This is a genomic window from Planktothrix prolifica NIVA-CYA 540 (assembly GCF_963864145.1).
GTDB classification, from domain to species: domain Bacteria; phylum Cyanobacteriota; class Cyanobacteriia; order Cyanobacteriales; family Microcoleaceae; genus Planktothrix; species Planktothrix agardhii.
Genome location: NZ_CAWLTW010000001.1, coordinates 2,228,784 through 2,286,454, shown reverse-complemented (window position 1 = coordinate 2,286,454; position 57,671 = coordinate 2,228,784). Strand labels below are relative to the sequence as shown.

General features: G+C 38.7%; 40 protein-coding genes and 1 pseudogene (1 of these 41 only partly in view). 10 read left to right on the top strand and 31 right to left on the bottom strand.

The features are described from left to right. The 6 genes from AC559H_RS10530 to ctpA all read right to left on the bottom strand — a co-directional run. Window positions 1-1,001, bottom strand: partial view of a M23 family metallopeptidase gene (locus tag AC559H_RS10530; RefSeq protein WP_026794535.1) — the 5' portion only. The gene continues 103 nt to the left of window position 1, outside the view; 1,001 of the gene's 1,104 nt are visible here — the first part of the coding sequence; its start codon is at window positions 999-1,001; the stop codon falls past the left edge of the window. A 215-nt stretch (window positions 1,002-1,216) separates the two neighbouring features. Then, window positions 1,217-1,864: a hypothetical protein gene (locus AC559H_RS10525; protein ID WP_026794533.1), complete on the bottom strand. Its 648-nt coding sequence runs from the start codon at window positions 1,862-1,864 to the stop codon at window positions 1,217-1,219. A gap of 474 nt (window positions 1,865-2,338) precedes the next feature. Then, window positions 2,339-2,980 (bottom strand): HAD family hydrolase, encoded by a 642-nt coding sequence (locus tag AC559H_RS10520; RefSeq protein WP_026794532.1) that lies wholly within the window; start codon window positions 2,978-2,980, stop codon window positions 2,339-2,341. Window positions 2,981-3,127: 147 nt separating this feature from the next. Then, window positions 3,128-3,646: a pentapeptide repeat-containing protein gene (locus AC559H_RS10515; protein ID WP_233422942.1), complete on the bottom strand. Its 519-nt coding sequence runs from the start codon at window positions 3,644-3,646 to the stop codon at window positions 3,128-3,130. Between the two features lie 8 nt (window positions 3,647-3,654). Continuing rightward, a complete protein-coding gene (locus AC559H_RS10510; protein WP_026794531.1) occupies window positions 3,655-5,070 on the bottom strand; it encodes a dihydrolipoyl dehydrogenase family protein in 1,416 nt (471 codons plus the stop codon). A 110-nt stretch (window positions 5,071-5,180) separates the two neighbouring features. Then, complete coding sequence (gene ctpA, locus AC559H_RS10505; RefSeq protein WP_026794530.1) at window positions 5,181-6,416, bottom strand: carboxyl-terminal processing protease CtpA; 1,236 nt, start codon at window positions 6,414-6,416, stop codon at window positions 5,181-5,183. 353 nt (window positions 6,417-6,769) lie between these two features. Here ctpA and petB point away from each other — a divergent pair, with 353 nt between their 5' ends. The 5 genes from petB to galE all read left to right on the top strand — a co-directional run bounded on the left by petB (window position 6,770) and on the right by galE (window position 11,000). Next, window positions 6,770-7,438 (top strand): cytochrome b6, encoded by a 669-nt coding sequence (petB, locus tag AC559H_RS10500; protein ID WP_026788872.1) that lies wholly within the window; start codon window positions 6,770-6,772, stop codon window positions 7,436-7,438. A gap of 178 nt (window positions 7,439-7,616) precedes the next feature. Then, window positions 7,617-8,096, top strand: a complete 480-nt coding sequence (gene petD, locus AC559H_RS10495; protein ID WP_026788873.1) for a cytochrome b6-f complex subunit IV — start codon at window positions 7,617-7,619, stop codon at window positions 8,094-8,096. A 153-nt stretch (window positions 8,097-8,249) separates the two neighbouring features. Continuing rightward, window positions 8,250-9,431 (top strand): glycosyltransferase, encoded by a 1,182-nt coding sequence (locus tag AC559H_RS10490; RefSeq protein ID WP_026794529.1) that lies wholly within the window; start codon window positions 8,250-8,252, stop codon window positions 9,429-9,431. A gap of 152 nt (window positions 9,432-9,583) precedes the next feature. Next, complete coding sequence (locus AC559H_RS10485; RefSeq protein ID WP_026794528.1) at window positions 9,584-9,964, top strand: hypothetical protein; 381 nt, start codon at window positions 9,584-9,586, stop codon at window positions 9,962-9,964. A 37-nt stretch (window positions 9,965-10,001) separates the two neighbouring features. Next, on the top strand, window positions 10,002-11,000 hold the full coding sequence (gene galE / locus AC559H_RS10480) for a UDP-glucose 4-epimerase GalE (RefSeq protein ID WP_026794527.1): 999 nt from the start codon (window positions 10,002-10,004) through the stop codon (window positions 10,998-11,000). A 102-nt stretch (window positions 11,001-11,102) separates the two neighbouring features. Here the strand turns inward: galE and AC559H_RS10475 are convergent, their stop codons facing one another. The 17 genes from AC559H_RS10475 to AC559H_RS10395 form a co-directional block, all read right to left on the bottom strand. Continuing rightward, entirely contained in the window at window positions 11,103-11,396 is a 294-nt protein-coding gene (locus AC559H_RS10475; RefSeq protein ID WP_026794526.1) for a hypothetical protein, read from the bottom strand. Window positions 11,397-11,404: 8 nt separating this feature from the next. Further along, window positions 11,405-12,409, bottom strand: a complete 1,005-nt coding sequence (locus AC559H_RS10470) for a hypothetical protein (RefSeq protein WP_026794525.1) — start codon at window positions 12,407-12,409, stop codon at window positions 11,405-11,407. Window positions 12,410-12,429: 20 nt separating this feature from the next. Beyond that, entirely contained in the window at window positions 12,430-13,527 is a 1,098-nt protein-coding gene (locus AC559H_RS10465; RefSeq protein WP_052349324.1) for a hypothetical protein, read from the bottom strand. A gap of 2 nt (window positions 13,528-13,529) precedes the next feature. Continuing rightward, window positions 13,530-14,366, bottom strand: coding sequence for an IS5 family transposase (locus AC559H_RS10460; RefSeq protein WP_036834550.1), 837 nt, complete (start codon window positions 14,364-14,366; stop codon window positions 13,530-13,532). 198 nt (window positions 14,367-14,564) lie between these two features. After that, window positions 14,565-15,671 carry a hypothetical protein gene (locus AC559H_RS10455; protein WP_036832502.1) on the bottom strand — a complete coding sequence of 369 codons (1,107 nt, stop codon included), beginning with the start codon at window positions 15,669-15,671 and terminating at the stop codon, window positions 14,565-14,567. A gap of 24 nt (window positions 15,672-15,695) precedes the next feature. Beyond that, window positions 15,696-17,201, bottom strand: coding sequence for a DNA methyltransferase (locus tag AC559H_RS10450; protein WP_026794524.1), 1,506 nt, complete (start codon window positions 17,199-17,201; stop codon window positions 15,696-15,698). A 26-nt stretch (window positions 17,202-17,227) separates the two neighbouring features. Further along, window positions 17,228-17,701: a hypothetical protein gene (locus tag AC559H_RS10445; RefSeq protein WP_026794523.1), complete on the bottom strand. Its 474-nt coding sequence runs from the start codon at window positions 17,699-17,701 to the stop codon at window positions 17,228-17,230. A 220-nt stretch (window positions 17,702-17,921) separates the two neighbouring features. Next, window positions 17,922-18,995: a glycosyltransferase family 4 protein gene (locus tag AC559H_RS10440; protein WP_026794522.1), complete on the bottom strand. Its 1,074-nt coding sequence runs from the start codon at window positions 18,993-18,995 to the stop codon at window positions 17,922-17,924. 166 nt (window positions 18,996-19,161) lie between these two features. Continuing rightward, window positions 19,162-20,043 carry a glycosyltransferase family 2 protein gene (locus AC559H_RS10435; protein ID WP_026794521.1) on the bottom strand — a complete coding sequence of 294 codons (882 nt, stop codon included), beginning with the start codon at window positions 20,041-20,043 and terminating at the stop codon, window positions 19,162-19,164. Then, on the bottom strand, window positions 20,040-21,113 hold the full coding sequence (locus AC559H_RS10430; protein ID WP_026794520.1) for a glucose-1-phosphate thymidylyltransferase: 1,074 nt from the start codon (window positions 21,111-21,113) through the stop codon (window positions 20,040-20,042). Before AC559H_RS10430 ends, AC559H_RS10435 begins: the two co-directional genes overlap by 4 nt. A 51-nt stretch (window positions 21,114-21,164) precedes the next feature. Next, a complete protein-coding gene (gene rfbD / locus AC559H_RS10425; RefSeq protein WP_026788887.1) occupies window positions 21,165-22,040 on the bottom strand; it encodes a dTDP-4-dehydrorhamnose reductase in 876 nt (291 codons plus the stop codon). Then, window positions 22,037-22,585 (bottom strand): dTDP-4-dehydrorhamnose 3,5-epimerase, encoded by a 549-nt coding sequence (gene rfbC / locus AC559H_RS10420; protein ID WP_026788888.1) that lies wholly within the window; start codon window positions 22,583-22,585, stop codon window positions 22,037-22,039. The genes rfbD and rfbC overlap by 4 nt, the downstream gene beginning before the upstream one ends. A gap of 74 nt (window positions 22,586-22,659) precedes the next feature. Further along, window positions 22,660-24,534: a hypothetical protein gene (locus tag AC559H_RS10415; RefSeq protein ID WP_052349591.1), complete on the bottom strand. Its 1,875-nt coding sequence runs from the start codon at window positions 24,532-24,534 to the stop codon at window positions 22,660-22,662. A gap of 58 nt (window positions 24,535-24,592) precedes the next feature. Beyond that, window positions 24,593-26,416, bottom strand: a complete 1,824-nt coding sequence (locus tag AC559H_RS10410; RefSeq protein WP_306439085.1) for a beta-barrel domain-containing protein — start codon at window positions 26,414-26,416, stop codon at window positions 24,593-24,595. Window positions 26,417-26,605: 189 nt separating this feature from the next. Then, complete coding sequence (locus AC559H_RS10405; protein ID WP_026794515.1) at window positions 26,606-29,620, bottom strand: ABC transporter transmembrane domain-containing protein; 3,015 nt, start codon at window positions 29,618-29,620, stop codon at window positions 26,606-26,608. Continuing rightward, window positions 29,617-30,369, bottom strand: coding sequence for a peptidylprolyl isomerase (locus AC559H_RS10400; RefSeq protein WP_026788892.1), 753 nt, complete (start codon window positions 30,367-30,369; stop codon window positions 29,617-29,619). The genes AC559H_RS10405 and AC559H_RS10400 overlap by 4 nt, the downstream gene beginning before the upstream one ends. Before the next feature lie 260 nt (window positions 30,370-30,629). Continuing rightward, window positions 30,630-33,224, bottom strand: coding sequence for a glycosyltransferase family 2 protein (locus AC559H_RS10395; protein ID WP_051319601.1), 2,595 nt, complete (start codon window positions 33,222-33,224; stop codon window positions 30,630-30,632). A gap of 107 nt (window positions 33,225-33,331) precedes the next feature. Here AC559H_RS10395 and AC559H_RS10390 point away from each other — a divergent pair, with 107 nt between their 5' ends. Together AC559H_RS10390 and AC559H_RS10385 are read left to right on the top strand one after the other, a co-directional pair. Continuing rightward, entirely contained in the window at window positions 33,332-35,035 is a 1,704-nt protein-coding gene (locus AC559H_RS10390) for a glycosyltransferase family protein (RefSeq protein WP_051319602.1), read from the top strand. Window positions 35,036-35,152: 117 nt separating this feature from the next. After that, window positions 35,153-36,019, top strand: a complete 867-nt coding sequence (locus AC559H_RS10385; RefSeq protein ID WP_026788894.1) for a hypothetical protein — start codon at window positions 35,153-35,155, stop codon at window positions 36,017-36,019. Window positions 36,020-36,214: 195 nt separating this feature from the next. On the opposite strand, the gene AC559H_RS10380 is transcribed toward AC559H_RS10385, so the two are convergent. From AC559H_RS10380 to AC559H_RS10370, 3 genes are all read right to left on the bottom strand, one after another. After that, window positions 36,215-38,212 carry a calcium-binding protein gene (locus AC559H_RS10380; RefSeq protein ID WP_026794513.1) on the bottom strand — a complete coding sequence of 666 codons (1,998 nt, stop codon included), beginning with the start codon at window positions 38,210-38,212 and terminating at the stop codon, window positions 36,215-36,217. 373 nt (window positions 38,213-38,585) lie between these two features. After that, window positions 38,586-39,848 carry a glycosyltransferase family 4 protein gene (locus AC559H_RS10375; RefSeq protein ID WP_026794512.1) on the bottom strand — a complete coding sequence of 421 codons (1,263 nt, stop codon included), beginning with the start codon at window positions 39,846-39,848 and terminating at the stop codon, window positions 38,586-38,588. 150 nt (window positions 39,849-39,998) lie between these two features. Beyond that, window positions 39,999-41,576 (bottom strand): sulfotransferase domain-containing protein, encoded by a 1,578-nt coding sequence (locus AC559H_RS10370; protein ID WP_237745576.1) that lies wholly within the window; start codon window positions 41,574-41,576, stop codon window positions 39,999-40,001. A 223-nt stretch (window positions 41,577-41,799) separates the two neighbouring features. Between AC559H_RS10370 and AC559H_RS10365 the strand changes: the two genes are divergently transcribed. Beyond that, window positions 41,800-42,507 (top strand): methyltransferase domain-containing protein, encoded by a 708-nt coding sequence (locus AC559H_RS10365; protein ID WP_233422944.1) that lies wholly within the window; start codon window positions 41,800-41,802, stop codon window positions 42,505-42,507. Window positions 42,508-42,543: 36 nt separating this feature from the next. Here the strand turns inward: AC559H_RS10365 and AC559H_RS10360 are convergent, their stop codons facing one another. The 4 genes from AC559H_RS10360 to AC559H_RS10345 form a co-directional block, all read right to left on the bottom strand. Further along, the gene (locus AC559H_RS10360) at window positions 42,544-48,810 is read right to left on the bottom strand and encodes a glycosyltransferase (protein WP_026794510.1); all 6,267 of its coding nucleotides are present in this window, start codon (window positions 48,808-48,810) and stop codon (window positions 42,544-42,546) included. A gap of 95 nt (window positions 48,811-48,905) precedes the next feature. Further along, window positions 48,906-50,318, bottom strand: a complete 1,413-nt coding sequence (locus tag AC559H_RS10355; protein WP_026788900.1) for an ABC transporter ATP-binding protein — start codon at window positions 50,316-50,318, stop codon at window positions 48,906-48,908. Window positions 50,319-50,385: 67 nt separating this feature from the next. Continuing rightward, the gene (locus AC559H_RS10350) at window positions 50,386-51,231 is read right to left on the bottom strand and encodes an ABC transporter permease (RefSeq protein WP_026788901.1); all 846 of its coding nucleotides are present in this window, start codon (window positions 51,229-51,231) and stop codon (window positions 50,386-50,388) included. Between the two features lie 265 nt (window positions 51,232-51,496). Continuing rightward, window positions 51,497-51,619: a DUF8629 family protein gene (locus tag AC559H_RS10345; RefSeq protein WP_087882202.1), complete on the bottom strand. Its 123-nt coding sequence runs from the start codon at window positions 51,617-51,619 to the stop codon at window positions 51,497-51,499. A gap of 294 nt (window positions 51,620-51,913) precedes the next feature. Between AC559H_RS10345 and AC559H_RS10340 the strand changes: the two genes are divergently transcribed. Then, window positions 51,914-54,922, top strand: a complete 3,009-nt coding sequence (locus AC559H_RS10340) for a UPF0182 family protein (protein WP_026794509.1) — start codon at window positions 51,914-51,916, stop codon at window positions 54,920-54,922. A gap of 6 nt (window positions 54,923-54,928) precedes the next feature. On the opposite strand, the gene trpD is transcribed toward AC559H_RS10340, so the two are convergent. Beyond that, entirely contained in the window at window positions 54,929-56,008 is a 1,080-nt protein-coding gene (gene trpD, locus AC559H_RS10335) for an anthranilate phosphoribosyltransferase (protein WP_026788904.1), read from the bottom strand. Between the two features lie 210 nt (window positions 56,009-56,218). Between trpD and AC559H_RS10330 the strand changes: the two are divergent. Continuing rightward, window positions 56,219-57,671 (top strand): annotated as a pseudogene (locus AC559H_RS10330) (hypothetical protein); the annotation flags it as partial.

The window sequence follows — 57,671 nt, the reverse complement described above, 5'->3', positions numbered from 1 at the left end:
TCATTTTTTTTGCCAACATAACCAATCCAAGTTTTACTAGAATCATTAACAAAATTCTCATTATTTAAAACTTTTTGTCCCTGGGGATTATACAAATTAAAAACCATTTTATCCCCGGTTAATACTCCATAAACCTGTACCCAAAATAACAACGCCGGACTATCTTGGGGTAAGGTAGTTTGATTAAATTTCCCCTGCCATAATTCATCCATAGTTGGAGGTTGAGCCGAAAATCCAGCCCGAATTAATCCCGTGGGAATATAGGCAAAAGACTGTTCCCAAATCGGGTTACGAGTGACATTACATCCGGCCGTTGCCCCTGGCCCGACAAAGGGATCAATTACTTTCCCCTGATAATTAATGGTGAGATGAACATGGGGAAAGGATGCCAAACCCGAAGCCCCCACCGCCCCTAAAACCGTACCTTTTTCGACCTTATCCCCTGGTTTGACCTGCACACTTCCCTGGCGTAAATGACAATATTGAGTTTCCCATCCCGCCCCATTGGGAATAGAACTATGGTCAATTACAACACCATTGCCACATTCCGTGCCTTCCACGGTCTTTTTATCGGCTTCGGTTTGAATTCGTCGATCCACAACCCCGTCCCGTACACGCAACACTGTCCCCCCCTGGGCTGCCAATACGTTCACTCCTTTGGCCATGGCCTGTTCATCGGGTATGGCAAAATCCGTGCCTTTATGACCATCGTAGGTTTGCCGTCCACAACCAAAATCAACGACATTGGGGGTTGGATCTCGATCAGGATATAACAAAATAAAGCAATCCTGACCCAATTGACAATCAATGGGTTGGGCAAAACGAGGATTTTGGGTTTGGCTAATCAGTTGTTGGCTGATCCCTTGGGCCATGGTGTGAGCTTGCTGTAGGGAAGACTCAGCCGTTTGGGTGGCTTTAGGACTCCAACAACTAACTAATGCCGTTAACCCTAAAGTTAGGCAGAATGCGATCGCGTATTTTTTAGCCGTGGAAATCCTCATAAGTAGTAAGCCCTTCAGGGCTATCTTGATAAGTAGTAAGCCCTTTAGGGCTATCTTGAAAGAAGGAGCCCTGAAGGGCTCACTACGATTTAATAGTAGTAAGCCCTTTAGGGCTATCTTGAAAGAAGGAGCCCTGAAGGGCTCACTACGATTTAATAGTAGTAAGCCCTTTAGGGCTATCTTGAAAGAAGGAGCCCTGAAGGGCTCACTACGATTTAGCGGAAGATGATATCCGATTGTAAGGTCAAACTGAGGTCTTGACTCGGATTAATCACCACCACATCCACTTTACTCCGTCCAACAAAGACTCCGGTAATGGCGCCGAGTCCCGCACCTACTAAAACTTCTTCCGTTGCGATCGCATTATCCCCGGCCACTGCCCCAATAGCTGCCGCAGCCGCCGCCCCAATAGCTGCCCCACCGACAATAGATTTCGCCGAAGCCCCTTTGCGGACGGTTTCGGTGTGGGTGACAACTTGAGAATTCGCATCTAGGCGAAACCGTTGTCCGGCACCGAGAATCACCTCACTCGCTACAAATTGAGACCCCCCGGAAGCGGGTTTTAATTGTCCGACAATTTCAGCCCCTGCCGGAATCCAAACCCGTCCCTGACTGGTAACAATATCCCGTGCTACCGTGATTGTTATGGAAACGGTTTCGTTCGGCATAACCACAATTTTTTCCGCTTGGGAGTATTCTACCGGAATCTCGGTTCCGGCTAAAATTCTATCCCGTTGTAAGGTATTGGGGAAGGCTTGGGCTGTGGCGGGAATAGCTTGCAGCAGAGGTGTGGCTACGGCTGTTGTTAAACCCAAGGCGAGGAAAACCGATAGTCCTGAACGTGATAATTTAGAAGTTAACATACACTCAAATATCCTTATTTTTTCAAGTTCTGATTTAACTCTTATAATCTAAGAGTCGATAGAATCCGTTTATTGTTCCTTTGAAGATTCAATTTGACCGGACAGAAGGCGCGATCGCAATAAAATCTGCTCGGCGGGTGAGAGGGAATGGATCGCTTGAAGTAAGGATTCTACAAGTTGCAAATTAATGTTTGTATTGTTTACTGCGCTATTGATGATTCCTCCTGTTTAATTGAGAATATTCCCTGAGCTATCTATGTAAAAAATAATGATGCAAATGCGGGCAGAGTCTCAAGGCTTAGAATTAAAATTTGAGTATTCACAAAACCTCCCCCATTATTTAGAAAGCGACGAAGGAAAATTGCGACAGGTTTTATTAAATCTGTTAAGCAATGCGATTAAATTTACTGCTCAAGGGACAGTTATAGATATGCAAAGAGCGATCGCGAATTTTCAAAATTGCCCTAAATATATTTATCTGATAATTTGTAGGTCAGAATGGGTAAAATCATCAATCACAAATGCTACCCCCAAATCTTTTAAACTATTGGGATCATGGGTAGAAGCAACCCCAATAGTTTTAATCCCCGCAGCAATAGCAGAACGAATCCCAGAAGGAGAATCTTCAAAAGTGATCGCTTCTTCTGGTAAAATATTTAACTGATCTAAACAATATTGATAAGGTGCCGGATCGGGTTTCCCAATACCAATTTCATCGGACAAAACCACACTATCAAAATAATCTGATAAATTCAGTATTTCTAGGATAAAATCCGTATTTTCCCGAGGCGCATTGGTAACTAAACCCGTTTTAAAGCCTTGCTGATTCACCCAATCTAAAAACTCTATTAACCCAGGTAATGGTTGTAAATCAATAGCTAGTTCTCGAAATTTTAATTCCTTTAAATCCACCATTTTTACTATATCTTTATCGGAAAATTCAGGAAATAAATCCCCTACAATTTCGATATTTGTTCTGCCACTAATTCGAGTTTGATAAAAACGATGATCAATCGTCAATTGATAAATCTCTAAAACCTTTGCCCAAGTCAGATAGTGCAATGGGTCACTATTAACTAAAGTCCCATCCAAATCAAATAAAATCGCTTTGAGCATGATTATATAAAGTATAGAAACTGGAGTTTTTAACCGAATTTAATCCCATAGCAATCCTATTTATTGCCTATTCCTCATTCGTAATTCGTAATTCGTAATTCGTAATTCGTAATTCGTAATTCGTAATTCGTAATTCCCCACTACACATTATTTTTGAATCGAACCATCCGGCATAATTGCCCCTTGAAAATTAGCTCCTTTCTGGTCTGCTCCGGTTAAATCGGCTGAGTTCAAATCCGCATCTTTAAAGATTGCTCCATTCAGTTTGGCATTATTCAGTTTAGCCCCTCGAATAAATGCCCCAGTCAGATTCGCTTGACTCAAATTAGCATTTGTTAAATTAGCTTGATTTAAAGTAGTTTCACTTAAATCTGCCCCGGTTAAATTCGCTCCAGTAAAATCAACAGTATCTAAAAATGCTCCCTTGAGATTAGCTCCTTTTAAATCCGCTTTACTAAAGTTAGAATTATTCAATTTAGCCCCGGTTAAATTTTGCCCTTGCAAACTTTTTCCGCTAAAATCACATCCAAAACATTCTTGATCTTGACCTAACTTAACTTGAGCAGGTGGTTTTTGGCAACCCGTAACAGTTAATAATAAAACACTAAAACCGATAATCGTTGCCCGGTTAAAAACTTGTATTTTTTGAACTTTCATGTTAGACATTTTAATTCTTAATTTCCCCAATATCGTCGCCAATGAAACAGATTTTCTGTCCAATTAAATAATACCCTATTTTGACAACGGCGTTGATCAATCCAAGCGATCGCACTTTGATGATAAACCTCCGAAAACGTGGGAAAAATCGGAGGAAATTCAGCTAAGGTTTTAAGGTTTACCCCTTGACGAATTGCCAAAGCTAGGGTATGAATTAATTCACTCGCATGGGAACCGACCACCGTAGCCCCTAAGAGTTTACCATTCGCCAAACCCACAAGTTTACAAAATCCCGTTGTTTCCCCTGAAATTTGCGCCTGAGCGATCATTTTTAGGGGTTGTTGCTCTACAATTACTTGAGTTCCATAGCGTCGTTTAGCTTGGGTTTCTGTTAACCCCACCTGTGCTAATTGGGGGTCAGAAAAAATAGCCCAAGGAATGCTTTGATAATCAACTTGAAACTTCGGCCAGTATAGGGAATTTTTGAGGGCAATTTGTGCTTCATATTGGGCGATATGTTCAAAGGGATATCCCCCTAAAATTTGTCCACACCCATAAATTCTAGGATTGGTGGTTTGTAGTTTTTGATTCACCCATAAATGATTCCCTTTAAACTCAACACCGACCAGGCTTAAATTTAAGGATTCGACGTCGGTTTGAGAGCCATAAGCCACCAAAATTTCATCGACTTCTATAGCAGTATTTCCCGCTTGAATCCATTTTTTATCGGCAATTTTTTTAACCTGAATAATTGGAGTTTGGGTTAAAATTTTTACTCCTTCGGCTTCTAATTGACCTTGAATCAACTGCACCGCATCGGGATCTTCCTGGGCTAAAATTTGAGTAGCTGGGGTAATCATAATCACCTCTAAACCCAAACGAGCGAAATATTGGGCTAATTCAATTCCCTTGGGATCACCCCCAATAATTGCTAATCTCTGGGGAATTATTTCTGATAAATTCGGTAATTTTTCTAAAAACAAATCCAAGGTTTGTGGAGTAATAAATCCTGTGGATAATAACCCTTCAATGGGGTGAATTTTAGGGGTGGAAGCTGGGGCTAATAAATAATTGCGCGATCGCAATATTCTATTATTAACTTTAAATCCCAGACGGGGAGATTTGATAAATTCACCTTCACCAACAATTACATCCACTCTCCCAGCCCCTAACCGTTGATGGGAATAAATTTCCTCACAGTTATTTCTAACTAAATCAATCCAAGGTTTGATCGGTTTTCTCCTAATATCCGACCCGCCCCAGACGGGTATTAGCTCAAGTTTAGGGAGGGATAAAGCCATCGAAAATAACCCCGAATGCCCAGTTTTTTCCGGCTCAACTAAAGCAATTCGTCCTTGCATTTGACTGCCTAATAATGCTGCATAACGTCCGGTTAAACTCCCTCCTAAAATCACCAAATCATAATCCAACATACAAAAATCAGTTATCAGTTATCAGAAATCAGTTATTAGTCATCAGTCCAAAACCCAAAACCCAAAACCCAAAACCCATTACCCATTACCCATTACCCATTACCCATTAATTAATTTTGAGCCACCACCAATTGAGAAGATAGCAATTCCAAAGCCGCTTGATATTGGTGATCGGCTTCCGTTGCCACTTGATTTCTAAGTAAGGGTTCCGAAGGAATTAACTGATCGGGCATAATTCCCAATTTATTAATATCAGTATGATTGGGAGTTTCATATTTAGCAACTGTTACTGCTAATCCCGAACCATCGGATAAATCAAATAAAGATTGAATTAATCCCTTGCCAAAAGTTTTTTCTCCAACTAAAGTTGCTCGATGATTGTCATGTAAAGCCCCGGCTAAAATTTCACTGGCACTAGCGGTTCCTGGGTTGACTAAAATGACTAAAGGAGCTTGGGTTAAAGCCGAACCCACCGCTTCAAAACTTCCCAATAAACCTTGACGATTAACAGTATAAACAATCGTCCCTTCATCTAACCAAAGTCGGGCAATTTCTATGCCAGATTGTAATAATCCCCCTGGATTATTTCTGAGATCCAAAATATAGGCTTTCGCCCCTTTTTTTTCTAAAGATTGAATCCCTTGAGCTACTTCTTCCGTGGCATTGGCATTAAATTGATTTAAACGAATATAACCTAATGGAGTGTCTTTCAAATCAGAACGTAGTTCCGTGATCACCGGGTTCAGGGCAATCCGATCCCGAACTAAAATAATATCTTCCGTGGTTTTATTGCTATTTCTTAACACCGTTAAAGTCACTTGGCTACCCCTTAGCCCCCGCATCCGAGCCGCGGATTCATCTAGGGTTAACTCAGAAGTAGAAAAGCCATCAATTTTCACAATCTGATCCTGGGGTTGGATACCCGCCCGTTCTGCGGGAGAATCATCGATCGGAGCAATAACGGTTAAATTGCCCGTTTCCCCGTCCTGGGAGATTTGTAACCCCACCCCCATCAGTTCCCCGGAGGTATTCACCTGTAAACTGCGATATTGATCCGGTCGCAATAACCGGGTAAATGGGTCATCCAAGGTGGCTAACATCTTCTCAATGGCAGAATATGTCTCGTCGCGGCTTTTGAAGGGTTGCCGGATTAGTTTCTCGCGGATAGACCACCAGTTTTGATGGTTGAAACTTTCATCCACATAGGAGCGATTAATAATTCGCCAACTTTCACTCAAGATTTTTTGATCTTCGGTCAGGGCCAGAACCGGATTTGTCCAAGTGATCCAGATTAAGCTAACTTGCAGAATAATTAGAAATGCTATGGGAAAAACGCGCTTTTGCATGGTGGTGATTTAACGTTGCTTTCAAATTAGATTGGGGAATCAACCGATTTAAGACCTTTCACGGCTTGATTTTCAGCATCACCCTTGGGGGATTCGATCCGGGGCAGATTGATTCCCTAGTTTTGTGAAAATTGAGTTGAAGTTATGTTACATTTTTTAGAGTAGGGGAGAACACGCAAGTCTTTTAGCCTAATCTGTCAATCGGATCAAACCGACCTCCCTATTCCTTATGGTGATGGCTTTTTGATATCCAGAGTTCTCTGGCTTCAGACAGTCTAATCTAAAGATATCTATTAATGATGTCTTAAAGGAATAACAATAGGTAGCCATTTATTTTTAGGAATTCTAGCTTCATGTTTTCTAAGGGAATCAAAGAATCTCAGACTTTCAAGTGGTTTGATGAACGGCTGGATATCCAAGCACTTGATGATGACATTTCCAGTAAGTATGTGCCCCCTCATGTCAACATTTTCTATTGCTTGGGTGGAGTCACTTTAGTTTGCTTTTTAATCCAGTTTGCCACTGGATTTGCGATGACGTTCTATTATAGACCGACCGTCGCGGAAGCTTTTACTTCTGTTCAATACATTATGACGGATGTGAGCTTTGGTTGGTTAATTCGCTCCATCCATCGCTGGTCTGCCAGTATGATGGTGTTAATGATGATCCTGCACGTTTTCCGCGTTTATCTCACCGGGGGTTTCAAAAAGCCCCGGGAATTAACCTGGATCACGGGTGTGATTTTAGGCGTGATTACGGTTTCTTTTGGGGTTACAGGCTATTCTCTGCCTTGGGATCAGGTTGGTTACTGGGCGGTGAAAATTGTATCTGGGGTTCCTGAAGCGATTCCCGTTGTCGGTTCAACCATTGTGGAACTGATGCGGGGTGGTACGGCCGTTGGTCAAGGTACTCTTAGCCGTTTTTACAGCTTACATACCTTTGTCCTACCTTGGCTGATTGCCGTCTTTATGTTAGCCCACTTCTTGATGATTCGGAAGCAAGGGATTTCGGGCCCTCTGTAAATGGACGTGGATCGGGTTTGGCGTTTCGGCACTACTCCGGCATCGGTGGCGGTTTGTTCCGAGAAAGTTAACTTTCGATAACGGGTCTCAAACATCCAAGGGTTAGGAGTAGCCTTTGCCAAATTCAAAGACAAGCAACAACCTGTTAAATTTCCCAAAAAGGAGCGACGTTTTAATTATGTCCATCTTAAAAAAGCCGGATCTCAGTGATCCAGTTCTTCGCGCTAAATTGGCTCAAGGCATGGGTCACAACTACTATGGTGAACGGGCTTGGCCGAATGATTTGTTATATACGTTCCCGATTGTAATTTTGGGAACCTTTGGTTTAGTGGTGGCATTGTCGGTTCTCGACCCCGCCATGATGGGAGAACCCTCTAATCCTTTTGCAACGCCGTTAGAAATTTTACCCGAATGGTATCTCTGGCCAACCTTCCAAATTTTGCGGGTCGTTCCCAATAAATTGCTAGGAATTATGTTGATGTCTTCGATTCCTGTGGGTTTAATTGCGGTTCCTTTAATTGAGAACGTCAACAAGTTCCAAAACCCCTTCCGTCGTCCTGTGGCAACGGCTGTTTTCTTATTTGGAACTTTAGTAACGCTGTGGTTAGGAATTGGTGCGGCACTTCCCATTGATAAGTCTTTAACTTTGGGATTTTAAACCACATCCTCTCAAAATTTTTGATGATATGATACCTGTGGGTTTACCGGAATAGCTTGTTAGGCTAGGTCTGGGAGCGTCACAGGTATCCTTTTTTATAGGAACAATTGGAAAAGACGGAATACAAAACAATATTATTCTTGAACCCTGGCTATGTTATTAAAAAAATACCCAAACCTAGATCAAAATCAATTACTTTGGTGCTTTTTAGCTGTTTTTTCTTGTGAAGGAGGAATTCAATCCTATGTTAAAGATATTTTAGATGCTTCCCAGACTATTAAACCCGTTTCTCCCGACTCAAAGATTAATATTAATCCCCAGAATCGGGTTTTAATTTTACGGGATTATCCCGGATGTCCTAACCCTTTTGAAACCCCATCTAGTTCTTTTCAATTTGAGTATTTTAAATCTCAAAATCCCCTCTGGGGAAGGATTAAATTAGCAATATCTTTACTAACTAATTTAGTCCAATATCGGCCTCGACGGGTTTTGTGTGGTCATATTAATTTAGCCCGCTTGGTGCAAACAATTTGTCAACCCTTGGGCATTCCTTACACCGTATTAACCTATGGTAAAGAAGTCTGGGAACCCCTGCCGAAAAAACAGCAAAAAGCCCTACAAAACGCCGATCAAATTTGGACAATTAGCCGATATAGTCGCGATCAAGCCTGTCTTGCTAATCAGTTAAATCCGAATCAATTTCAAATGTTACCCTGTATGGTGGATGGGGAAAAATTTACTCCCGGCTCCAAACCCCCGCAATTAATTCAACGCTATGATTTACAGGATGCTCGGGTATTAATGACCGTTGCCCGTCTGTGGAAAGGCGACCCCTATAAGGGAGTTGATGTTACCATTCGCGCCCTCTCCCAAATTGCCCAAGTCTTTCCCAATGTCAAATATTTAGTTATTGGTCGGGGAGATGACCAACTCAGATTACAACAGTTGGCCGAAGATTTGGGAGTAAGCGATCGGGTCATTTTTGCCGGATTTGTTCCTACCGAGGAATTAGTTAATCATTATCGGGTTTGTGATGGTTATGTCATGCCCTCTCAAGAGGGGTTTGGGATTGTTTATTTAGAGGCGATGGCCTGCGAGAAACCCGTTATTGCCGGGGATAGCGATGGTTCAGCCGATCCCCTACAGGATGGAAAATTGGGCTGGCAAGTGCCCCACCGCGATGTAGAGGCCGTGGCAAAGGCTTGTATTCAACTACTTCAGGGTGAGGATCAACGCTGCAATGGGCCTTGGTTACGGCAGCAATGTTTGGCCCATTTCGGAAAACCCGCCTTTGAGGGTCGAGTCCAAGAGTTGCTGAATCAAAACCAGGGGTAAGCCTAATTTAACCACAAAGACACGAAGACACAAAGAAGTTGTGAATATTAACCTGCTGGTTGCTATAATAGCATAGAAATTAAAATATCAAAGTTCAAATTTTTAAGGGTTCCATCAGATTAAATCTGGCTTGAATAATTAAGGAGATAGCTGTGAACCAACAGCGGTTCAAAACTCTACAAATCAGACTTTCTGGTTTGACTAACTGGCTGATTACTTTAGCTGTAATTGGCATTTTAATCTCTATTGGTTTGGGTTGGTTAGTCAAGGGCGTTCTGATTTTAATTGCGGTGATTGCGATTACTCCGATTTTGGTGATTTTGGGTGTCCAGTGGTGGTTAAAACGCAATCTAATTCAAGATCAATGTCCGGTTTGTAGCCATGAATTTCCGGCTTTTAATAACATTCAATTTCAATGTCCTAACTGTGGGGAACCGTTAAAAATCGAACAGGGTCGTTTTAGTCGGTTAACACCCCCAGGAACTATTGATGTGCAAGCGGTTGATGTTTCAGTTCAAAGGTTAGAAGATTAAATTAAATTCATTGAATAAAACAAAGGAGCATAAATTTATGTCTGAAGATAAAACTACTATTTTAGTTACTGGAGGAGCGGGTTATATTGGTTCCCATGCTGTCCTGGCGCTACAACGTTCGGGTTATGATGTGATTATTCTCGATAATTTAGTTTATGGACATCAAGACTTAGTGGAAACGGTCTTAAAAACCGAATTAATTATTGGAGATACTAATGATCGTCCGTTGCTTGATCAGTTATTTTCCAGTCGCAAAATTGATGCGGTGATGCACTTTTCTGCTTATGCTTATGTGGGGGAATCTGTTACTAATCCTGATAAATATTATCGCAATAATGTGGTCGGAACTTTAACGTTATTGGAAGCGATGAAAGAGGCGGGAATTAATAAGTTTGTATTTTCCTCAACCTGCGCCACTTATGGGGTTCCTGAAATTGTTCCCATTCCTGAAGAGCATCCCCAAAATCCGATTAATCCCTACGGGGCGACTAAATTAATGGTAGAAAGAATTTTATCGGATTTTGATATCGCCTATGATTTTAAATCGGTACGTTTCCGTTATTTTAATGCCGCCGGAGCCGACCCAGAAGGGTTATTAGGGGAAGATCATAATCCCGAAACCCATTTAATTCCTTTAATTTTATTAGCAGCATTAGGAAAACGAGATTCTATTTCGATTTTTGGAACCGATTATCCCACACCTGATGGTACTTGTATTAGAGATTATATTCACGTTACGGACTTAGCAACCGCCCATATTTTAGGGTTGGAATATTTATTAAATGGTGGAAAAACGGATGTTTTTAATTTAGGAAATGGGAAAGGATTTTCTGTTAAAGAGGTGATAGAAACTGCTAGAGAAATTACGAGAAAAGAGATTAAAGCGATTGAATGCGATCGCCGCCCCGGAGATCCACCAAGTTTAGTTGGAAGTGGAGAAAAAGCCCGAACAATATTAGGTTGGAATCCTGAATATCCCGATATTCAAAATATTATTACCCATGCTTGGAATTGGCATCAAAAACGACACACCTAACCCCGTAGTAAGCCCTTCAGGGCTTAATCCCCAGATTAGTAACTAGGATGGATTGAAGCCCTAAAGAGATTACCACGATTTATTTTTGATCAGGATAAAAGATTATTCACCTTTGATTTCTTTCAACATATCTAAATACTCATTCAGAATTGTTCCAACTGAGTCTAATAACTGATTATCTTCAGGAGTTAACTTTTCTTTTTCCTTTTCCTTGTTTTTTAATTCGTTATCGAGAATTAAAAACTTACCTAGTTTAAACCAATCATTTCGTTGTTCTTCTAATAATTTGTCTTCAAAATCCAATCGTTTTTCTATCCAAGAACGATCTTCTTCTTCTTGGATTAATTTAACCAAGAAACGTAGATTTTTGATCCAATCTTTATCTTTATTTTCCATAGGTTGATCTATCTTAGATTTACTGGAAATGGCGGTTTGGGAGTTACCAAACTTTGCGGAATCGGTATTTTCTCCGGCTTTTCCTTCTGATTTTCCATCACCTTTAACGTCACTATCATTGCACTTAATATCGTTAAGATTATTAGGATTACCGCTACCACTTTTATGTTTAACCTGAATCTTGGGGACTTTCCCATTGGTAAATCCCCCTTCTCCTCAGTTTTTTCAGGTTCTATTGAAGGAGATGACAATTTTTCAACTTGATTATCCGTAGGTATTTCAGGCTTAAGATCAAGATCAATAGGTGAAACCGAGACTGCATTCTTATCAACCTTACTGATTAAAATTGCTAAATCATCACCTTTTGACAACCCGGTTTTGATAATTTTATCAGCCAAACTAATAATTTCTTGCTCATTATCTAGTATTTCATATTTTTTGTCCCAAATTTGTTGAGCATCTTCAGCGTTATCTAATTCAGCTTTATCTAAATTCAGAAGTAATTGTTTGAGCTTATTGTCTAAATTTTCAGGGAGTTGATGAATTATATTAAAATCAACAGAAAATTCTTCTAATCCATTAAAATTAATTGCCTCATTGATCGTATTAATAAACTCTGGATCTTTGCCTGCAAAACTTAATAATGTGCGTGCTGCTAAATGTCGTAACATTAATTTGTTTGTAGGTGAAATACTGTTACTTTCATCAGGATTAACAACCCAGGCAACTGCATTAAAGATTGTACTGCCTAATTGATTAGATCGTTCTTCAGGTGCTTCTATTCCTCCAACTAAGAATAACAGTTGTTGAGAATGGCGCATGAGAACAAAGAAAAGCTTTTGATAATTAATCTTATATTCAATTGTGCCTAAACCTCCCTTATTTTTCTTAACCAACCTTTTTTCAAGCATATCAGGATATCCGAAGGCAGACTGACTACTTTCAATCTTACGCCAATGAATTCCCGTCTTACCTAGGGCAGAACTTTTCACATAAAATTCTAAGTTTTTCATTATTTTAATCTCCTTGTATATTACTTATGGGGAATTGGCAACCATTTAGCACCCTGTAAAATAGCAAAACCATCACTATTTTTACAGCCAATGGCAAAAGAAAAGATAGCATTGTTAAAAATCTCAATTTCCTTCTGTGTTGCTTGAACTTTTATTTCAGAGTTTTTAACTTTAGTTTGAGTTTCGTAAACCGTTTTTTCATTGGATTTTAAATTTTCTTCAGCTTCTTTATAAGGTGTGTACGCATCATCAAATAGGTTGGCTACAAATCTAATCGGAAGCCATGTTTTCTGTCGTTCTATATGTGCTTTCTCTCTTTGATCAAACGTCTTTTTAAATTCATCAAGTTCATCTTTTCCTTTAGATAGATTTTTTTCAAGCTCAGATAATTCCTTTTGATATTGCTGTAACTGACGTTTTTTTTCCTCATTATAAAGATTCAGCAAAAACCGTAAAACATATCTTAGAGGTTGATCTCCATCTTTAGGAGCATAGGGAGCTTTAATCTCCGTTTTATTGTATTCAAATTTTATGAAACCATCATCACGAGTTTTATGGTAAGCAAAAACAACATTTCCAACGGTCTGAACAGGTGTCACCACAACTGCAACTTTACCAAATAACCCATCGGATTTTAAAAAATTTAACAGTTTTTGATATCCTATTTGAACGTGCTGGAGTAAGTTGTCAGCATCTTGATAAGTTCTCATGTAGGTTTCGCATTTAACAGGAGCTAAAATGACTAATCTGGGAACGGTCAAACCCGCATAGGCATCTTTTAACAGGGTTGTGATCCGTTCAGGATCATTTTTTTCTTCATGCCAAGTTCCCACTTCGCTATAGTTGACCCTTCCTGTCTTTTTTTCCATTAATGCAGTAGCATCAATGGGAATAATTACAGCATCACACTTTAATAATTGTTCCTTTACATAATCTTTCTGTATTTGTGTGGCATTTAGGTTGAAATATTCCCCTGCTGGGTCAGTAAATCGAAGTTTGAGAAATTTTCTGCCGCCACTCCCAAGCTCAAAAACAAAACCTTCATCATTCCAAGGATCAATAAGATTATCATTAGACCTCTTGCAAAAAAAATCTATGCTATAATAACAAATTTTCACTTTCAGACTAAGAGTGTCAACTCATAATTATAAATGGCCGACAACAAATTACAACGAAGACCATAACGGCGACGACGATTTCGATAACGACTCGATAAGATCCTGAAAATTTTGAGGCTCCGATTAACGTGTTCAATCACAATTCGTTGATGAGCCAAAGCTTGATTATAGTCTTTTTCTAAGACCGAAAGATTGCCATTTTTGGGTTTCTTTTTGGGTACATAGCTATTCAAGTGATAATCCTTAATCCCTTGATAGCCACTATCTTGTAAACTATCAGTTTGGGGGTGAAAATGAATTTTGCTTTTTTTGAATAAGCTAAAATCGTGGCAATGTCCTTCTCCAAAATCTGTACAAATAATCTGTTTAGTTTCTTGATTAATTACTAACTGAATTTTGAGTGTGTGATGTTTTTTCTTTCCTGAGTAATATTTTTTCTGTTTTTTTTTCGGTCTTTCAATAGCCGTTTCTGTGACATCCATCACTACGATTTCGGGGTAGCCAGAATCTTGAATTAATGCTTTTTTTCCCGGAATACGAAACTTTTCTGTTTTGATTAAAGTTGATTCAATATTAGCAACAATTCGGCAAATAGTTGATTCTGATACTCCCCAATTTGTCCCAATATGAAAATATGTTCTGTATTCTCGCCAATACTCCAAGGCTACTAAAACTTGCTCTTGGAGAGTCAGGTGGGTGTGACGTCCTCTCCTATCTTTAGGATGTTCTAACCTGAACTGCTCTATGGCATTAACCATTTCTTGAAAGGTTTGAATCTTGACACCAAATCTCCGTTTAAATTCATGAGGTTTCAAATTTAGATAAAATTGAGTGTTCATCGCAGAGTTATTGTCTAAATTCACTTTCAATTTTTACCATTTTATGGAGTTTTTAGCAAAAATTTGTGAAGAATGGTTAGTCTCTAGGATTTTATGAAATTGAGCAAAACTTACCATAATACCATAAAATTATTTTGCAAGAGTTCTATTGCTGAAACATCCTTACACTGTCCCTTTTTCAATCTTCTTCAGCAAACCCTACTTAACAACAAATATAACATCTGTATAGCTTTTATATTGTTGGTTATTAAATGACCAGTCAAGTTTGAGTTTTTCCCAATCAAAGAACTGATTATTAAGATAATTATCAATCTCTGATTTTAATAGTTGATAATCTCTCTTGATCTTCCAACTGTTTTCAAGATGATTAAGATCAATAACTATTAAAAATAGTCGATTACTAGCATCAAATCTTTGAGTTCCTTGTTGTTCATATAACCATTTAAGAAGGTTTCGAGGTTGTTGTATGGTTTCGGTAATAATTTCACGTCTTGTTGAAATAAATTGATGGTAAAAATCTTGTACTTTTGTTTGTGAATTTTCTGAAAAAGCAGCAATTAAATCTAATAATAGATCCTGATCGCTTCTATTTTTATCAAATGGAATTTCAAAGGAATTAGCTGCTTTTTTTAATTCAGACACTTCTTTAACTGTTAACCCTCTCTCTTTTCTTTTTTTCTCCATGAATCCTATAGGAAAATAGGTCATTTTGAGATCAAAAGGAACTTGATCTATAAAAAAATCTACTTGCTTAATTTTACCAATTGTTGGTAAAACACGAGGATGATCTTTAAAAATATCTTCGATAATAATAGATGTCCAGTTATTATACCATGAACAAAGAATAAAACCTTTTAAACTATTTAATATTTCGTTTTCAATCTTTTCAACTAAGGAATCATAGTTATTTATTTTTTTAATATAATTATTGACTAAGTGTTTATTAATATCATTTTGATGAATACCGCCCCAATCAAAGACTCGTAACTTATAAAGTTCTGCCAAAATTTGACGCTCTAAATTCTTTCTTTCTATTCGTTCTTGGGTATAAATTTCACGAATAGTCATTTCAATCATAGAAGTAGAAACTTCTGCCTCAAAAGTTTTTTTTAATAGTTCTTTAGCTGGAAGTTTATCTACATAAATTTTACTTTTTTCCAACAAATAAAGTAAATATTCTTTTCGAGCTAAAGAACGCAGTTTGAGAAAATATAAACCCTCTTCAGAGTTAGTTAGTTCATGAAAATTACCCTGATTATATAAAGATTCAAGATAAAAAAATGTATTTAAGTTATTATTGGACATGATTCATACCTCAATCTATAAAAATTAGTTAAGTTTTAAAAAATCTTCAGGAAACTCTACAGACCATTCAGGAATTTCCAATAAAGGCTTTAATTTTTCTAAATCATCAATCCCTGATTTTTGATAGATTAAAATAAAATCACTTTTTAAACTTCCTTCTCTATTATCTTGGATCACAGATTTGGCTGAATAATTCATAGGAAAATACCCTCTAAACTTAAGATCTTGTAAAAATGTAAAATGTTGTTTTAAAAATTTCCAACTATCTTTATCTTTAGCATTAAAGAACAAAGCTAGTATTCCACTTGGTTTTAAAATACGACTCGCTGTTTTTAAAAAGATACTCATATTATGGGTATAATCTTCTTTACTTTTTTCTCTATTTTTTGCATTAGAAATTACAATTTCCTCAGTAAAATTTGGGATTTTACCCAATAAAGAGTTCCACATTTCACTCAATTCTAAATAAGGAATTCTATCGCCATGAGGAGGATCAGTTATAATTAGAGATACAACTTCATCAGGACATTCTTTTAAAACAGTAAGATTATTACCTAAAATCAAAGCTAATTGATTATTTTTATTGATAACAGGTTCTAGCCTTGTAGAAACTAAGTATCTTTCTTTTTCTTTGTTGTCAATAACACTTTTAATTAAATTATTTACTTTATTTTCAAAACAGTTCCAAACATTTATCTCAAAATGAAGTTTAGGTCTCCAATATCCCACTACCCAACTTCCTACTTCTATTTTATTAGTTATTTTGTTCTGATTCTTACCTCGGCTTGTGATAGCGAAAACCATTTTTGACATTTGACCAGAAGCAGCTGTTAGCGACAGTAACAAGGGTTTTTGGATATTCTGAGGTAAACGGTTAATTTCTTCTCTTAAAATGTCAATATTATACAAAGCGCGGCCAGTAAATATATCATTTAGAGTTAACAGATTAGTGGTATTAATTCGACTATTATTGAAAAGCTGAACTTTACGCAAACTTTTGGATATATAATTTTCATATTGATTGATTAAAATACAATCATAATCTGTTGGTTGTCTTTCTTCACGAGTTTTTTTTAAGTTTGATACATTCCAAGTTGAAATTAATTCTTCCCCATTCCATAGATAGTGACTTGCTATTTTATCGTCTTCTAAAATGTAGGTTTTATATATTTTATGCTTAATTTTTTGATCTAAATTATTGATGGCTTCTTGAAGTTGAAAAGGACAAGGAAGATTGACCATAAGATTTGATAGTTCAATAGCGATGGGATTAATATCAATCCCGATAAATCTTCTTTTCTTGAGAAGTGCTTCTCTTGCAACTAAACCTGAACCCAAGAAAGGATCAAGAATGAGATCATCTTTTTGGGTTAAAGCGTCAATCAGAAATGATAAAGACTCAATTGGTTTTTTTCCCCAGTATTTGTGAAATCTTGCTAACCCTTTATAGCCTTTAGGATATTTTAAATTGTTGTAATTAATTGAATTCTGACTATGATTAAATAAGTTGAGTTGATAGTAATTTTCCATTTTTACTTTAATCCTAATTAAACAAATTAATTTTTTAGTTGACTATTGTAATTATTATAACAGTTCAATTTCAATAGAAACCCCTGTTTTTTTAGGATCGGGTCAAAAGTACAGGCTTTTCCTGAACGGGCTGGAATTTCATGATCAGACAGTCCACTCAGGGTTTGTAGTAGGGTACTTTTCCCTTGTTTCATTCGTCCAACCACGCCGATATTGAGGGTTTGACGAGCGAAACGAATCCTTAACTTATGTAGTTCTCGTAATTCTTTTTCTATTGTTGATAAAATTGGAGAAAAATCAATTTTATTTAACTTATCAACAATTTTAGCCTCGTTTGGCCATTGGTTAAGTTGTTGCTTTCGGTCACTTTCTAAAATTTGAATTGCATTTTGCAGATTTTTTAAATTAGATTCTACGCTGATGATCCTCTGAGCTAGGGGCTGGCGTTTTTGAATAATTTCAGTAATTCGCGCAGATCTGTTAGCTGTTGTTATGTTCATTTTAACCTGGCTGACTGGTCTTTGATGAAGTCTCCCAATTTTATCATGAGTCCGAATAAAATAACCTCTGTGTACTAATATTTTTTGCTTCGCCTCTGGTTCCCTGGTTATACCTGGGAACCAAATCCAGTTGTTCCAACGTTGTTGCGCTTGCTGCGCATTCTTTTCTGATGCTATACTACAACGAATAAGATGCGCTAAAGCGCAACAACGGGATGATTTATAGGTGATTTTGGATAATTTTTGCTGTTTCTTTTCCGGTTTTTTCCCAACTAAATTGTTTAACTTGTGCTAATCCTAATTGTCTTAAATGCGATCGCATTTCTGTACTATTAGCTAGGGTTTCCATCGCTTCTGTAATTTCTTCTACTTGATAAGGATTAACATATAATGCCGCCTTTCCTCCCACTTCGGGTAAGGAAGATAGATTAGAAGTAATTACAGGAGTTCCGCAAGCCATGGCTTCTAAAACCGGGAAACCAAACCCCTCCCAAAGACTGGGAAAAACAACAGCAATTGCTTGATTAATTATTGTGGTTAATTCATCGGTCGGAACATAATTTAAAAACTTTACCTGTTTAGTTAATTCTAACTCTTGAACTTGCCTTTTAAGTTCCGGGGTATAGGTTTCATCTGTTGGGCCAGCTAACCATAATTCATAGTCTGATGAGTTTTTTAAACCAGCAAAAGCACTAATTAATCGAGAGACATTTTTATGAGCATCATGACGACCAATATAGAGAAAATAATTGTGGGTTGGTAGGTCTAAAAATTGAAATCGTTGCGGGTTGTAGGCGAGGGGAATAGGTGTAATTTTCTGTTCTGGAATGTTAAAAAATTGGATTAAATCTTCAGCCGTTGCGATAGAATTACAGACAATATGTTCGGCTTGGGATAATACCAAGGGAATATAATATTTAAAATAAGCTGTTAACCGAGAACCCCGTCTGGGAAATCTTAACGGAATAATATCATGGGCCATAACTATTGACCGACATCCCGAATATAAAGGAGCTTCTGGGACTGGAGAAAATATCAAATTTCCCTTTAATTGCTGATAAATTTTAGGGAGTTTAAACTGTGTCCAAAGTAACCGCCTAAGATGTCCCTTTGTTCCTTGGTCGGGGGTCATATTATTAGGAACAGAATAACAGGAATAATCGAGGTTTTCTTGAGCGGTTAATAAGGTGGGTTGAAGCGGTTTTAAAGCGGGTAAAATATGACTAGCATAAATAGATATTCCTGTGGGTTCAGGAATTAAAAATGATAAATTAATCAAGAGTGATTTACTCATAAAAAATCTATATAGCAGGGAACAGGGAACAGCCCCCCCAAACCCCCCGTGCACGGGGGGCTAGGGGGGAGGGAACATGGGGGAAATACTTCACCGTCTGGGTTCTAAGATCCGTCTGGTGTCCTAACTGCCTTGGCGGTTGCTATAATTAAAAATATTACTAGATCTATAATAGCTTATTGCTGATATTTTTAACAATAAAATTTATAACTCCTTTGAGTTTATACCAAGATTTTTGAGGGGTAATTAAGAGTGTAATTAAACCAATAAAACTAATTCTAAATAACCAGTAGATAAAAACAGCTTTAGAAGTATGTTTATGAAGACTGAGGAGGTAACTATAAATACTATATTGAAGTTTGAGGTTAGGGTTTCTCTGGGTAATGGATGAAGTTTGATGAAATACTTGAATTTGTGCAGTAATCCCAATTTTATGTCCTTGATTTCGATACCTTAAACAGAAATCAAAATCTTCATAATAGAGAAAATAGTTAGGATCAAATTGAGGACATTCTTTAAAGTTTTTCAAATTAATTAATAGACTGCATCCCGATACCCATTCTGTTAATTGGTAAGGTTGATTTTGCAAAAATTCTGATAGTTGATTACAGACTTTAATTATACCAGTTTTTCGGTTAAATTGACCTTCTGTAAACTCTAATTCTCCTTTGTTATTATAAATAACTGTTCCTAAAATAGATAATTCTGGGTAAGATTTAAAGAAATCAATTGCTGGAGATAGGGTATTTTTGGATAAATACGCATCAGGATTAATTAACCAAACAAGGGCTTGAGAATCCTGTTGATAAACCCAATTTAACCCAATATTACAAGCTCGACCAAACCCAATATTTTCGGGTGCGTCAAATACCAGAATATACGGAGATTTTAACCGATGAATAGAAAGATCGTCGGGAGAATTATTAATAATAATAATTTGATAATTAATTCCCTGTAGAGACGCGCCATGGCACGTCTCTACGAGAGAATTAATTAACCTTTGAATCAATTCGGTGGAGTAATAATTAACCGTTATCCAGTAAATCACGCTAATTCAACTTGACTATCATCTCCAATCATAAATCGTAGGGCTTTGGGTCGTTGAGGGGCGGTACTTAAACTAGCCCGACGACCAATAACAGTATCTACAATTCGTTGGTTAATCCCAATAATTTTAGCTTCACTTAAGATGACACTATGTTCGATTTCAGCATCAATTAAAGTGACTTTATTAGCCACACTACTATAGGGGCCAATAAAGCAATTTTCTAAATAGCAATTTTCCCCAATAATTACTGGCCCCCGCACGCTACAGTTGACTAATTTTGTACCTTTACCAATTTTAACCCGGCCTAAAATTTGACTCTTTTCGTCTATTTCTACTGCTACATCGTAGGTAATACAGGAATCTAAAATAATTTGATTTGCACTGAGTAAATCATCTTTTTTTCCTGTATCTAACCACCAACCTTCTAAGGTACAAGCCTCAACACTTTTATGATCATCAATCAGTTGTTGAATAGCGTCGGTAATTTCGAGTTCTCCCCTGGGGGAAGGTTGGATTTTAGCGATCGCATCATGAATAGTTTTATCAAAAAAATAAACCCCGACTAAAGCCAAATTAGATGGGGGAACCTTGGGCTTTTCAACTAACTTTAATACTCGTCCTTGATCATCAACAACGGCTACCCCAAAAGCGCTGGGATTATTTACAGTTCTTAGTAGAATTAACGCATCTAGTTTTTGCTGTTTAAACCGCTCAGAAAATTGACTTAGTTGACTTTCAATTAAGTTATCTCCCAAGTACATAATAAAGGGAGAATCTCCTAAAAACGGTTGACCCACTTTCACTGCATGGGCGAGTCCGGCGGGTTGTTCTTGTAAAATATAGGTGATTTTTGCGCCAAAGCGATCGCCATTTCCGGTTAAATTTTTAACTTCTTCTCCGGTTTCTGGACTAATAATAATCCCAATTTCCGTAATTCCTGCCGCTACAATTCCTTCAATTCCATACCATAAAATCGGTTTATTAGCGACGGGAACTAATTGTTTTGCACCTGTGTAGGTCAAAGGGCGCAACCTTGTTCCTTTTCCACCTGAAAGAATTAGTGCTTTCATAATTAATAATTAAGGGTTAGTAGAGCAACAGAGACGCGCCGTGGCAAGTCTCTACGGTTTTAATTGTTGTAGCATTTTCCTCAGTCCTTGTCGCCATTGGGGAGTATGATTTCCCACAATATTAGCTAGTTTTTTCCCACTTAAAACTGAATAGGCGGGACGAGTTGCTGGCGTTGGATATTCGGAGGTTGTAATGGGAATTACCCGTTCAATTTTGAGGGGAAAACCTAATAGTTGGGCTTCTTCAAAAATTGCGATCGCAAAATCATACCAACTGGTAACACCACTATTTGTACAGTGATAAATTCCGTAGTTTTGATCATTCAAAAGGGGCATTAATTGCACAATAGATTGTGCTAAATCTCCCGTCCAAGTCGGACTCCCAACTTGATCACTAACAACGCGAATTTCTTCCCGTTCTTTCCCTAAACGTAACATTGTTTTGACAAAATTTCCGGTTCCACCCACACCATAAACCCAAGCTGTTCTGAGGATTGCAAATTTAGCTTGGGATGCTTGAATTGCCATTTCTCCTAATAATTTTGATTCTCCATAAACACCTAAAGGGTGAGTCGGATCGGTTTCAAGATAAGGATGGCTTTGGGTTCCATCAAACACATAATCCGTGGAAATGTGAATCAATGTTGCATCTAATTTTTGACAGCTTTTGGCTAAAATACCGGGTGCAATTCCGTTAATTTTTAGGGCTAACTCCGGTTCACTTTCTGCCTTATCCACTGCGGTATAAGCGGCAGCATTAATCACCCATTCCGGTTTAATTTCCTCAATTAATCTTTCAATTTCTTGGGTTTGGGATAAATCCAGGGTGTCTCGTCCGACACTCACTAACGACCCCATGGAAGCGAGGAAAGGCTGCAATTCTTGACCGAGTTGACCATTTTTTCCGATCAATAAAATTTGTTTCATGAGAAAAACTCCGCCGTTTTCAAAGGTTGACCCTCTTGATCTTTTACGGACAAAATTGGGGTGATTCCATTTAATGGCCAATCAATGCCAACGTCAGGATCATTCCAAAGCAAAGATCGCTCATAGTTCGGGGCATAATAGTCGGTAGTTTTATATAATACTTCAGCAATATCTGAAGTTACTAAAAACCCATGGGCAAATCCAGGTGGAACCCAAAATTGTCGCTTATTTTCTGCACTGAGAATGCAACCGACCCACTCTCCAAAATTCGGAGAGCTTTTTCTCATATCCACCGCCACATCAAAGATTTCGCCCGCAATAACGCGCAATAATTTGCCCTGGGTGTGTTGTATTTGATAATGTAAACCTCTCAAAACTCCTTGTACGGAACGGGAATGGTTATCTTGTACAAACTCTGAGGTAATTCCTGTTTTTTCGGTGAAATTTTTCTGGTTAAAACTTTCAAAGAAAAAGCCTCTCTCATCTCCAAAGACTTTGGGTTCGATGATGAAAACATCTGGGATTTTTGTAGGAGTAATAGTCATTTTTAGGTGGAATTGTGATCAGCGACTAAACATTGTACCAAATTGTTGATACTTGATCAAAACTGAATTAAAGGTTAGTTTTTTTCAAGAATAATATTGACTTCTCCCTTTAACGGGATAAATTCATTCCCATCAGGATTATAGACCCAAGCTTTAACCTTTGTGTTTCCCAAATCATTATCCAATTGTACAGTAGGAATTGTAACTTCCCATCGCGCATAATTATAGAGGGGAGAATTCAATACTTGAGCAATATCTGGACTATTTAAACCAACATTAGCATTGGCAAAAAAGGTTTGTTGATTTCCCCTGGAAAAAAAGACGAGTTGGGGCTGATTTTGTTGCTGGGGAAAAATTGCCCATCCTTTTAATGTCAGGTCATCTTTTGGCTTTAATTTTAATGGTTGATCACCAAAAAGAGGAAAATCAATATAACCATAAAGTTGTTCTGATTCGGTTTTGAATGTGATATTATTTGCCCAATTTCTAAGATTAACGCCCTGAAGTTGTTTAACCCCATCTTGAATCCACCAAGTTGTTTTACTTAATCTTAATAAGCAACGTTCAGGATGGGTTTTAAAGAATTGAGAGTCTTCTAAATAGTTAATTAGTTCTAAGCAGGTTTCCCCCCGTTGTTTATTGATGACATCCGTTTGAGCTTGAGCGATCGCTATTTCTGATTTTACCGCTATTAAACAGACTAAAATTCCCCCGATAAAACTATAAATCAGTTTAGGGTAATAATTTTTTAAATAGAAATTACCTTCTGAAATCATTATAAACCAAAGTTGAATAACGGCAATAATTAATAGTAAAGAATGAGTTGTATATCGAGAGGTATAAATAGCATAATTCGCTCCATAATCATAACGACCTAATGTAATTACAATCGAGCATAGGATAGAAAATATTCCAATCGAAAACCAAGGAGAACATAATTTTATTAAATATTTTTTGTTTTTTAGATTAATCAGACAGTAACTTCCTAAAACAATAAAATTTAAGATAATAATTATTCCGATCCAAATACTAAAATTTTGAGAATTTGTCACGGGCGCAGCAATTACATTAAAAAAGAATTGAATAAAAGTAAATAACTTTTCAAGGAGAGAGAGATTAATTATTTTCGGTTCTTGAGTGTATCCAATTGAATAAATTAAACTTGAACTTAAAAATAAAGTCATCCAAAAAATTAGGTATTTTCTTCTTTGATTCCCTGATTTTGAAATAACTATAACTGAAGGAATTAAAGCTAACCAACTCATTAATCCTTGTGCAGATGAAAAACTGGCAATCAAACAAAGAATCGCAGCCAATAATAGCTTCGTTTTAGGTTTAATTTGATTTTGAGTTAGACCAATTATAATTAATAATATTACAGACTTAACCCCCCCTTGCCCCCCCTTGCTAATGGGGGAGACTAGAAGTGTTGAGTTTTTATCTGGAATTGGGATTAAAATAAAACAACTTAAAATTACGCAAAAGTTGATTAAAAATATAGCAATTTGAAATCCCCAAAGCCAGTTTTCTGATTGAGCTAAGGAGAAAAATATTAAAGCTGTTAATAAATTAGTAAAATGAAAGAAATAATTTTGATTTTTTGAGGTATTAGCAGAAATTTTATATAACAATATAAAGGTTAATATTGCCAATCCTAAACTCAAAAAAAGCTCTAATTTAATATTCCAACTTGAAATAAATCCTAAAGCAATAAAAATTAATCGCGGAAATAGAATACGATGATTATTATGCAGTTCAAATAAGTCTTTAAATTGTAATGTTCCCGTGGCTGTTTTTTCAAATAAAGCAGGTACAACCCACTGATCATAAAAGGGAATATTCACACCAAAGCAAATAATAAATCCCGTTACTCCCAAAATAGGGATTAAATATATCAGCCATAAAATAACAGCAGGAAAAGTGATAATAGAGGAGGATTTTTGAGCCATTAACTATCAATTCAATAACTGCTAGAGACGCGCCATGGCACGTCTCTACTGATTAAAACTACTTCAAGTTTGTAATACTGTTGATCCGACCAGTAAAGCGGTTTAAGAAGATATCTAAGACCGAACGTTTACCGACATTAATCTTAGTATTTACCGACATCCCCGACTGCAAACCAATCTTAATATTTTTATCCTCGTCTAAAACAAAGCTTTGTTTATCCAATTTCACTTTTCCTTTAAACGAAAAATACTGACGGCCTTTTTCGGGATCAGGTTTAATCGCGTCTTGACTCAGCCATTTTAACTGTCCAGAAACCATCCCAAATTGATCATTGGGAAAAGCATCAATGGTTACTTCCACCGGAACACAATCTAGATCAGCAATCCCAATTTCTGCTCGAGCTTCTGGAGAATCTGGACAAATACAATCCTTTTCTGCTTTACATTCAATCACTTCTCCAGCCACGGTTTTGCCATCATAGGGCTGTAGGAATTTACGTTTGACCCGTAGGGCATTTAAAACTAAAGCCAGATCCGTATTTTTAATAAAAATTGTGCCTTCTAATCCTTTATCATCGGCTAAAATTTGCATCAATTTTTCCGTTTGTTGGGCTTCATAATAGGCCTCATTACAACGCTTCATTTTCGGATCGCCGGATTTTAACACTTGCTGATTCACATAATTGCAAATTTCATCCTTATTCATATCGACTTCTGAATTCTGTTTCTTTGAGGGTTTTAAATCATAAATTACCCCCGCCACTGGTGAACGTAAAACTTGAGTATCGCGTTGTTCTTCAACTTTTTCCAGTTGAGCATTAACATCGCCTAATCGTTTTTCGTTTTCTAGTTTATATCGACTGAGTTGAGAGTCAATACTAGCAATCTGTTTTTTGTTTTCTTCAATGCGAAGATACAGGTCTTTTGCCCAAGCATCTTTTGTATTTTGCAATTCTTGTTGAGTTCTCTCAATAGAGGCTAGAACTTTTTGTTTTTCATCTTCTAGGCGTTTAATTTCAGATTGCTGTTTTTCAACATCACCTTTACGCGCATTAATTTCACTTTGACGGGTGGTGATTTGATCCTCTTGTCGTAAAAATTCATTTTGGCTTCTCAAAACCTCCTGTTCCTGACGTTTTTTATTGAGGTCAGACATGGCGCCTTCATCAACTAAAGGGGCAATTTGACCCAAAATAGATTGGTTTAGATCTAAACCTTCTTGAGACTTATTAAGTTGATCCTTGGCTGAATTTAATTGTTCTTCGGAATAGCGAATTTGATTAGTTGCGTATTGCACCTGTTCTCTCGTTGCCCGAATCAAATTTGCTGTCTGTTCCAGTTGTTTATTAAATTCAATAATTCGCCCTTCCACCGCAGACACCCGCGATTGATATTCGGCTCGGTAATTAGTTACAAAACCTGACTGAGCAGAACTATAATTAATCGCTCGACCTTGATTATTATAAAGTTCATTAATCAAAGAACTTAAAACGTTATTTTCTTGGATTCGGGTATCTCGATCTTTAACCATTGTTTCCCATTCAGGCGGTAAAGTTCCTCGACCATTCCCCTGAATAATATTCTTATAGAATTCGTTTTCTTGATTAAGAGTCCCTTGCAAATTAGCTAAAGATTTAATATCCGCGCTGGGGTTTGTCTGACTAAAGGTTAAAAGCGGTTGGTTTTTCTGAACCCGATCGCCATTTTCAACGTGCAATCTAACCACGGCTCCGGTTATTGGGGCTTGAATTTCCCTAGCACCTTCTTTATATTCGAGTTCACCCATGGCGGGAACTGTTTGTTCAACCCGAGAAAAATAAGCCCAAACAACGCCTGATGTGGTGATTAACATAATCAACCAGAGAAACAGATGAGACCACATTGCAGGTTTCTCAAGAATAACCGGTTGATCAACAAGTGATACAGATTTCATAAATATTAATTGGTAAACGGCAACTAGAAACAGGGTTTCTAACAGAAAGATAAATTGATCAGAAATCGGGTTTCTATATAAATCTTGTGTTTGTTACCGATAATCTTGATCACAAACCCGATTTCTAAGGTTTTTTAATTAAGTAGGAGCTTCCTGTTGTTGATACAGGCAGTAATAACGTCCTTTCAGGGCAACTAACTCATCATGATTTCCCTGCTCAACCACAGATCCTTGATCCATCATAATAATTACATCAGCGTTTTTGACGGCACTCAGACGGTGAGTAATAAAAAACACCGTGCGATCGTGAAAGACATCCATCAAGTGATTAATTACAGCCCGTTCCGATTGATAGTCTAGGGCACTGGTGGCTTCATCCAAAATTAACAGTTTAGGATTTTGTAATACCGTGCGGGCGATGGCCACCCGTTGTCGTTGTCCCCCCGATAAAGCCGATCCCCTTTCCCCGACCTGGGTATTGTAACCATTGGGAAGACCCATAATAAAATCATGGGCCGCGGCAATTTTAGCCGCCCGAATAATTTCGTCGCTACTGGCTTCGGGGTTACTCAAGCCGATGTTATCCTGAACCGTTCCGTTAAATAGGAGGGTATCCTGCAATACCACCCCCAATTGACGGCGGACAGAATAGAGTTCCACCTTATTAATATCGTAGCCATCAATTAAAATTCGTCCCGATAGGGGAGCATATAGACGCTGCAATAACTTCATCAGGGTACTTTTACCCGATCCACTCAACCCCACAATCGCCACAAACGACCCAGAGGGAAAATCTAAATTGATGTTAGCCAGTTGCAGGGGCCCTGTGGGATTAAATCGGAAAGACACCTCCTCAAAGGTAACTGACCCTTCAATTTCAGGTAAGGGAATATTATTGCGATCGGCTTCATCGGCTTCGGGAAGGGTATCAATAATATCCCGCAACCGTTCCACCGAAATCGACACCTCTTGGATCTGTTGATAAACACTAATAAACCGTAATAACGATCCTGTAACGTTTCCAGAGATAATCCGAAAGGCAATTAATCCCCCGATGGTCAACTGCTGTTCAATCACCAGATAGGCTCCCACCCATAACAGGGCAATCCCCCCAATTTTATTCAGGAAGTCACTCATGGTTCCCGCGGCCGTTTGGGTGAGAGTGGTTTGTAAACTCGCACTCATGAAACGGGCATACATTCCTTGCCACCGCCAACGGGCTGTTAGTTCAATGGTTTGGGATTTAATGGTTTGAATCCCACTAATCACTTCCACAATATAGGCCATCGAAGCCCCCGCCAAACCTGCCCGTTTGCGGATTAACCGCATAATCACCGGGGAGAAGAGAAAGATAATTCCAGCAAACAGGGGTAGGGGAGCTAAAGCCACCAGGGTCAGAGTTGGACTTAGGGCAACCATCACGGCGATGTAGACCACCGAGAATATCGCATCCAAAACCACCGTTAAAGCTGTCCCCGTTAGGAAGTTACGGATATTTCCTAACTCATTAAAACGGCTCATCAAGTCCCCGACCTGGCGGCTATCAAAGTATCCCAAAGGTAGCCGTAACATATGGTCGATAATTTCCGCCGTCAGTTTGATATCAACGCGGTTGGAGCTATCCACAAACAGATAGGTTCGTAACGCCGTTAATAAACCTTCAAACAGAGCAAACCCTAACAGTAGAATCCCCAGGACGTTCAGAGCATCCATGTTCTGTTGTGCGATCACCGCGTCGATGATCACCATACTCACCAAGGGGTTGACCAAACCAAACACTTGGATGAAAAACGAAGACAGCAACACCTCAACAAATGTTGCTCGATGCTCCATCAAGGCTGGGAAAAACCACCAGAAACTAAATTGTTCTTTTTGGTCAACTCGGGGCGCTTGTAACAGCAGTACCTGCCCTTCCTCACCCCAAATTTCGGCAAACTGCCCTGGACGCATCCGGGCTAAACCCTTTTCCGGGGATGCCAGAATGATTTCCCGTTCGGTAATGCTATAGAGAATAGCAAAGCTATCTTTCCAGACCACCATGGCTGGGGCCTTGAGGCGATTAATAGCTTTGGATGGTACCTGGACTAACTGAGCATTGATTCCCAACATTTGGGTCACGGCCCCGCAAGCCTGCAAACTAATATTACCGACCGTTGCTAACTGATTATCTAAAACTCGACGAACAATATCTTTTTTAAAGCTAATCCCGAAGAACTTAGCAATCATATTGAAGCAGGCGAGGGGCGCGTCAATTTTGCCCTTACCCCGAACCACGGGAAACTTCATGGCCGATTTAGGGACATTAGTTTCCGGGGTCGGGGGTACTTCCGGGGCTGAAGTTACTGCCGATAGGTCGATTCTGCGATTGCCGTTGCCATTATTGGAATCTTGAACACTTACCTCTCCATCGGAGGTTTCTACGGAAGTTTCGACTTCATAAACAGGTTCTCGCAACCCCACTAACCGAACCCCACCGGGCCCCTCCACCTTATAGGATGGATTACTTTCTTCTAATAAAACCCGACTACCTGGGGGAAAACCACCCAAAGTCCCACTACTGACTAACCAAATCCGTTTGGGATCAAGTAGGCTGGTTAATTCTTTGGTTTTCTTATTACCTGCGGCCAGGTTCAGCACAACGGCATCCTGCCCTAGATCAACCGCTAAATTCTTGATATTGTTAACCGGAACAGCCTGGGCCTGTAGATGTTGGCTTAACAGGTCAAAAACTTCACTCAAGCCAGCTTGATCTCGGAATGCTTCTCCAAAAGCCGGTTCTTTTACCACCCATTGCAAAAAATCCGCGGCCGACAAGGTAATACAAATTGTGTCGGTTGAAGCGATCGCGGTTTCACAAGGGACTCCTCGAATTAAGCCCCCCGCACCAATGATTTCTCTGGCTCCGAGCAAGCCCAAACTAACATGGCGTTGGGCTCTAGGATCAAAACCCAGTAATCGAGCCTGTCCTTGATAAATAATCGTGATTTGAGTCGGCAATTTATCCCGCTCAAATATCGGTTGTCCGGTACGGTAGCCCAGGAGTTGACATTTTGGCAACAGGTTCTGAAGTGCCTTTTCCGAAAGCCGATCAAAGGGGCTGGTTTCGGCCAGGAAAGTCTGAATTTGGGATTGAGAAACGGCGGATGTTGTCATGACACAGAAGACACTGAAGTGCGAACAGGTTGTAGTGAGCCAACTTGAGCCATTTGCTCTCGTAGCCAAGTTTCAAACATTTCTTCGATCATACGGCGACGCATGGATTCGTCTAACTGGGCGGGAAGGAATTTTTCTAACCGAATAATCACGAACCATTCTGCCAAGGGGCGCGGTGCCCACAGTTGACCGGGTTGACTCACCGATAACAGTTTACTAATCGCCGGGTGAGGTTGGGATACGGGAACTGGCCCCAAGACCCCCCCAGATCGAGATTCTGGCCCTTCGGAATGATCATGGGCTACCTCAGCAAAGGAATTTTCTCCCTCCGAAATTCTGAAATAGAGTTCTTGAGCCAAGCCAGGATTTTTCGTCCGAATTAAAGAATATACAACTTGATCTAAACCACCTTTGCGAGTCAAAAAATAATTCTCGACTCGACCACCCCAAGTTTCTTGTTTAAATTTTTCAACTTTTACCGGGCGTTCTGCCATTTCCACAAGTTGTTCTGGGGTCATATCATAGGCCGCTAACCAAGCCGATTTTGCTTCCGGGGACGTGAGTTGGTGTTGACTTTCAAATCGTTCGATGGCCGCCGCCTGTTCTGCTTCTGTACAAGTGATCTTAGCGATCGCTTGCTCCAAAATCACTTCTCGCAGAAATAATGGCATTAACTGATAACGCTTGAGCAGAGATGGCAAGTCCTCTGCTGTGATAATAGTGTCTCCGACTTTGAACAATCCTGTCATTGAACTCTCCAACCCACTTTCACTACCCCTTTCAAATTTACCCTTGCTAGTCCTAAATTGACTACTGTATCCAATCTACATTGTCCAAATAATAGCAGACCGTCTACTCCTTACCTTAAATTGATGATCTTTAAATTACCTCAACTTTCGGGAAACTGCTCAAAAAAATTGCTTTTGCCTAAAATGACGCGGATCAATGGTTTCAAGTTCCGGTGTTCGGCTGATCGAACCCTAGTATTGTTATCGTTGATTCAGACTGGCTATCGGTTCAGAACATTGTCCCTTGAATTCAATGCTAAAAAATCAATCATTTTTTTCCTGTAATCATAAATCCTCTGGAGATTAATTTCGGCGAAACCCTCAAAATTCAACTGAGAATATTTAAGATAACACTGGGCGACATAGATCCACAAATCACAAAAAGATGAATCCGTATTTAAGTTTTGAATAATATAAGCCAATAAATTCTCCTGAAAATTAATATATTTTAATCTGTCTTCTGAACACCGAAAACATTGAACTGGAGCAAACAGCCAACTGATAAATTCAGGGAAAAAATATTTAGGAATGATCGCATTTTCGTATATAAAATCAATATCATAAGCTCTTTGATATAACATCAATCCCATCAACCCAGGAATTAAATCACAGGAATACAGACCTTGAGAAAGTTTTTTTCTGATTGATTCAACCCATGATTGTTCAGTCTCACCGACTCCTTGATCAATAATATTACTATTCAATAAATGCTGATAAATTGGACGAATTTCGCTAGAATATCGAGTTTCTAAATCCCCAGGAGTTAAACTTAACCAATATTTAACTAGGGTTTGACGAACTAATTTCAGACACTCTATGACTCTCTCCGTAGGGTTTTCTTGGTATTGATTCAGTAAATTAGTGATTAAATTGAGATAAAATTGCGAGTTAAATAAAGTTTTTTGTAAAACCATCTGTTTAAAAGATTGATTCAAAAAACTATAGCGAGAATCTAGCAAGAGTTTTAAATAAAGTCTTTCATAATCTTTATAATTTTCTTTTTGAACAATATTAACTTGAGTTTGTTGTTTTTTATGAATTAGGAGAGCAGATAATATTTTATCTACAAAAGCAATTTTATAACGTCCCATAATCCTAAACCACATATCAACATCCAAAAGTTGCTGAAGTGTAGAATCAAATTCTCCTAATTCTTCAAAAACTTGTTTAGAAATTAATACCGTTGTCGGTTCTCCAATTTTATTTAATCCTCCGATTAGACAATTAGGATTGGACAATAGATCTTGACCTGATTGTATTGGTTTTAAATCAGACCATTTTTGATGTAAATTAATCGCCCCATTATAAGCAGATTTACAGGTTAAATCAGATTTTGAATCAGGGTCAATCAAAACTTGACGGGGTGAGAAAACCAATCCTATTTCTGGATCTTGTTCTGCTAAATTGACCATTTCTTCAATACAATTAGGTTCTAACCAATCATCTTGAAAAATAAATTTGATATACTTACCTTGAGCTTGTTGAATACAAAAATTTAGATTTTTGACTAATCCATAGTTAGAATGAGTTATAATCCGATAAGGAATAGAACAATTATCTTTAAAAGATTCGGCAATTTTTACAGTTTCATCTGTTGACCCATCATCAGAAATAATAATTTCTAGGTTAGAATAGGTTTGATCTAAAGCACTTTGAATCGCTTTAGATAAAAATTGTTCTCCATTATAAGTCGGAATTAATATACTAACTAGCGGTTGAGATTCAGTTTCACTATGTATATCTAGTTTTTGTTGTAAAATTAGATTCTGATTTTGTACTGCTTCTAGTTGCTTTTTGGTTTGATCAATATCTTGCTGTAATTTCCTATAACTGATAATTTTAAAAATATCATGAGTTCCAGTAAGATGAATTAGATCAGTATATTTAAAGGAATACTGTTTTTCAATATATTCAGCCGATTCAGGATTATTCATCAACCGATATAAGGTAAAAATCCCAAAATATTGATGACTGGGACGGTGAATTTTTAAAGCCAATTTTGCAATTAAAAAATTAAGATCATCAAGGGTAATCGGGGTATTAATCCGTTGCTGTTGAGGAAAAATATTATAAAAATTTTGGCTAACCTCTGGACAGAGATAATGCTCAAGCACTTGAGGGATTCCCCAAGTATGTCGAATCATATTTTCAGCCGTTACACCACTAATATTGCGATCATGAAATCGAAATAAAAGCAAAGGTTCGGGTAGAATATAAATTTCTGATTTCAGACATAAACGTATCCAAAAATCTAAATCATGAATTTGATGTAATCGCGGATCATATAGTCCTACCTGATCATAGCATTTTTTCTTAATTAAAACGCTGGTATTACATAAGGAATTATCAGAGTAAAAAAAAGAATTTAACCACTGAAAACGATTTTTATTTTCTTGAGCAAATAACTGTTGAAAGGAGGATTCTTTACCCTGGTGAAAATCACCATTTTTATCAATAATAATAGCATGGGTAAAAACCGCATCAAATCCGGGGTTTTTATCTAAAAAACTAACTTGCTTTTCAAGTTTATCTGGTAAAAAAATATTGTCAGAATCTAAAATAGCAATTAGTTCTCCCCTCGCCTGACGAATACAATGGTTAGCTGCTGTACTCACTCCTTGATTCTGATCAAAAGAAAAATAGCGAATTCTAGGATCTTTTTTTTCTCGAATAATTTGCAATGTTTGATCCGTAGAACCATCATTAGTGATCACAATTTCAAAATCTTGATAGGTTTGGTTTAAAACACTATCAATTGCTTCAGAAATGTAGGAATCTTGGTTATAAGTTGGAATAATAACGGTGACTCTAGCCATAAAATTTAGGGTGAAAATATGATCAAAAGTTTTTAATTCTAAAATTAACTTGCCAGTGTGACCTAAAACCTGTTATTTATAAAATAGCTCTAGTTTTACTAAAGGTTATGAATAGAGATACTATAGATCAGGTCAATGATCATAATTTGAACCGGAAACCCTCAGAGTTATTGGACTTTTTACCCGCTAATGCTCAAGTCCTGATCGACGTAGGTTGTCGAAATGGAAGTACAGGTTATCATTATAAACGAATTAATCCCCAAAGTTTTTATTGGGGAATTTTAATTGATTCTGAGTTAAGTTCAGAAATAACTCAAGGTCTAGATCAGATTACTCTGAGTTCGATTGATCAATTAGAAACAATCCGGTTAGAACTAGAAGAACAAACCGTAGATTGTTTAATTTATGATGGGATTTTACCCCAAACCAGAAATCCACTCAAGGTTTTAGAATATCACACTCGATGGTTAAAAGATCAAGGTCAGGTTTTAGCTTATATTCCTAATAGTCAGTATTGGCGGAATATTATTGATTTGTTACAGGGAAAATCAGAGATTTCAATTGAAGAAAATATAGATTATAGCGGATTAACTTTAGAAGCTATTCAAAAAATATTCTGGGAAGCTGGATTATATATTTATGAAATTCAAACTCGGGGAAAAAAAGATGATCAGTTTCAAAATTTTCTGCAATTAGTAGAACCTCTTAGGAATATTTTGGGATTAGATCCCAATCGTTTTGCGACTCAAACCGCGGCTGAATTTTATATTGTCCGTGCGATTAAATCATTACAACCTCCCCGTCGTTTGTTGATTCAAACAGCGATTATGGCTCCTACAGGGTGCGATCGCCTGCGAGTATTAGAACCCGATCAATTGAGTGCGACAATACCGGGAACGCGCACAATTTCAGCCTCTAAATCAATTCCCAATGGTTCAATTTTACCTGAAGAAGAAAAGGTTTTTATTTGGCAACGGACGATTTTATCCTATCAGCATCACTTAGAAATATTAAGAAATTTGTTAAAACAGGATTATCTAATTATTGCTGAAATTGACGATAATCCTTTACGCAGACGGGAGTATGCCGATAATCGTTATCTAAGCTATCGTGGCTGTCATGGTGTACAAACTTCAACCGCTCCTTTAGGGGAATTTTTACAACAATTTAATCCCCATATTGCTATCTTTAAAAATCATTTATTGACTTTACCTCCCCCGCGAAATTATTCTGATTCAAAAGTTACTTTATTTTTTGGAGCATTAAATCGAGAACAGGATTGGCAACCGATTATAGAAACCTTAAACCGGGTTTTAATTCAGCATCAGAATTTAGTTAGAGTCAAGGTAATTCATGATCGACGTTTTTTTGATCATTTGGCAATATCTGATAAAGAATTTGAACCCTTTTGCAGTTATGATAGATATAATCAAATTCTCCAAACCTGTGATATTGGTCTGTTACCGTTAACCCCCACTCCTGTTAATCTGATGAAATCGGATTTAAAGTTTTTAGAATGTGCGGGTCATGGGGTTGCGGTTTTAGCTAGTCCAACGGTCTATGAACAATCGGTGATTCATGAAAAAACTGGTTTAATTTATCGCAGTATTCAACAGTTTGAAATGTATTTGAATGAATTAATTATTAATACCTCCCTTCGGCAAAAAATCGCCAATAATGCCTATCTTTGGGTACGAGATCATCGTTTACTTTGTCAACATTATCAACAACGACGAGAATGGTATTTAAAAATGCGAGATAATTTACCCAGTTTAAATCAAGAATTGCGTCAACGAGTCCCAGAATTATGATCACGGATTTAAGGGATTACGCGGATGGCACGGATTATATTTGGGCTTCGTTTAAGTTCTGCTAATTTGTGCTACGGAATATTGGATAATTAATGTTAAAAGGTTTAGTTATAAATTATGCGTATTTTATTTACAATTCCTCACTTTTTTAACCCGGATGGAGATGGGAAACACGCATCTTTAAGTAAAGATCCACGCCCTCGAATTACGGGGTTAGTATTTGCTTTAACTGCTTTGCGGGAACTTTATAGTCAATCTCAGTGCATGATTGATATTGCTCAATGTCAGACTATTCCTGTGAATCAGGAACAAAATTATCAAGTTGATATTGTGATTTGTACCACTCAAGATTATCATTTGCTGGCACAAATTCCCTTACCTTCATGGTTTTGTCAACATTATCCTACCCAGGTAGAACCGATGTTACTGGGATTTCAATGTCATCAAGTTTTGCGTGAATATTTGGGTAAATATGATTATTATTGTTATTTAGAAGATGATTTAATTTTGCGTGATCCCTGGTTATTTACGAAGTTAAATTGGTTTAATCGTCATGCTGGAAATAGTTGTCTATTACAGCCCAACCGTTATGAAGTTTCTCCCCATAGCCAAGCAATTAAAGCCTATATTGATGGAGACATTTTACCCCATGTCACGGCTAATTATCAGAATATTCAAGATCAGCCACAATTTATTGGGAAAGTGATGGAACAGGCGGTTTCATTTAAACGCCCCTTGAATCCCCATTCCGGTTGTTTCTTTTTGAATGCTGAACAGATGGAATATTGGGCTAAACAACCCTATTTTTTAGATCGAGATTGTGGTTTTATTGGGCCTTTAGAAAGTGCCGCAACTTTAGGAATTATGAAAACATTTAAAATTTATAAACCTACGGCTTCCCATGCTAATTTTTTAGAAATTCAGCATTTTGGTTCTGGTTTTATTAATTTAATTGGGCGACAAGTTAAGTATGGCGGGGAATAGGTAATAGGTAATAGGTAATAGGTAATAGGTAATGAGTTTCAGGATTTAAAATAAAAGTGTCCTAACTGTAATGCGTAGTGCTATATAAAAAAACCGAGAAACAATTTCTCGGTCTTTTTTATATTTGAATCTATTGAAATCCCGAAAGTTGAGTAGAGACGTTGCACGCAACGTCTCTACTGGTGTTAACCCAAACTAGAGAACGATCACAATATCAGTTCGGGTTATGGTCGGAATTGTGTTGTTCGGTTGTGCCATGAATGCAACGATATCGGCTGGGTTAGAGCCACCACCACCATCGGAGTCATACCATAGGACTCCACTGGCTTTCTCGTACACTAACACAGGGCCAACACTGGTTGGGGCTTGAGTATTTGCACCACCGCCATCGTAACTGCCTTTATCGAGAACAATAAATTGCTCAAAGGAAATTTCAGTGGTCGGGACACCTGGGCGCAATTCAAAGGCAAAGCCTCCAGGCCCACGGGAGAAGAATAGTTTATCTTCACCAGATTTAAAGTCAGTAATGATGTCAGCAATAGTACCGCTAAGATCGGATTTGAACTGATACAGGAAGGCATCAGAACCTTCACCGCCGACTAATGTATCTCGTTGAGTACCACCTTGCAGGGTATCGTTACCCGCTTCACCGAACAGGACATCACTGCCCGAACCGCCAAACAGGTAGTCATTACCACCACCAGCAATTAGGGTGTCATCTCCGAAACCAACATCCAATTGCGCAGATGGGGCAACGCTACCCCCTTGCAGGAAGTCAGCCCCACTACCAGTAACGATGCTGTCGTTGCCATCACTACCGGAAATGGTGTTGTTGCCGAGGGTGTCAAACAAGACAAAGCTGACTCCGGTGCCTCCCTTGGCTAAACCACCCACAAAGGAAATTTTGTCGTTCCCTTCGACGGAACCTTCACCCAAGAGGCTATCGTTGGTTGTGGTAAAGATAATAGTGTCATCACCGAGACCACCATTATAAATATTAGCCACTGACCCTAAGGCACCGTAGATATAGTCGCTACCCGAACCACCGGATAAGGTGACAGCAGGTACTTTAGTAGCTCCTGGGATATCTAATGTCCAATTTCCGCCATAGAGGGTATCGTTACCATCGCCACCGTCTAATAGGGAGAATTTTCCACTCAGGCTGTCATTTCCGGCATCACCATAGAGGAAATCTGTACTAAAGCCGGCTAGTAAGGTATCATTGCCACCACCACCGTACAGGGTGCTTTCACCGGCAAAGCCCGGTTGACTGGTGCTACCCTGAATGGTCAAAATATTAGGATTGGCTGTGATAATCAAGTCATTGCCTTCACCCCCATACAGGACGTCTTGAAGCGCAAAGCTTCGGATTGTATCGTTACCATCTCCACCCTCAAAGTAGTTCTGGCCTTCTCCAAAGCGACCTACACCACCGTAGAGAGAATCGTCACCAGCCCCACCCAGTAGGGTCGTTTGGCTTACACCAACAATGGCCAAATTCGTTGAGAATTGTTGGGTTGAGAGAGGGTTTTGGATTCTTACGGTGTCATTCCCACTGCCACCATCAAGTAAGTTAAGACTGCCTACACCAACGATGGAGTCGTTATCGTCACCACCGAGGAGGCTATCTCCAGTGTTAATCCCAACAATACTATCTGCGCCAATATCTCCAGAAACATAGTTGTTTCCTTGGTTCAGGCCACCGATAGCCCCACTCACCGCAACCCCTGTGAGGTTACTTTGACCATTGGTACCCACAAATCCTAGGAGGTCTGCTCCTGAACCCCCATACAGGAAATCTCCACCTTGAATACCGCCCAGTAGGGTATCTTCATCTTTATTACCAAAGAGGTAGTTACTGGCAGCCTGACCTATGAGAAAATCTCGGTCTACCCCCCCATAAAGGCTGGCGGTTAAATCTGCCGATAGGGTGTCCCGGCCTGGGCCACCGAGCAGAAGGGTACGAAGTTGTTGAGACCGGATGGAATCATTCCCCTCATTCCCGAAAATTGTGTCGCCAGGGCCTCTGGATGTGAGGATATCATTATCTGTACCGCCTTGTACCTGACTTCCACCGAGGGTAGAAGAAAGGATTGTGTCATTTCCTGCTTCACCCAGAATAGTATCGGGTCTGGGGGCAAAGCCCACATCCTGATCGTAAAATTGTGGCCCCGCGCCTAAAGCTGTTACCATTTGATTTCACTCCTCTGCAATAATGTCATTAGCTCTGTTGGGATGACAGACACTGCCTAAAACACCATAACTTGTTCGGCAGTAGTTTAACCTGTTTGTCTCCAGCAAGTCTAGTCCTTTGTGATCCTTCTTGTCTAGTTGATAGATATGGCAGTTTCGATGGCTGGATTTTATTATCAATTATGTATTGAAAATTTTCATCCTCAACTGGTCTTGAAGCCATCACTCTTAACTCATAAAAGGCACTTTATCTTAACTTGCTTACCTCCGTCAGACGGGTTTATAGACAACAATGTTCCTCATTGACCATTTATTATCTTCTAATCAAAATATCTTCCCGGTGGACGAACGGAACTCAGATCAAGTTCCCACTCTACCCCAAAACCATTGCCGACTCAACCCGGCCAACGGTGGCGGGGAGGGAACGATTGGCGACTTGGGTAATCAGTTGCAGATGTTTTGATAGAAGTTTGCTCAGATCATAACGTTCTAAAGCCGTTTCACGAGCTTTAACTCGCAACTGAGCCATCCGATCAGGATGATCCAAGACTTGATCAACTCGATCCGCAATCTGTTTGGGAGAGAAAAAGTCCACCAGTAAGCCGTTTACCCCATCTTGAATCACTTCCCGCACGGGAGCGGTATCTGAACCCAGGACTAAACAACCTGTTGACATGGATTCAATCATTGACCAGGATAGAACAAAAGGCCGGGTTAAATAAATATGAACATCTGAAGCCTGGATCACTTGCAGATATTGGCCATAAGCTAGAGGCCCAACGAAATGAATTCGGGAAAGATCCAAGGGGATTTTCTTGAGCATATAGTCTTTATAGCTCATGCCGTTGGGTAAAGGTTTACCATAACAAACTCGTTCCGATCCCACAACTACAACATGGCATTTGGGTCTACGTTCCTGAATATAGGCCACGGCTTCGATAAATTCGGGAAATCCCCGATAGGGTTCCATTCCCCGTCCCACATAGGTTACCAGTTCTTCTACACCGGATAAATCCAAATTTGGTAAAACTAATTTAGCACCGGGATTCGGTTTAAAATAGCTAGTATCCACTCCATCATGAAGCACAGAAATTTTTTCGCGCAGTTCCGGGGGAAATTGGGATTGTTGCCAATGGGTGGGTGAAAGTCCCCAATCACAGGAATATAAATCAATTAAAATTGGGGTATTTTTAACCCGAATTCGGGCTTTATCATCAATGCTCAGGGGGTCAGACGGATCGAAGTCCGCATCTGAACCTTCTGCATGATAGAACCACTCGAAATAACATAATAATGGGGTATTTGGAAAGGCTTCTTTGACAAATAAAGTTGGCCCCCAACCGGAATGACCGCAAATTATATCGGGGACAAATCCTTTGGCTTTGAGTTGTTCGGCCATTCTAAATACGGCTTGTCCTTGTAATACTGCACCTTCTAAAACCCGGACATATTGATGGGTGTCTGCACTGGGTTCTCGACTAGGATTAAATACGGCTTTTTCAACTCCGGGAATACTCCATTCAGGACGTTCGTTTTTTGTCCCAAATACAATTTGATTATTGGGATCTGCACCTAATGTTGTAATAATATGGCGATATTGGGCGGGAAAGTTAGGGTGTAAAAATAATGCTTTCATAGGAATAGGGAATAGGGAATTTTAACTCTTAAACTGATAACTGGTAAGGGCGGGTTCTTTTAGATCTTTGTTAATCCCCTAAATCTCGATGAACCCGCCCCTACAACTGATAACTACTAGAGACGCGCCATGGCACGTCTCTACACTGATTTAGATGATTTCAGGTGCTTTACAAACCCAAACGCAGTCTCTTGGTACAGACTCATTATCTTTTCGGATAATTTCATAGTTAAGATGGGTTAAAAATTTCTCCATAATGGTATCAGTCATTAAGGAAAAAGCGGTTCCATGTCGGTTTCCCAATAGGTTTTTATCCCAATCCTGTAAGAATTTTTCCCAGCCTAATTCACTTAATAGATTGGTATGGTGAAAAATACAGAGGCGATCGCCTTTTAATAAAGCGGGGATTCGAGTTAAATAGTTAAAAATATCTCGTGGTTCTATGTGTACCAGGGTGTCATAACAAAAACAAACATCTAGGGAGTTAGGTGCAATTCCATCTAAGGTTAAACCATCTAATTTAACATATCTAACCCGTTCATCTCCCAGACGTTTGTGGGTGGCATTCAGGAGTTCTTTGGAAATATCAGCACAGACCAGACGATCGCAATATTTCAGGAGCAAAGCTGCCGTTTTTCCTCCCCCCACACCAATTTCTAAAACCTGATGGTGTTTCTGAATATAAGGGGCAATAAATTGGTTTTCAATTAGGGCTTCATATTCCGCTAAGGAAGTCGCTGCACCCGCAGCAAATCCAATCCATTCATCTCCTCTATAAACTTCTTCAGATCTGACACTTTGCCAATTTTTAGCATAGTCATCCCAGGCGGATTCATAATCAACTTTTTTCATGATTTTAACTGAGTTTAAGATGGGTTGAGAACTTGTATTTTCAGATAAATCTGGTAATTTAGGCGTTGAATTAGAGAAATTATTGGGGATTTCCCAACTCCAATCTTGACCTAAAAAATCTGTTAATTTTTGGTTAAACGGCTGAAAATAATCTTGTAACTGCTGACGAATAATTGGGTCAATATTGGGATAACTATTAACATTGTATTTATCATAACTCAATAATTGATAATTTGGTAGTCCTAAAAAATCAAAAACTTGATTTACCACTTTTTCGGAATCTGAATATAAATCTTCACTCCTCAGAATCAAAAATTGTTCCCTGGGAAAAAACTTCATCCATCTTTGTAGTTGATCAATATATATTCCCCTGGAAAGGTAGGAATAATGTTGATGGTTAAAACTAAAATAAGTCGGATCTGAACCCATTTTTTCGGCTTCTCCTTGTAGCCGTTGAGTTTCTTGGGCGATCGCATCTTCCAAAGAGAGAGATTCATACCCCAGTTTCACTTCCCAATAATAATGGGAAATCGCCCGATCTACCGGATTTCTCAATAATACAATAAACCGAGTTTTAGGAAAAAATTCATAAATTCGTTGGGGTACTAAGGGATGAAAGAAATAATAGGGAGAACCTTCCCCGCTAATCAATTGCTTTCCATCAGCTTCCGGGGAAAACTGGGATTCATACCATTCTAAACCCTGCTGATAATTTAGCGTAAAAAAATGGATTTCCTTTTGGGTTGCCGCTACAATTTGAGGGTGTTGACATAGATATTGATAGAGGGAATTGGTTCCCCCCTTTTGTACCCCAAGAATGATAAACTGGGGTGCAGTGATCGGTTTTGAATCAATTGTCCTTGCTTGTTGAATCAACGGTGATATGCCTCCAGATTGAGAGTTAAATCATCAACGGGAATAATTCCCATTCGTTCAATTTTGCTATCGTCCAAATCGGGATAACTTTTAAGGAACTGAACAAAATTGAATAAATTTTCAACCCAATTTAGGATTATACTCTAAAGGGTTAACTGTTTCGGTTATGAATTGACTGAAAATTGAATGTAAATTAAGAATGAACTGCTGAGGACATTAAATTATGACACTCACGGCTGATGCTGAAACACTTTCTCCAATTTATACGTTTCGTCGTTTTTTTGCCAACCGATATTTACAGGGAAATGGCATTGAAGTTGGAGCATTAAATCATCCTCTGGAGGTTCCTTTATCCGCTCATGTTCAATATGTGGATCGGATGAGTGTTCCTGATTTAAGAAAACATTATCCTGAGTTAGCTGATGTTAATTTAGTTTCTGTCGATATTATTGATAATGGTGAATTCCTAAAAACAGTTGAGAATGAAACCCAGGATTTTGTGATTGCAAATCATTTCATTGAACATTGCCAAAACCCGATCCTGACGATTGAAAATTTATTACGGGTGATTAGAAAAGACGGGATTTTATATTTAGCTGTTCCCGAAAAACGAACTTGTTTTGATTGTGATCGCCCAGTCACTTCTATTGAACATTTATTAAAAGATTACCAACAGGGCGCGGAATGGTCTCGACAAAATCATTATGAAGAATGGATTGAATTAGTAGAAAAAGAAACAGATGAAACCAAAGCAGAATGGATGGTTAAAGAATTGATGAGGCGAGATTTTAGTATCCATTTTCATGTTTGGACAACTGCCGATTTTGTGGATTTTCTGCTCACCTTAAAACACCAACTTGGGTTTCCTTTTACTTTGGAAAAGATTTTTGATAATTGGAATGAACTGATCACTATTATCAGAAAAGTATAACAGTAGAGACGTGCCATGGCACGTCTCTACACTGATTTAAAATCGTTTAGGACGCAATACACACAAACAGAAATCCGATTCTAACCCTCCAGGAATTTCCATTAATATTTGTTCAAATTCCAACAAAAGTTTAATTAGTGTTTCTCCTTTCGGATCACCGGGTAAAAACTGATTATGATCTAATAAAGGATACAGAGGATGAAGAATTGCGCCCCCAAACGGATTGAATAGTTCAATATCAAAATAATACTCAATAAAGGGTAAAATCAGTTGAGAACGAACCGCTTCTGAGGGGTCAGTGGCAAAGACTTGATGAATACTGGGATTAATAAATTTATTTTCCATAATCCCAGAACGAATTAATTTATGGAAACATTGGTATAGGCGGTTGATTAGTTCCACCTGGCGTTTATTGTAGATGCAATAATTAGCCCCAACATATTCATTAATAATGAAATAGCCCTGGGGATGTAACGCCTTATGAACCATTTCTAAAAATCGTTCTAGTTCCCGAACGTGATGCAGAGAACCGGAACAAAATGCTACATCATATTTAACCTCTGGATTCAGGTTAAAGGTATTAAAATCTTCCTGATAAAAATTAACCTTAACTCCAGCTTTTTTAGCGTCTTTTCGCGCAATTTCTAAGGAAGATTCCGAAAAGTCAAAGGCATCAATGTGTTGAGCAAATTCCAATTCCGCCATCAAAATTTCATGATTCCCAATCCCACATCCCAAGGAAATCAGATGATTAAATTTTTGACCGACAAAATAATCTTCAATTAACCACCGTAACCAATATTTTTGGGTTTGACCTCCAGACATTCTTTGATGGATGGTATCCCCAATAATCGGATTAGAAACCCATTGACTGGCGGCGGCATTAGGATTAGTTTCCCAATAATTTTTTGCTTGAGGTTCGGCAATTTCAGGTTCAGGATGATTGACTTCGACGGCGGAAATCGTGACCGCAGAAGGGGGGTTAATCTGAATCTCTAAGGATTCAACGGATTGGGAAGAAAAGAAGGAATTAGAAGCCGGATAGGGATTAATAAAATAGGCTTCTTGGAAGATTTCTAAATAACTTTGAGTCATTTCCTCAAAGGTATTCAGAGACTCCAAAACATACTGGGAATTTTGAGCAAATTCCTGTCTTAAATCCGGGTTTTCTAATAGCGATGTTAAACATTTGGCTAATTCTTCCGGTTGGTGGGGCGTGTAAAATAAACCATTAATTTCAGGACGCACCTGTTCAGGAATTCCAAATACGGGAGTGGTGATAATCGGTAGGTTATATCCCATGGCTTCCATAATCACTCTGGGATAACTTTCCACGCGAGAGGTACAGACGAAAATATCCGCAGCCAGGAAATATTGGGCGGTTTCTGGAGTTTCTGGAACTAGGGTTAATCGCTGTTTTAAAGTATCGGGAAGTTGGGCTTTTAATTGAGCTAATTCGGTGCTATAAATACTGGGGCGATCGCCAACAATAAAACAACGAATTTTGTTATGATAATTACTTGATAATAGGGGTAACGCTTCAACTAAATCCTTTTGTCCTTTGCGTTCACAAACCGTTCCCAGTAACAAAATAACGATTTCGTCTTCTGCTATTGATAACGCGGTTCTGGCTGCAATTCTAGTTAGCTGTTCTGATGTTTTAAGTAACCTTTGAATATCTAAACCATTATGAATCACCGTAAAGTTGTGATGACTATTTAAAGATTGATAAAGATTTCGGGTTGCATCAGCAACAAATATCACCCGATAGGGAAATTGGAAACACTCTAAGGCTCGGGCTGAAATTTCCGAACCCAATCCATTAAAATAGGTTTGCCAAGCCTGACTTTCATGGATATTCCACACACAAGGAATTGATTTTTGTTTAGCACAATCCACCATAAAAAAGGTTTCTAAAGTATTAGCATAAACTAGATCAAATTGTTCTATTTGTAGTTCATTTGCTAATCTTTCAATGACAGTATTATAGGCTTCCCGTTGATAAATATTAGCTAGGGGATGTTCCCTGACAATTACTCTAATTCCCTGCTGTTCATAGGCATAGCGTAACGGCCCATCATCAACACAGAAAATCGTCGGTTCTAGTTTTCCTTCGGCGGCTAACTTAACCACAATTTCAAATTGATGTAACGGTGCGCCCGTATATTCCAGGGCATTACTGCACATTAAAACCTTTGGAATCGGGGCAAAATTAGCAGTCAATTTTAATTGATAGCGTCGAGGTTGAATTTGAAACCATTCATTATCTAAGGATAAATTAGGGTTATAAAAAGGATCAATTTTATCGGCATATTGGCGACGGAATTTTGCCACTTCTTTCGGGTCATCTTTATAACCGCGACTGGTTCCTTCTCGGTGAATTAATTCCGCTTCCGGGCAATAAACCGATTGATAACCCTGTTCAAATAATCTATATCCATAATCCACATCATTGTAAGCAACGGCAAAATCAACTTGATTAAATCCCCCTAAATCTAAGAACAATTGACGAGGAGTTAATAAACAAGCCGCCGTCACCGCCGAATAATTTCTGACGACTTTAGAATAGGCTAAATAACCGAAATCTTGACGGTGGGTTAACTTAAAAGCATGACCCGCCAAACCATGATGGAGTCCATGTAATATTCCAGCGTGTTGAATCCGGTCATCGGGATAAATTAACCGCGCCCCAACTGCCCCTACGCCTCGGATGTGAGCATAACCCATCATCTGAGTTAACCAATGGGAATTAATCACTTCCGTGTCATTATTCAGGAATAATACATAATCCGTATTCACCTGTTCCACCGCCCGATTATTAATCGCAGCAAAGTTGAATTTTCCTTGATTAGCTATTTTTAAAACTGATATTTTTTCGGTGTCGCTGATTTTCTTGAAATACTCTAGGGTTTTGGGGTCGTCGCTTTCGTTATCAATAATCACAACCTGATAATTTTGATAGGTTGTTTTTTTAATTGATTCGACACAAGCCTGGAGTAATTTAAGTTGATTTTTAGTCGGAATAATAATCGTTACGGACGGCCCTTGGTCGGGAAATTGATGATAAAAAATTCCTAGATTCAGTTCACTGGCCCAATTCGGTTGATAAACTTTTCCTGAACTTTGAAGACGGGTTAAGGCTTCTTGAATGGCGTGTTTTCCGGCATCAAAACTCGCGGGTTTTGCCGCTCCAGAAACGGCCGTTGAGCCGGGGGCGGTGCGCCAATGATAGAGAACTAAAGGAATATGACCAATCTGGCGAGAAATTTCCGTTGCTCGCAGGGCAAAATCATAATCCTGTGACCCTTCAAATCCAATTCTAAATCCGTCTAATTTCTCAAAAATTCCTCGTCTAACTACTAATAAATGCCCCATATACATATAGGAAAGCAAGAGTTGGGGCGACCAATCGGGCTTAAATTGGGGGGCAAATCTTTTGCCATCGGGGTCAATTTTATCGTCGTCGGAATAGAGAAAATCGGTTTCGGGATATTGGATTAAATATAATGCCATTTCCCCTAACGCATCGGGGGTTAATTCGTCATCGTTATCTAAAAAGGCAATAAATTCCCCGGTTGCTTGACTAGCTGCACTATTGGTAGCCGCGCTAATATTGCCATTTTCGCTGCGGAAATAGACTTTAATTCGAGCATCTTTTGCTGAATATTCAGTTAATAATTCTACGACTTGGGTATTGGTACTACAATCATCGGCAATACATAATTCCCAATTAGTATAAACTTGGTTAATTACACTTTGAATCGCTTTTTCCAAGAATTCAATCGGGGGGTTATAAACGGGCATAACCACGGAAATTTTAGGCAATATTTCTGGCGAATAAACTGTTAATCGAGTTTTTAAAGACTCTAAACTGCGTTCTGTCCATTGATTAGCAACTAACCAAGCCTGATAGGGTTCAATTGGTTGCAGTAATTCAAAGCCTTGGGGGGGTAAAAAATCCCCCTGGGGGACGGTTGTTTGCCGATACATCATGCTCATTTGCCGCAGAATTGCTGGAATTTCCCAAGGCATCGGTAAGAGACGACCTAAACGTTGTTTTCGTTCTCCTATTCGTTTTTGAATGGCTGCCGTATAACGAGAAACTTGTTTAATTTTTGTGGTGCTTTTTTCTAATAGTCCGTAGCGGGAAACTTGTAAGGTTTGGGGACAGTTATAAATCAGAATTTCCCCATTTTCTAAATGGGCTTCTAAACTAATTTCCCAAGTTCCTGGGGGTAAATCAATTAAGGCTTCAAACCCACTTTCGGCGCTTCCTATCCAATTAGGAAAAACCTGCCCCACATCAACACGACGTAACCCATAGGCACAAATCACCCATTGATTTCCATAGATTAATTTTAATTGTGTAATTCGCTGATTCGGATGGCAACACCAACCTGCAAATAGGATTTGTCCCTGTCGTTGTTCCCACTGTGACGGCACATCAAAGGAGGCTCTTAAGCTAGAAGCCGTTAGGGGATAACGGGCAAATACCGTCCATTTTCCATTACTATCTTGGGCTTCTAATTCTACTAAGGAATTGCCTTGAGGAACGCGAATTTGAAGATAGAATCCTGATGATTTTGCTTGGGGATAAGCTAAATGAATATCCGCCACATCTTGACGTTCAATACCATATTCTCCGGCAAAAATATCCTTGCCTATTCTAGCTCTCACCGCTTTTAGTTGTTGATTTCCAGTATAAAAACACCAACCGGAAATATTCAAAAATTTCTCCGTAAATCCAATTAATTCCCAATTCAGGGGAAAATCCAGCGAGTAAATAAATCGACGGCGAAATTGTTTTAAACGTCGTTTAGCACCCAGCCATTTTCCTCGCAGTTTCCAAAATTTGGAGGACTTCATAGCGACAATTTCCTGTTGGGCTTTACCCAGTTCATCTTCTAAACTGAATATTTTATTTAAGGCTTGTTCAAATTGAGATTCTGCTCCCAACAATTTCATTTGAGTTCGCCCTAATTCATCTTCTAAGGTTAAAAGTTTGGTCAGTCCATCTTGATATTGAATACTTAAATCTTGGAATTGAAATTGAGTAATTCCCAGTTCCGTTTCTGATTGAAGGCAGCGCCTTAATATTTCTTGATATTTGGCATCTACAGCTTGTAATTGCCCCTGGGTTTGACCTAATTCTATTTCTGTGGTGACGAGTTTATCTACCGCCTGCTCAAATCGGGTTTTAAACCCTTCTAATTCCCCTTGGGTTTTGCCTAATTCTGCTTCTGTAGAGATTAACTTAGTTATAGCTTCCTCGGCTTTAACTTCTATACCATTGAGTTTTAATTGAGTTTCACCCAGGAGATTTTCAGTTTTAATTAAACGTTCAACGGCATCGTCAAAACGTTCTTGCCATTCTTGAATATCTTTTTGTAAAATATCTCTATCTTTGAGCAATATATCTAAATCTTTTGCTAGAACAGACTGATTTTTTTCTAATTTTCTGAGTTTTGCCCAATCTTCAAACACCCAATCGGCTGATAAAGGTTGATTTAAACTCTCTAATTCCAATGCCGTTAAATGGCTATTTAATGGATAAGCATTGTTTTCTAAGGTCTGATATAGTTCGATGGATTCAGGAAAATAGGCTTTAATAAATAGGGGTTTTGGAGTCGCTAAAATCCGATTTACTAATAGGGACGGTTCAAATTGATTGGAAAATTCACCCTGTAAATTAAGATTAAATTTATGATTGATTTGTTTGATAAAATCAGCCGTTTGATTGCCAACAGTATAAACATTTGCTAATAGGCAATTATCGGGATATTTATGATAAAATTCTAAAATTTTGCGGTTATAATTGCTCCACATTTGGATAGCAATTTCGGGATGGTCTAGTAAGATAGCATCCGTCGCCCGACGATATAAAGAGTCGATAACTTCCCAGGGAGAACGATAGACAAAAATAAACTTAGCCTGGGGTAATAATTGATGCCAAAAGTCTAAAAATAAAGTAGTTCTAGGATCTTTCCATCCCCAGGCTGAAGAAGAATCTTGATTAATTTCAATCAGTTTTTTAGCGGATTCTATCTCTTGTTCTGTGAGAGAGATTTCCCCTGAGAATACACACCCCAGTTCATCAATATCATGGCTTTTAAAAACAGATTTGTGAAAGTCTACAAAATCAACATTTTCAAAATGACCTTTAATATTCCCATAGTCTACACCGACTAACTGTTTACCAATATTAACCCCTAGATTTTGCAGTAGGGAAGCGGTTAAAGAGGTTCCTGAACGGTGCATTCCAGCAATAATAATAACGGGAGAGGTGGTGTTAGTTGTATCCATCATGTTCTTGTGTTTGGTTTCTATTTCAGCGTTTTAATCACAAAAAGGGGAATAGGGAATACCAGATAATATTCTTACAACCTCGGTGCGGATTGCTATAGTTCCGATGCTGTTTTTACTAAACCGGACTTGATTTTTAAACTGGGTTCAATCAACAAATCCACTACCCCAGTGCTACAGGAATCTTCATAGGGTTGAACTCGGAACATCCCAACATCAATACAGCGATCTAAATAAGTGAATTCACCCTCTACAATACCAGAAACTCCCGCATTCAGGAAATAAACATCCGGTGATAATTGACATTCAAACTTAAATTTGATGGCAATGGTTGTTCCGGGTTCAATCTGTTTAATCGACTGAGATGTGGCTAAAAAGGAAGCTCCCGCTAATTCAAATCCACTCACGGTTTTAATTAACATTCCAAAGCGAACATGGGAGGCGAGTTTATCAAATTTCACGGAATAGGTGTAAATATAACTATTTCGAGCGACTAAATGATTAACCGTTTCACCCCCTAAAGTAATAATATGGGGTTCTAAAATTTCAGCCCCACGGGAAGGATATTTAATCGGATGATCAGGAACTAATTTGGGATCAAAATAATCTTTATAATGTCCATTTTTTGTATTCCAAGAAGGTAGGACGGAGGGAGAGGCTGGGTTTTTAGGATGGGACTGATTTTTTTGAGAATCTTCTTCAATTACCTCTAAAGGTTGGGAGGATTTACGGGTTAAATGTTGAATTTCATCTCGAATCATGATCATTTGATCGGCATCGGCATAGATCATTTTTTGATATTTAGAAATGATCATTTTAGGAGTATGTTCGAGTAACAATTCTCCCCGATCCATTAATACAGCCGAGTCACAGAGTTGAATAATTGAAGGGGCTGAATGGGAGACAAATAAAATGGTTCCACCCCGATCTTTGATTTCATGAATTCGACTAAAACATTTACGTTGAAAGGCTTCATCCCCAACGGATAACGCTTCATCAACAATTAAAATATCAGGATCAACACTGGTAGCTACCGCAAATCCTAAACGCACATACATTCCACTGGAATAGGTTTTGACAGGTTGATCAATAAAATCTCCAATATCAGCAAAAGCAGCAATACTATCAAATTTGGCTTCAATTTCATGGGTTTTTAATCCCAATAATTGACCATTAAAAAATACATTTTGTCGCCCAGTAAATTCAGGATTAAACCCACTACCGAGTTCTAATAATGCTGAAACTCGACCATTAACTTGCACATCTCCTTGAGTTGGGGTTAAAGTTCCAACAATTATTTGTAATAGGGTACTTTTTCCCGAACCATTGCGCCCAACAACCCCTAAAGTTTGGCCTTTCCAAACTTCTAAATTAATATCTTGCAATGCCCAAAAATTATGAGCCAGACTCTTTCCAGGCACAAAAATTTCCTTCAATCTATCCACCGGATGGCGATAACGTTTGAAGCATTTAGAGACGTGATTAACAGATATAGCAATTTCGGTCATTCGATGTTGATTTCGGTGGTTTATCAGTGATCAGTTTGTGTGTGAGTTGTGTGAGGAACTGTCACCGCTACAAAACGTCAGCAAAGGCTGGACGCAACCGTCTATAAACCCATAGGCCTAAACAAAACATAACCAAGGCGAATATTGAGGACATGGCTAATTCTCCCCAATGTCTCATTTCCCCGACTAAAACTAAATCTCGATAGCTTTCTGAAAGTCCAGTAATGGGATTACACCAAACAATCCAAAATTGCCAGGATTCAGGAACTTTAGCGACGGGATATAAAATCGGCGTCACATAAAACCAAAGGTTCAAAATTACGCCTAAACTCTGGGGAATATCGCGTAGAAATACGGTTAATCCGGCTGTTAAGTAGCCTAACCCGGCGGTTAATAGGACTTGGGGTATCCAAACTAACGGCAGTAACCAAAGGGTAGGGTGGAGGATTTGAGAAGACAAGGCGGTTAAGCCAATTAAGGCCACTAAGCCAAAGGAGCTTTCAATAAAGGCGGAGAAAATCGGTACCAGGGGCAATAGTCCCAGGGGAAAAACCACCTTTTTGACTAAGTTCGGCTGTCCGACAACGGAACTGGCTGCTTGAATTAATCCATTTGTGAAGGCAAACCAAGGAATTAAACCCGCAAATAGCCACAGGCCAAAGGCTAATTCGTTATCGGGAAAACCCTCAAGATTGAGTTTGACCTTGAGAACAATGGAAAAAACATAGGTATAAATCAGCAGTTGGGACAACTGATTCAATAAAGGCCAGAGGTTGCCGAGAATCGAACCTTTGTATCGTGCCTCTAAGTCCCTTCGGACTAATGTACTGAGCAGATTCAGTTTGAGGGATAATTTGCTATCGACAAGCGACCACTGACTCCCACGCCCCGAACTTCTGACAAAACCCTTGATTGACCGCAGCAATTTTTTCGTCCTCGTTCACTACACACACCATGATTTCAAGCTCACCACCGGACACAAAGGGCGAAGAAGACCTCAACCCTAGAGTCAACAGTGTTATCAGATATCCCGGCTAGAGGATTATTACTCCCAGATCTTGATCTTAGTCAATTCAGTGTGCCATATAAGGTGTCCAGAAAGCTAGTCCAAGAGGTAATTACGAATTACGAATTACGAATGGGCAAGAGGCAAGAGTTTACTCCCCCTGCCCCTCTAATTAATGAGCGGAACCGTTACCATGGTAATCGTCGCTGTTATAGAAGCCGTTTTTGGTTCCAAAGAACAGACAGCCCAAGGTAAAGAACACCGTTAATACGGTCAGGATTAATTTAATATCCATTTTTGGTAATCAACTCCACTGAATACGCTTTTGATTGTAGACGTTTCTGAGTTGGCCGGGGTATAAGTACCTAAACAAAATTAATTACACATCCTCTACCCAGATCCGGCGTTCCCTCCCCCCCCTAGCCCCCCGTGCACGGGGGGTTTGGGGGGCTGTTCCCAGATCCGGCGTTCCCTCCCCCCTACTAGCCCCCTGTGCACGGGGGGTTTGGGGGGCTATTCCCTGTCTCAACATCTAGGCTTGATCGGTTACAATAAAACCCAAGAGTTTCTCATCGCTTAATTGAATCTCATGTCGAGAAAAAATCTGTTTTTTAAAGTGATTTTAGTGGGATTGAGTTTGGGCTTTATCCTCGATTTCACCGCTAAGTTTTGGGGTGAATTTCTTTGGTTTGAAGAAGTCGATTATTTGTCGGTTTTTAAAGGAAGATTATGGATAGAAGTTGGGTTAGCGCTATTGGGTTTATTAATCACTGTAGCTTGGTTAATGGGAAATTTAGTTATAGCTCGACGCCATCGATATTTACCTCAACATTTACAAAATAAACCTCCCGATCATCTTTTTGATTTATCTCATCAGAATTTACCTCGATTTTCCTTGGGATTACCTTCGCTTTTAATGCTGGTGATGGGTTTATCCCTATTACTAGGTTTGATTATTATTCATTATAGCCAGATTTTTATTAGTTATTGGCATTGGGATGCGAGTCAACCTCTATTTTCTAATCTACCCGCCCAGTTTGAACCTAATATTTTCGAGAAATGGATTAAAAATTTTAAAGATTACAGTTGGAAAATCCCTGTTTTATTAATTTTAGTAATTTCTATTCTCTGGAATCCTCTGATTATTTTTAGTTTTATTGCTTTAATTTTTGGCTTTGGTTTTAGCCTATTATTATCAAGTCATTGGGCAAGTTTCTTGCAATATTTTCATCCCACTTCTTTTAACCAAATTGAACCATTATTAAATAGAGATATTAGCTTTTATATTTTTAGTCTCCCCATTGCTCACTTGTTAGAATTTTGGTTAATTGGATTGTTTTCAGTTAGTTTTATTACTTGTAGTTTAATCTATTTACTCTCTGGAAATAGTATCAGTCAAGGACGATTCCCAAGTTTTTCTCACCCTCAGCAACGTCACCTGCACGGATTAGCAGGGCTTCTGATGTTCAGTTGTGCGATGCGGTATTGGTTAGCCCGTTATGAACTTTTATACTCCACTCAGGGGGTAGTATTTGGGGCAGATTTTACTGATGTCAATATCTTAAAACCCAGTTATTTATTGTTATCTATAATTGCTATATTTCTTTCTATTTTTCTGATTTGGCAATCTCTTTTTTCGGTTAAAAAAGTTAGACCATATATTGATATTTTTTTAAGAAAAATAGGGGTACTATCTCTAATTAAAAACCGAAATTCACGCCGAGATAAATTATTCGCAGATAGCTATTCCCTTAGAGTAATATTTACTTGGTATTTAGGATTTGCGATTCTGGTAGTAGGTATTATACCAAATTTAGTTCAACAGTTAATTGTTCAACCCAACGAATTAGAGCGAGAATTACCTTATATTAAGCGGAGTATTCAGTATACTCGCCAGGGATTTAATTTAGATAAAATCAACGTTGAAACTTTTGATCCGAATGCTAAATTAAGTTATACCGACATTAAAAATAATAATTTAACGGTAGATAATATTCGTCTTTGGGATAAACGACCTTTATTACAAACTAATCGTCAATTACAACAAATTCGCCTCTATTATGAATTTTCCGACGCCGATTATGATCGCTATTCTATTCTACCCGATAAGTTTTTAGGAAAGTTCAACACAGGTTTACAAAAACAACAGGTACTCATTTCTCCCAGGGAATTAAACTATGAATTAGTCCCAGAAAAAGCCAAAACTTGGGTTAACGAACATTTGGTTTATACCCATGGTTATGGTTTTACTCTCTCCCCAGTTAATCGGGTTGCGGAGGGTGGTCTTCCTGAATTTTTTGTGAAAAATATTGGTGCTGATCCACGATTAGATCAAGATACAACCTTAGAAGTTTCTCCCCGTATTAAAAATATAATTCCTATTGGTAAACCTCGACTTTATTACGGGTTACTTACCAATACTCAAATAATGACTTCAACTAAAGTAAAAGAACTCGATTTTCCCCTGGGAAATGAGAATGTTTATAACATCTACAATGGCGAGGGCGGAATTGTGATTGGAACTGGATGGAAACGGTTGTTATTTGCCTATTATTTAAAAAATTGGCAAATGTTATTTACGGATAACTTCACCCCCGAAACTAAATTACTTTTTCGGCGCAATATTTTAGAAAGGGTAAAAGCGATCGCCCCTTTTCTACATTATGATAGTAACCCCTATCTAGTAGTTGCTGATTCTAACTCGCCATCCATTGATCATAACTATTTATATTGGATGATTGATGCTTATACTACCAGTAATATGTACCCCTATTCCGATCCTGAAGGAGCCGGATTTAACTATATTAGAAATTCGGTGAAAGTGATTATTGATGCTTATAACGGTAAGGTTAAATTCTATTCATTAGAGGAAGATCAAGATCCGATCATATCCACACTGAAACAGGTTTTTCCCGATTTATTTAATTCTATTGAAGAAATGCCCCTCACCCTGCGTCAACATATTCGCTATCCCGTTGATTTATTTAGTGTTCAATCTCAACATTTACTCACTTATCACATGAGTGATCCGATTGTTTTTTATAATCGGGAAGACCTCTGGCGGGTTCCAGTAGAAATTTATGCGAGTAAACAACAACCCATGGAACCCTATTATTTAATCATGCGATTACCGACGGAAAAAACCGAGGAATTCATGCTGATGCTTCCCTTTACTCCCGCTAGTCGGAATAACTTAGTCGCCTGGTTAACGGCTCGTTCTGATCTCGAACATTATGGGAGTTTACTATTATATCGTTTCCCGAAACAACGCCTAATTTTTGGCCCGGAACAGGTAGAAGCTTTAATTAATCAAGAACCCGAAATTTCCGAGCAGATTTCCCTCTGGAGTCGTCAAGGATCACGGGTAATTCAAGGGAATTTATTAGTGATTCCCATTGAACAATCCCTACTTTATGTTGAACCTTTATATTTAGAAGCAGAAGAAAATAGTTTACCGACCTTAGTTAGAGTCATTGTCGCTAGTGAAAACCGAATTGTGATGCGACCGACCTTAGAAGAAGCATTAAGAGATGTCTTTCAATCCAAACCGATTCAACCCTCTGCTCCCTTAAATTTACCTCAGCAAAAAGCCAGTTAAATAACATTAATCCTGAAGAAATTTAACCAATTCTTCCAGTTTTGACCAAGCCACACCACTTTGTAAAATCTCTTGAGCTAAACGAATTCCAAGCGAGTGGTCGCCCATGGGTACAACACCCCCAACTTGTAAGGCTAAAGACCCATTCAGAGCCACCACATCTTTTTGCGCCTGTGTACCTTTTCCCTGCAATAAATTTCTTAGAATCTCCGAATTTTCCTGCACTTCTCCCCCTTTCAGGGCTGTTAGGGGAGCGAAAGTTAACCCCAATTCCTGGGGGTTGAGAGTGGCTGCTTTAACCTCTCCTTGGGATAAAATTGCTAAGTCGGTAATATCTCCTAATCCCGCTTCATCAAGTCTTTCTCGTCCATGTAAAACAATCGCAACCTCCGTACCTAATTGGTTTAAGGCTTGGGCAATAATTGGGAGCATTTTAGGATCAAAAACCCCAATAATTTGTCCGGTTGGATATAGGGGATTCACCAATGGCCCTAATAAATTAAATACGGTTCGGACTTTCAGAGTTTGACGTAGTTGGGCCACGGCTTTGAGGGCGGGATGCCAACCTGGGGCAAATAAAAAGGTGATTCCGACAGTTGATAATGCCTGTTTGACTTTTTCGGAAGGTGCTTTTAAGTTAATCCCCAAGGCTTCTAATACGTCCGCAGAGCCAACTTTACTCGATGCCGAACGATTTCCATGTTTTGCTACGGGAACCCCGGCTGCGGCCGCAATAAAGGCAACGGTGGTGGAAATATTGAAGGTGGAAGCTCCATCGCCCCCGGTGCCGCAGGTATCAATCACACGGTAGTTAGAAATGATGCCGGAATTGCTTTTGGTGAGGGTATCCGAGGAGCCAAAGGATTGTAAAACCGAGGCCATTCCGGTTAATTCCGTCGCTGATACTCCTTTGGCTTGTATTGCCGCCAAAATCGCCCCAGAAAGGACGGGAGGAATTGTTTCTAAGAGCCATCCCTGCATTAATTGTGAGGCTTGGGTTACAGAAAGGGATTGGCGGTCTAACAGTTGTTGTAATAATTGCGGCCAAAGATTGGGATTAGTTTGGGATGGATCAGGATTTGTCATGAAAAGTGGAGCTTATATTAACCATTGTTCAGTTTACCGTATTTTTTGAGAGGAGTTGAACAAGGATTAAGAGGATTACACGGATTTCGCGGATTTTTTGGATTAAGAGTGATTAAGGGATTTTCTTTGTTGAAAGCTATATGATAAAAATAAGTAAAATCCGTGAAATCCTTTAATCCGCATAATCCGTGATTGTGGCTTTGTTTTGATATGAAACTCACTATTTTTAATGAATTAGACTTTTTGCCTGCTTTACGGGCTTTTTTTGCGGAGTTGCAAGTACCGATCGCTTCTGTAACGGATGCGCCAATTCCTGCTAGGGAAATTCTGGAAAATAGTTATAAAGATCGGGAATCTTTTCGTCTCATTGATGATGTTTATTTTTTGGGGATGGTTGATGATGCAGCATTCAAGGGTGGTAAGAGTTTAGCAATTGATAAAATTAAGTCGGATGATGATGGGATATTGATTTTTGGGATAACTTTGCGGGGGCGTGATGATGGTTTATTGCCAACGCGATCGCAGTTAGCAGAAATATCACGGGCTTTTAATCGGGAGTTTTGCTATACACCTGTGGTAGTTGTGTTTAAGTATGGCGAATATCTGGCGTTTGCCAATACGGAGAGATTGAAATATAAAGATAATCGTGAAGGTGAGAAGGCAGGAAAGGTGACACTCTTAAGGGATATTGATATTAGGCAGCCCCATACGGGACATGAAAGAATTTTAGCGGATCTCAAGATTCCAACTGTGGGTAAAGATCGGGTAAATTCCTTTGAGAAGTTATATAAATATTGGCGGAAGGTTCTTGATGTTAATCTGTTAAATAAAAAGTTTTATCAAGAGGTTTCAGCTTGGTATTTTCATGCTTGTAAGCAGGTGGTTTTCCCCAAGGATGCTAAGGACAATCAAGAGAGTTTAATTAGGTTAATTACACGGTTAATGTTTGTATGGTTTTTGAAGGAAAAGGGCTTAGTTCCTGATGCTTTGTTTGATCACGAAGATATGCGATCGCTTCTCAAGAGTTTAGAACCGCAGGAAAGCAACTATTACAAGGCAATTTTGCAGAATTTATTCTTTGCAACCCTGAATACGGAAAAAGATCGGGCGTTTATTAAGCGTTCTGGTAGTCAGAGTCATCAGTACATGGTGCATAATGTATTTCGCTATGAAGACTATTTTCAGGAGCCTGATCAAGTAATTAATCGCTATTTTGCTGAGATTCCATTTTTAAATGGTGGTTTATTTGAGTGTTTGGATATTCCGTCGCAGAAGAATACAACTGAGCCAGAGATTAGAATTGACGGGTTTAGTGATAATTCTAAAAATCCTTTATCGGTTCCCAATGAGTTATTTTTTGGGGATTTTCAAGATGTGGATTTGAATGCGGATTTTGGTACGAGTCGCAAGAAATATCAGGTTCGTGGCTTAATTGAAATCTTTAATAGCTATAAGTTTACGATCGCTGAAAATACACCTTTTGAGGAAGATGTGGCGCTTGATCCTGAATTATTAGGTCAAGTTTTTGAGAATTTATTGGCGGCTTATAATCCAGAAACTCAGACGACGGCGAGGAAACAAACAGGTTCTTTTTATACGCCCCGTGAGATTGTGAATTACATGGTGGATGAGAGTTTAATTGCTTATCTTAAGAATTATTTGC

Coding starts and splice junctions, on each gene's coding strand:
- AC559H_RS10525 (WP_026794533.1), bottom strand. CDS start 1,864: ATGTTAACTTCTAAATTATCACGTTCAGGACTATCGGTTTTCCTCGCC.
- AC559H_RS10520 (WP_026794532.1), bottom strand. CDS start 2,980: ATGCTCAAAGCGATTTTATTTGATTTGGATGGGACTTTAGTTAATAGT.
- AC559H_RS10515 (WP_233422942.1), bottom strand. CDS start 3,646: ATGTCTAACATGAAAGTTCAAAAAATACAAGTTTTTAACCGGGCAACG.
- AC559H_RS10510 (WP_026794531.1), bottom strand. CDS start 5,070: ATGTTGGATTATGATTTGGTGATTTTAGGAGGGAGTTTAACCGGACGT.
- ctpA (WP_026794530.1), bottom strand. CDS start 6,416: ATGCAAAAGCGCGTTTTTCCCATAGCATTTCTAATTATTCTGCAAGTT.
- petB (WP_026788872.1), top strand. CDS start 6,770: ATGTTTTCTAAGGGAATCAAAGAATCTCAGACTTTCAAGTGGTTTGAT.
- petD (WP_026788873.1), top strand. CDS start 7,617: ATGTCCATCTTAAAAAAGCCGGATCTCAGTGATCCAGTTCTTCGCGCT.
- AC559H_RS10490 (WP_026794529.1), top strand. CDS start 8,250: ATGTTATTAAAAAAATACCCAAACCTAGATCAAAATCAATTACTTTGG.
- galE (WP_026794527.1), top strand. CDS start 10,002: ATGTCTGAAGATAAAACTACTATTTTAGTTACTGGAGGAGCGGGTTAT.
- AC559H_RS10475 (WP_026794526.1), bottom strand. CDS start 11,396: ATGGAAAATAAAGATAAAGATTGGATCAAAAATCTACGTTTCTTGGTT.
- AC559H_RS10470 (WP_026794525.1), bottom strand. CDS start 12,409: ATGAAAAACTTAGAATTTTATGTGAAAAGTTCTGCCCTAGGTAAGACG.
- AC559H_RS10460 (WP_036834550.1), bottom strand. CDS start 14,366: ATGAACACTCAATTTTATCTAAATTTGAAACCTCATGAATTTAAACGG.
- AC559H_RS10455 (WP_036832502.1), bottom strand. CDS start 15,671: ATGTCCAATAATAACTTAAATACATTTTTTTATCTTGAATCTTTATAT.
- AC559H_RS10450 (WP_026794524.1), bottom strand. CDS start 17,201: ATGGAAAATTACTATCAACTCAACTTATTTAATCATAGTCAGAATTCA.
- AC559H_RS10445 (WP_026794523.1), bottom strand. CDS start 17,701: ATGAACATAACAACAGCTAACAGATCTGCGCGAATTACTGAAATTATT.
- AC559H_RS10440 (WP_026794522.1), bottom strand. CDS start 18,995: ATGAGTAAATCACTCTTGATTAATTTATCATTTTTAATTCCTGAACCC.
- AC559H_RS10430 (WP_026794520.1), bottom strand. CDS start 21,113: ATGAAAGCACTAATTCTTTCAGGTGGAAAAGGAACAAGGTTGCGCCCT.
- rfbD (WP_026788887.1), bottom strand. CDS start 22,040: ATGAAACAAATTTTATTGATCGGAAAAAATGGTCAACTCGGTCAAGAA.
- rfbC (WP_026788888.1), bottom strand. CDS start 22,585: ATGACTATTACTCCTACAAAAATCCCAGATGTTTTCATCATCGAACCC.
- AC559H_RS10415 (WP_052349591.1), bottom strand. CDS start 24,534: ATGGCTCAAAAATCCTCCTCTATTATCACTTTTCCTGCTGTTATTTTA.
- AC559H_RS10410 (WP_306439085.1), bottom strand. CDS start 26,416: ATGTGGTCTCATCTGTTTCTCTGGTTGATTATGTTAATCACCACATCA.
- AC559H_RS10405 (WP_026794515.1), bottom strand. CDS start 29,620: ATGACAACATCCGCCGTTTCTCAATCCCAAATTCAGACTTTCCTGGCC.
- AC559H_RS10400 (WP_026788892.1), bottom strand. CDS start 30,369: ATGACAGGATTGTTCAAAGTCGGAGACACTATTATCACAGCAGAGGAC.
- AC559H_RS10395 (WP_051319601.1), bottom strand. CDS start 33,224: ATGGCTAGAGTCACCGTTATTATTCCAACTTATAACCAAGATTCCTAC.
- AC559H_RS10390 (WP_051319602.1), top strand. CDS start 33,332: ATGAATAGAGATACTATAGATCAGGTCAATGATCATAATTTGAACCGG.
- AC559H_RS10385 (WP_026788894.1), top strand. CDS start 35,153: ATGCGTATTTTATTTACAATTCCTCACTTTTTTAACCCGGATGGAGAT.
- AC559H_RS10380 (WP_026794513.1), bottom strand. CDS start 38,212: ATGGTAACAGCTTTAGGCGCGGGGCCACAATTTTACGATCAGGATGTG.
- AC559H_RS10375 (WP_026794512.1), bottom strand. CDS start 39,848: ATGAAAGCATTATTTTTACACCCTAACTTTCCCGCCCAATATCGCCAT.
- AC559H_RS10365 (WP_233422944.1), top strand. CDS start 41,800: ATGACACTCACGGCTGATGCTGAAACACTTTCTCCAATTTATACGTTT.
- AC559H_RS10360 (WP_026794510.1), bottom strand. CDS start 48,810: ATGGATACAACTAACACCACCTCTCCCGTTATTATTATTGCTGGAATG.
- AC559H_RS10355 (WP_026788900.1), bottom strand. CDS start 50,318: ATGACCGAAATTGCTATATCTGTTAATCACGTCTCTAAATGCTTCAAA.
- AC559H_RS10345 (WP_087882202.1), bottom strand. CDS start 51,619: ATGGATATTAAATTAATCCTGACCGTATTAACGGTGTTCTTTACCTTG.
- AC559H_RS10340 (WP_026794509.1), top strand. CDS start 51,914: ATGTCGAGAAAAAATCTGTTTTTTAAAGTGATTTTAGTGGGATTGAGT.
- trpD (WP_026788904.1), bottom strand. CDS start 56,008: ATGACAAATCCTGATCCATCCCAAACTAATCCCAATCTTTGGCCGCAA.